The organism is Streptococcus oralis, assembly GCF_016028255.1.
Classification (GTDB): Bacteria; Bacillota; Bacilli; order Lactobacillales; family Streptococcaceae; genus Streptococcus; species Streptococcus oralis_AC.
The window spans coordinates 343514-401184 of the sequence record NZ_CP065707.1 but is presented as its reverse complement, the minus strand read 5'-3'; the positions used below and the strand labels follow the sequence as shown (position 1 = coordinate 401184).

Annotated in this window: 53 protein-coding genes, 2 tRNA genes, 1 pseudogene and 1 riboswitch (2 of these 57 running past the window's edge); of the genes and pseudogenes, 46 read left to right on the top strand and 10 right to left on the bottom strand. The window is 40.4% G+C overall.

Annotated features, from left to right (window positions below; genetic code table 11):
- The 3 genes from comE to I6G42_RS01925 all read left to right on the top strand — a co-directional run.
- On the top strand, positions 1–713 hold the 3' portion of the coding sequence (comE, locus tag I6G42_RS01935) for a competence system response regulator transcription factor ComE (RefSeq protein ID WP_000866081.1). The gene continues 40 nt to the left of window position 1, outside the view; only the last 713 of its 753 coding nucleotides appear in the window; its start codon lies beyond the left edge, outside the window; its stop codon occupies positions 711–713.
- Positions 714–764: 51 nt separating this feature from the next.
- Positions 765–836: transfer RNA gene (locus tag I6G42_RS01930), tRNA-Glu, on the top strand.
- Positions 837–841: 5 nt separating this feature from the next.
- Positions 842–915 (top strand) — tRNA-Asn (locus I6G42_RS01925).
- 33 nt (positions 916–948) lie between these two features.
- Here I6G42_RS01925 and I6G42_RS01920 read toward each other — a convergent pair.
- Positions 949–1491, bottom strand: coding sequence for a TetR/AcrR family transcriptional regulator (locus tag I6G42_RS01920; protein WP_038804778.1), 543 nt, complete (start codon positions 1489–1491; stop codon positions 949–951).
- A gap of 128 nt (positions 1492–1619) precedes the next feature.
- Between I6G42_RS01920 and I6G42_RS01915 the strand changes: the two genes are divergently transcribed.
- Positions 1620–4262: a YhgE/Pip domain-containing protein gene (locus I6G42_RS01915; RefSeq protein WP_038804777.1), complete on the top strand. Its 2643-nt coding sequence runs from the start codon at positions 1620–1622 to the stop codon at positions 4260–4262.
- 21 nt (positions 4263–4283) lie between these two features.
- Here I6G42_RS01915 and I6G42_RS01910 read toward each other — a convergent pair whose 3' ends face one another.
- Complete coding sequence (locus tag I6G42_RS01910; RefSeq protein ID WP_197906201.1) at positions 4284–6836, bottom strand: YfhO family protein; 2553 nt, start codon at positions 6834–6836, stop codon at positions 4284–4286.
- A gap of 61 nt (positions 6837–6897) precedes the next feature.
- Entirely contained in the window at positions 6898–8520 is a 1623-nt protein-coding gene (locus I6G42_RS01905) for an ATP-binding cassette domain-containing protein (protein ID WP_000958774.1), read from the bottom strand.
- A 195-nt stretch (positions 8521–8715) separates the two neighbouring features.
- On the opposite strand from I6G42_RS01905, the gene trpS reads away from it, so the two are divergent.
- Positions 8716–9744: a tryptophan--tRNA ligase gene (gene trpS, locus I6G42_RS01900; RefSeq protein ID WP_038804775.1), complete on the top strand. Its 1029-nt coding sequence runs from the start codon at positions 8716–8718 to the stop codon at positions 9742–9744.
- 159 nt (positions 9745–9903) lie between these two features.
- On the top strand, positions 9904–11382 hold the full coding sequence (gene guaB, locus I6G42_RS01895) for an IMP dehydrogenase (protein ID WP_000073416.1): 1479 nt from the start codon (positions 9904–9906) through the stop codon (positions 11380–11382).
- 52 nt (positions 11383–11434) lie between these two features.
- On the opposite strand, the gene recF is transcribed toward guaB, so the two are convergent.
- Positions 11435–12532 carry a DNA replication/repair protein RecF gene (recF, locus tag I6G42_RS01890; RefSeq protein WP_038804774.1) on the bottom strand — a complete coding sequence of 366 codons (1098 nt, stop codon included), beginning with the start codon at positions 12530–12532 and terminating at the stop codon, positions 11435–11437.
- A 2-nt stretch (positions 12533–12534) separates the two neighbouring features.
- Positions 12535–12903 (bottom strand): S4 domain-containing protein YaaA, encoded by a 369-nt coding sequence (yaaA, locus tag I6G42_RS01885; protein ID WP_038804773.1) that lies wholly within the window; start codon positions 12901–12903, stop codon positions 12535–12537.
- Positions 12904–13063: 160 nt separating this feature from the next.
- On the opposite strand from yaaA, the gene yfmF reads away from it, so the two are divergent.
- The 12 genes from yfmF (at position 13064) to tsf (ending at position 24238) form a co-directional block, all read left to right on the top strand.
- Positions 13064–14314: an EF-P 5-aminopentanol modification-associated protein YfmF gene (gene yfmF / locus I6G42_RS01880; RefSeq protein ID WP_038804772.1), complete on the top strand. Its 1251-nt coding sequence runs from the start codon at positions 13064–13066 to the stop codon at positions 14312–14314.
- Positions 14311–15594, top strand: coding sequence for an EF-P 5-aminopentanol modification-associated protein YfmH (gene yfmH / locus I6G42_RS01875; RefSeq protein WP_038804771.1), 1284 nt, complete (start codon positions 14311–14313; stop codon positions 15592–15594). The genes yfmF and yfmH overlap by 4 nt, the downstream gene beginning before the upstream one ends.
- A gap of 35 nt (positions 15595–15629) precedes the next feature.
- The gene (gene rodZ / locus I6G42_RS01870) at positions 15630–16454 is read left to right on the top strand and encodes a cytoskeleton protein RodZ (protein WP_038804770.1); all 825 of its coding nucleotides are present in this window, start codon (positions 15630–15632) and stop codon (positions 16452–16454) included.
- Between the two features lie 10 nt (positions 16455–16464).
- Positions 16465–17010 carry a CDP-diacylglycerol--glycerol-3-phosphate 3-phosphatidyltransferase gene (gene pgsA, locus I6G42_RS01865; protein ID WP_000712147.1) on the top strand — a complete coding sequence of 182 codons (546 nt, stop codon included), beginning with the start codon at positions 16465–16467 and terminating at the stop codon, positions 17008–17010.
- Positions 17007–17834: an energy-coupling factor ABC transporter ATP-binding protein gene (locus I6G42_RS01860; RefSeq protein WP_038804769.1), complete on the top strand. Its 828-nt coding sequence runs from the start codon at positions 17007–17009 to the stop codon at positions 17832–17834. Before pgsA ends, I6G42_RS01860 begins: the two co-directional genes overlap by 4 nt.
- Positions 17819–18658, top strand: coding sequence for an energy-coupling factor transporter ATPase (locus I6G42_RS01855; protein WP_038804768.1), 840 nt, complete (start codon positions 17819–17821; stop codon positions 18656–18658). Before I6G42_RS01860 ends, I6G42_RS01855 begins: the two co-directional genes overlap by 16 nt.
- Complete coding sequence (locus I6G42_RS01850; protein ID WP_038804767.1) at positions 18651–19445, top strand: energy-coupling factor transporter transmembrane component T family protein; 795 nt, start codon at positions 18651–18653, stop codon at positions 19443–19445. The genes I6G42_RS01855 and I6G42_RS01850 overlap by 8 nt, the downstream gene beginning before the upstream one ends.
- Positions 19446–19504: 59 nt before the next feature.
- Positions 19505–20320, top strand: coding sequence for a rod shape-determining protein MreC (gene mreC / locus I6G42_RS01845; RefSeq protein ID WP_038804766.1), 816 nt, complete (start codon positions 19505–19507; stop codon positions 20318–20320).
- Positions 20321–20322: 2 nt separating this feature from the next.
- Entirely contained in the window at positions 20323–20817 is a 495-nt protein-coding gene (gene mreD / locus I6G42_RS01840; protein ID WP_038804765.1) for a rod shape-determining protein MreD, read from the top strand.
- Between the two features lie 93 nt (positions 20818–20910).
- Positions 20911–22116, top strand: coding sequence for a peptidoglycan hydrolase PcsB (gene pcsB, locus I6G42_RS01835; RefSeq protein ID WP_038804764.1), 1206 nt, complete (start codon positions 20911–20913; stop codon positions 22114–22116).
- Between the two features lie 222 nt (positions 22117–22338).
- Positions 22339–23118, top strand: a complete 780-nt coding sequence (rpsB, locus tag I6G42_RS01830) for a 30S ribosomal protein S2 (RefSeq protein ID WP_000268473.1) — start codon at positions 22339–22341, stop codon at positions 23116–23118.
- Between the two features lie 79 nt (positions 23119–23197).
- Positions 23198–24238: a translation elongation factor Ts gene (tsf, locus tag I6G42_RS01825; RefSeq protein WP_000808060.1), complete on the top strand. Its 1041-nt coding sequence runs from the start codon at positions 23198–23200 to the stop codon at positions 24236–24238.
- Between the two features lie 114 nt (positions 24239–24352).
- Here the strand turns inward: tsf and cysK are convergent, their stop codons facing one another.
- Together cysK and I6G42_RS01815 are read right to left on the bottom strand one after the other, a co-directional pair.
- Positions 24353–25279, bottom strand: a complete 927-nt coding sequence (gene cysK, locus I6G42_RS01820) for a cysteine synthase A (protein ID WP_038804762.1) — start codon at positions 25277–25279, stop codon at positions 24353–24355.
- Between the two features lie 155 nt (positions 25280–25434).
- Positions 25435–26070 (bottom strand): YigZ family protein, encoded by a 636-nt coding sequence (locus tag I6G42_RS01815; protein WP_038804761.1) that lies wholly within the window; start codon positions 26068–26070, stop codon positions 25435–25437.
- A gap of 56 nt (positions 26071–26126) precedes the next feature.
- Between I6G42_RS01815 and I6G42_RS01810 the strand changes: the two genes are divergently transcribed.
- The 22 genes and pseudogenes from I6G42_RS01810 (at position 26127) to I6G42_RS01705 (ending at position 47998) form a co-directional block, all read left to right on the top strand.
- Positions 26127–27425: a DEAD/DEAH box helicase gene (locus I6G42_RS01810; RefSeq protein ID WP_038804759.1), complete on the top strand. Its 1299-nt coding sequence runs from the start codon at positions 26127–26129 to the stop codon at positions 27423–27425.
- Positions 27422–28084 (top strand): ComF family protein, encoded by a 663-nt coding sequence (locus I6G42_RS01805; RefSeq protein ID WP_038804758.1) that lies wholly within the window; start codon positions 27422–27424, stop codon positions 28082–28084. Before I6G42_RS01810 ends, I6G42_RS01805 begins: the two co-directional genes overlap by 4 nt.
- 79 nt (positions 28085–28163) lie before the next feature.
- Entirely contained in the window at positions 28164–28712 is a 549-nt protein-coding gene (gene hpf, locus I6G42_RS01800; RefSeq protein WP_000599119.1) for a ribosome hibernation-promoting factor, HPF/YfiA family, read from the top strand.
- Between the two features lie 87 nt (positions 28713–28799).
- Positions 28800–29978, top strand: coding sequence for an acetyl-CoA C-acetyltransferase (locus tag I6G42_RS01795; RefSeq protein ID WP_038804814.1), 1179 nt, complete (start codon positions 28800–28802; stop codon positions 29976–29978).
- Between the two features lie 158 nt (positions 29979–30136).
- Positions 30137–32110 (top strand): DHH family phosphoesterase, encoded by a 1974-nt coding sequence (locus I6G42_RS01790; RefSeq protein ID WP_038804756.1) that lies wholly within the window; start codon positions 30137–30139, stop codon positions 32108–32110.
- Positions 32107–32559, top strand: coding sequence for a 50S ribosomal protein L9 (gene rplI, locus I6G42_RS01785; RefSeq protein ID WP_000864206.1), 453 nt, complete (start codon positions 32107–32109; stop codon positions 32557–32559). Before I6G42_RS01790 ends, rplI begins: the two co-directional genes overlap by 4 nt.
- A 43-nt stretch (positions 32560–32602) precedes the next feature.
- Positions 32603–33955 (top strand): replicative DNA helicase, encoded by a 1353-nt coding sequence (gene dnaB, locus I6G42_RS01780; RefSeq protein WP_000852476.1) that lies wholly within the window; start codon positions 32603–32605, stop codon positions 33953–33955.
- A gap of 1 nt (position 33956) precedes the next feature.
- Positions 33957–34223, top strand: a complete 267-nt coding sequence (locus tag I6G42_RS01775) for a Veg family protein (RefSeq protein WP_001278165.1) — start codon at positions 33957–33959, stop codon at positions 34221–34223.
- A 99-nt stretch (positions 34224–34322) separates the two neighbouring features.
- Positions 34323–35432, top strand: a complete 1110-nt coding sequence (locus tag I6G42_RS01770) for an SH3 domain-containing protein (protein ID WP_038804755.1) — start codon at positions 34323–34325, stop codon at positions 35430–35432.
- A gap of 84 nt (positions 35433–35516) precedes the next feature.
- Positions 35517–38150, top strand: coding sequence for a DNA polymerase I (polA, locus tag I6G42_RS01765; protein WP_038804813.1), 2634 nt, complete (start codon positions 35517–35519; stop codon positions 38148–38150).
- Positions 38151–38253: 103 nt separating this feature from the next.
- A riboswitch (TPP riboswitch) is annotated at positions 38254–38356 on the top strand.
- Positions 38357–38425: 69 nt separating this feature from the next.
- Positions 38426–38716 carry a thiamine-binding protein gene (locus I6G42_RS01760; protein WP_000647674.1) on the top strand — a complete coding sequence of 97 codons (291 nt, stop codon included), beginning with the start codon at positions 38426–38428 and terminating at the stop codon, positions 38714–38716.
- On the top strand, positions 38679–39437 hold the full coding sequence (locus tag I6G42_RS01755) for an ABC transporter permease (RefSeq protein ID WP_068981908.1): 759 nt from the start codon (positions 38679–38681) through the stop codon (positions 39435–39437). Before I6G42_RS01760 ends, I6G42_RS01755 begins: the two co-directional genes overlap by 38 nt.
- A 38-nt stretch (positions 39438–39475) precedes the next feature.
- Positions 39476–40483, top strand: a complete 1008-nt coding sequence (locus I6G42_RS01750; protein WP_038804754.1) for an ABC transporter substrate-binding protein — start codon at positions 39476–39478, stop codon at positions 40481–40483.
- On the top strand, positions 40483–41211 hold the full coding sequence (locus tag I6G42_RS01745; RefSeq protein ID WP_038804753.1) for an ABC transporter ATP-binding protein: 729 nt from the start codon (positions 40483–40485) through the stop codon (positions 41209–41211). The genes I6G42_RS01750 and I6G42_RS01745 overlap by 1 nt, the downstream gene beginning before the upstream one ends.
- A 15-nt stretch (positions 41212–41226) precedes the next feature.
- Positions 41227–41529 (top strand): hypothetical protein, encoded by a 303-nt coding sequence (locus I6G42_RS01740; protein ID WP_000691712.1) that lies wholly within the window; start codon positions 41227–41229, stop codon positions 41527–41529.
- A gap of 175 nt (positions 41530–41704) precedes the next feature.
- A complete protein-coding gene (locus tag I6G42_RS01735) occupies positions 41705–41953 on the top strand; it encodes a hypothetical protein (RefSeq protein ID WP_000039417.1) in 249 nt (82 codons plus the stop codon).
- Positions 41950–42120, top strand: coding sequence for a helix-turn-helix domain-containing protein (locus tag I6G42_RS01730; RefSeq protein WP_000841982.1), 171 nt, complete (start codon positions 41950–41952; stop codon positions 42118–42120). The genes I6G42_RS01735 and I6G42_RS01730 overlap by 4 nt, the downstream gene beginning before the upstream one ends.
- A gap of 221 nt (positions 42121–42341) precedes the next feature.
- A complete protein-coding gene (locus I6G42_RS01725; protein ID WP_001211263.1) occupies positions 42342–42800 on the top strand; it encodes a CtsR family transcriptional regulator in 459 nt (152 codons plus the stop codon).
- 1 nt (position 42801) lies between these two features.
- Complete coding sequence (locus I6G42_RS01720; RefSeq protein ID WP_038804752.1) at positions 42802–45234, top strand: ATP-dependent Clp protease ATP-binding subunit; 2433 nt, start codon at positions 42802–42804, stop codon at positions 45232–45234.
- 145 nt (positions 45235–45379) lie between these two features.
- The gene (locus I6G42_RS01715) at positions 45380–46438 is read left to right on the top strand and encodes an AAA family ATPase (RefSeq protein ID WP_038804751.1); all 1059 of its coding nucleotides are present in this window, start codon (positions 45380–45382) and stop codon (positions 46436–46438) included.
- A 9-nt stretch (positions 46439–46447) separates the two neighbouring features.
- Positions 46448–47223: pseudogene (pnuC, locus tag I6G42_RS01710) on the top strand (nicotinamide riboside transporter PnuC).
- Between the two features lies 1 nt (position 47224).
- Entirely contained in the window at positions 47225–47998 is a 774-nt protein-coding gene (locus I6G42_RS01705; RefSeq protein ID WP_038804750.1) for an NUDIX domain-containing protein, read from the top strand.
- 71 nt (positions 47999–48069) lie between these two features.
- On the opposite strand, the gene I6G42_RS01700 is transcribed toward I6G42_RS01705, so the two are convergent.
- The gene (locus tag I6G42_RS01700) at positions 48070–48300 is read right to left on the bottom strand and encodes a hypothetical protein (RefSeq protein WP_038804749.1); all 231 of its coding nucleotides are present in this window, start codon (positions 48298–48300) and stop codon (positions 48070–48072) included.
- A 259-nt stretch (positions 48301–48559) separates the two neighbouring features.
- On the opposite strand from I6G42_RS01700, the gene I6G42_RS01695 reads away from it, so the two are divergent.
- Together I6G42_RS01695 and I6G42_RS01690 are read left to right on the top strand one after the other, a co-directional pair.
- Complete coding sequence (locus tag I6G42_RS01695) at positions 48560–49243, top strand: hypothetical protein (protein WP_038804748.1); 684 nt, start codon at positions 48560–48562, stop codon at positions 49241–49243.
- Positions 49244–49369: 126 nt separating this feature from the next.
- Positions 49370–50056, top strand: a complete 687-nt coding sequence (locus I6G42_RS01690; RefSeq protein ID WP_000764012.1) for a YoaK family protein — start codon at positions 49370–49372, stop codon at positions 50054–50056.
- 55 nt (positions 50057–50111) lie between these two features.
- On the opposite strand, the gene dusB is transcribed toward I6G42_RS01690, so the two are convergent.
- Both dusB and hslO read right to left on the bottom strand, forming a co-directional pair.
- On the bottom strand, positions 50112–51092 hold the full coding sequence (dusB, locus tag I6G42_RS01685) for a tRNA dihydrouridine synthase DusB (RefSeq protein WP_038804747.1): 981 nt from the start codon (positions 51090–51092) through the stop codon (positions 50112–50114).
- Positions 51079–51951, bottom strand: a complete 873-nt coding sequence (gene hslO / locus I6G42_RS01680; RefSeq protein WP_038804746.1) for an Hsp33 family molecular chaperone HslO — start codon at positions 51949–51951, stop codon at positions 51079–51081. The genes dusB and hslO overlap by 14 nt, the downstream gene beginning before the upstream one ends.
- Before the next feature lie 164 nt (positions 51952–52115).
- Here hslO and I6G42_RS01675 point away from each other — a divergent pair, with 164 nt between their 5' ends.
- The 4 genes from I6G42_RS01675 to I6G42_RS01660 all read left to right on the top strand — a co-directional run.
- The gene (locus I6G42_RS01675) at positions 52116–53543 is read left to right on the top strand and encodes a helix-turn-helix domain-containing protein (RefSeq protein WP_038804745.1); all 1428 of its coding nucleotides are present in this window, start codon (positions 52116–52118) and stop codon (positions 53541–53543) included.
- Between the two features lie 156 nt (positions 53544–53699).
- The gene (gene glpK / locus I6G42_RS01670; protein WP_038804744.1) at positions 53700–55208 is read left to right on the top strand and encodes a glycerol kinase GlpK; all 1509 of its coding nucleotides are present in this window, start codon (positions 53700–53702) and stop codon (positions 55206–55208) included.
- Positions 55209–55271: 63 nt separating this feature from the next.
- Complete coding sequence (gene glpO, locus I6G42_RS01665; RefSeq protein WP_038804743.1) at positions 55272–57098, top strand: type 1 glycerol-3-phosphate oxidase; 1827 nt, start codon at positions 55272–55274, stop codon at positions 57096–57098.
- A 68-nt stretch (positions 57099–57166) separates the two neighbouring features.
- Positions 57167–57671 carry the 5' portion of an MIP/aquaporin family protein gene (locus I6G42_RS01660; RefSeq protein WP_038804742.1) on the top strand. 200 nt of this gene lie beyond the right edge of the window, so the window shows 505 of its 705 coding nt (coding positions 1–505); it begins with the start codon at positions 57167–57169; its stop codon lies beyond the right edge, outside the window.

The following is a 57671-nucleotide window of genomic DNA, read 5'->3' as shown; positions in this document are numbered from 1 at the left end:
TGAGACTAGAGAGAATATTGAATGAAATCTCGGAGGAATCAAATATTCCTATTTCTTACAAGACAACAGGAAAAGTTCGTGAGTTTAAGGAATATATCGAAAATGATGAAGTAAATCAGCTTTATTTCCTAGATATCGATATTCACGGAATTGAGAAAAAGGGCTTTGAAGTGGCACAGTTTATCCGTCATCACAATCCTTATGCTATTATTGTCTTTATTACCAGTCGATCTGAATTTGCTACCTTAACGTACAAATACCAGGTATCAGCTCTAGATTTTGTAGACAAAGACATCAATGATGAATTGTTCAAAAAACGTATCGAGCAGAGTATTTTTTACACTAAGAGCATGCTGCTTGAAAACGAAGATGTTGTAGACTATTTTGATTACAACTATAAGGGAAATGATTTGAAAATCCCTTACCATGATATTTTGTATATCGAAACAACAGGTGTTTCTCATAAACTGCGGATTATTGGTAAGAATTTTGCCAAAGAGTTCTATGGAACCATGACAGATATTCAGGAAAAGGACAAACATACCCAGCGATTTTATTCTCCTCATAAATCTTTCCTAATCAATATTGGAAATGTTAGAGAAATTGATCGAAAGAATCTAGAAGTTGTCTTTTATGAAGATCATCGCTGCCCCATCACTCGTTTGAAAGTTCGTAAACTGAAAGATATTCTAGAGAAAAAAACTAAAAAGTGATTGACAATTAGTAAGAAATTGATATAATGGTTATATCTGCTACAGATAGATGGTCCGTTGGTCAAGGGGTTAAGACACCGCCTTTTCACGGCGGTAACACGGGTTCGAATCCCGTACGGACTATTTTATCCGCCATAGCTCAGTTGGTAGTAGCGCATGACTGTTAATCATGATGTCGTAGGTTCGAGTCCTACTGGCGGAGTCAGATAAAAAGAACACCATTGGTGTTCTTTTTTTAGTTTACATCACCTAACATTTTCATAAGGAAGTCTGTCATTTCTTGCGGACTTTCTTTTTTTCCGTGAGCAATCCAAGTCTGGCAAACACCAAATAGGGCATTTGTTAGATAAATGCTACTATATTCTAATTCAATTGGATTGAGTTGTAGTTTCATAAAGCGTTTCTGAAGGTCTGTGCTAAGCATAATGTGAAGCTTATTTCTCAAGAAATTTTGGATTTCTTTTGTACCATTTTCAGATAAGAGTGCAGCCAAAAGTGGCTCAGACTCTAAATATTCAAATACTTCTAAAATAGCATCTCTTTTATGATGGGCATGTTTTTGGAAAATATACTCAAAGGTATGAAAGAGCTTACTTTGGTAATGCTCAATCATATCATACTTATCCTTGTAGTGAGTGTAAAAGCTGGAACGACTAATTCCGGCTTTTTCTGCTAGCTTGACAGTAGAAATTTGATCAAAGGGTTGGTCCATCAATAATTGAACCATGGCATTTTCAATAATTCGTTTTGTTTTTAAACGTTTGTTACTTTCTTTCATAATTCCTCCTTGTATACAAAAATAGACTATATGTCTAAAAAATAATTTTTTACCTTGTAATTTAGATTTTTTGATGTATAATCTATTATATCAAAATTTTAGACAATATGTTTAAAAAAGGAGAAGATATGTTTAAAGAATGGAAAGCAATTTTTAAAAAACCAACCTTTATTATTGTCATGATAGGGATTTCTCTTATTCCAGCTCTGTACAATATCATATTTTTGTCATCAATGTGGGATCCATATGGGCAATTGTCTGACTTACCTGTGGCAGTTGTCAATAATGATAAAGAAGCTTCCTATAACGGTAATACCATGGCTATAGGAAAAGACATGGTGTCAAATTTAAAAGAAAATAAAAGCTTAGATTTTCATTTCGTAGATGAAGATGAAGGAAAGAAGGGATTGGAAGATGGCAATTACTATATGGTAGTGACTTTACCAAGTGATTTATCTGAAAAAGCAGCTTCTATTTTAACGAATCATCCAGAGCAAATGCAAATCGATTATCAGACTTCAAGTGGTCATAGTTTTATTGCTAGCAAGATGAGCGATTCTGCGATGACACAATTGAAGCAGAATGTTTCTACAAATGTAACTGAGACCTATACTAAAGCTTTATTTAACAAGATGGTCGAATTAAAGGATGGTATGAGTCAAGCAGCTTCTGGTAGTGAAAAATTAACTGATGGAGCGAATCAGTTAGTGACAGGAAGTCAAACATTGACTACTAACCTACACTCTTTAGCAGATTCAAGTTTAACATTTTCAAATGGAACGGAGCAGTTTACCAAAGGATTATCTGCTTATGTTTCTGGTGTTGAACAACTTCATCTTGGCTTAGGGACTTTTAATAGTGGTTTAGTTACATATACTGGTGCAGTAAGTAAATTAGATAGCGGATTAGGTCAATTAGCTTCTAAAAGTCCTGAATTAGTAGGAGGAATCAATCAGTTATATACTGGTGTAGAGGCCTATACTGGCGGTGTTTCTCAGCTCAATACTGGTCTTAATCAATTTTCATCTGGTGTTAGTGCCTATACAAATGGAGTGGGAAATCTTGCAACAGGTGCGAATCAGTTATCTAGTCAATCAGCTACACTTCGAATGGGTGTGGAGCAATTAAGTGAAGGGATTCAACAACTTTCTAGCAAGTTAGATGCTTCGTCTGAGCAAAAAGATCAAATTGCTCAATTATCTTCTGGTCTGAATCAGTTAAATCAAGCTATTCAAAATATTGATGTTGGAGATACAAAACAATTAGATTCTGTTTTATCAAGTATAGTATCTCTTTCTAATCAAATGCTAGTAAGTGCTCAGTCTGAAAAAGCAGCTACATTAGCAAATATTCAATCGACAGCAGCTTATCAATCATTGACAAGTGAGCAACAAGCTGAGATAAGCGCTTCTGTATCTCAAAATTCGACTGATAGTATTCAATCGGCTCAGTCAATTATAGCTTTAGTACAAGGTTTACAGGGAAGTTTAGAAAACTTACAAAATCAATCTTCAAATCTTTCGACATTAAAAAATCAAGCCAATCAAGTATTACCTATTGCTTCTACTTCTTTGACAGGATTGTCAAGTGGATTAACAGAAATACAGGGAGCAGTGACGAGTAAATTAGTTCCTGCTAGTCAGTCGATTACATCAGGTGTAAATGCATATACTGCAGGTGTTGATAAAGTTTCTCAGGGCGCAAGTCAACTAAGTGAAAAAAACTCCACCTTGACAGGTAGTTTGGATCAACTAGTTTCAGGCTCAAATACCTTGACACAAAAATCGTCTAGCTTGACAGCAGGAGTTGGTCAATTAGTTGAAAAAACTCCAGAATTAGTATCTGGCATTGAAAAATTATCAACTGGCTCCAATCAATTGAATCAAAAGAGTCAAGAATTGATAGCAGGAGTTGATAAATTACAATCCGGATCTGGGCAATTAGCAGACAAATCCAGTCAGTTACTTTCAGGTGCTTCTCAATTAGAGAATGGAGCTAATAAATTGGCAGATGGTGCTGGAAAATTAGCAGAAGGTGGAACAACCTTAACCTCTAGTCTTGAAGATTTACAGACGGGAGTTGATTCATTAGGACAAGGATTAGGCAATGCGAATGATCAACTTAAATCAGCATCAACAGAATCTGAAAATGCAGAAACATTATCTAATCCTCTAGTTCTCTCAAAAACAGACAATGACCAGGTTCCTGTAAATGGGATTGCCATGGCTCCTTATATGATATCAGTTGCTCTTTTTGTTGCTGCTATATCTACCAATATGATTTTTGCTAAGTTGCCTTCTGGACGTCATCCAGAGAGTCGTTGGGCTTGGTTGAAGTCTCGCTCTGAAATAAATGGTATTATAGCTGTCTTAGCAGGTGTTTTAGTTTATGGAGGTGTCCATCTTATTGGATTGACTGCGAACCATGAGATGAGAACCTTGATTCTAATTATAATCACAAGTTTAGCTTTCATGTCTATGGTGACAGCTTTAACAACTTGGAATAGCCGTATTGGAGCTTTCTTCTCTCTTATTTTACTTTTATTACAGTTAGCATCAAGTGCAGGGACCTATCCCCTTGCTTTGACAAATGATTTCTTCAAAGGTGTCAATCCTTGGTTACCAATGAGTTATTCTGTATCAGGCTTACGACAAACAATCTCTATGACAGGAAATATTCATCATCAAGTGATTTTCCTTATTATAACTCTAGCTTTCTTTACTGCTTTAGGTATGCTAGCTTATCAACCTAAGAAAATGGAAGAAGATTAAAAAGATTGGCCAAGGAATTGGTCAATCTTTTTCTGTCTTAGATAAATTTCGTCTGTGATTATAGATCCCAAAAAGAAGAAGGGCAGTTAGTGAGCAGGCTGCTCCAATAACAAAACCATTGGGGATAAAGGAAAGTGTAATGGTGCCTTTTCCTTTTGGAACATCAACTTTCATAAAACCAGTCTGAGCCTGCTTGATTTCAAGTTTTTTCCCATCTTGGTATGCAGACCAACCTTTGTCATAAGGAATAGTGAAGAAAATAGAGGTATCTTGTTTAACTTCGTATGTAGCAAAGACTTTATTTTTAGAGGTGGATACTTCTACAGGTTGTTCTTTAATTTTTTGGATTGCTTCAGTAAGAGCCTGAGTATCTAAACGATAGAAGGTCGGTGATTCAAATGATACTTGAGAATTTCCAGGAAAACTAACACTGATATCGAAAGTTTTTTGTTCTTCAGTATAACCCAAATTAAAGAAATTAAATGCATTGTCAGTTGTAAAAGTCTTTTTTTCTCCATTGACAATGATGTCAACTTTCTTTTGCTTATCGTTTGTAAAATGAAGATTTGAAAAAGAGAGATAGACTTGACTATTTTGAGGAACCTCAATTTGATAATCAATCTTTGCATCTTCATTCGCAGAACCTGTGATGCTGGTTAAACCATCTGAAGTATCTGTTTTATCATATGCTATTTGGGAGAAGTAATCCAAGTTGAGATTAGCAAGCTGGTTTATAAATAAAGCCTGATTATCTAGAGTGTGATTGTTAAAGTTTACATCTGTGTAAATAGATTGAGTGGCAAAGGCAATGGGTAAAGAGAGTTGATTTTTATATAAGGTTAAATGATCCTTTTGATAAATCTCTTGAAAGCCATACTTATCAAGTGAAGTTTCAGAAATATTGTACTGGATTCCAAATAAACTGTCTGCTAAAAGACTGTTATTTGCATAACGAAGATTTAGATTGGTTCCAGAGGATTTGAATCCAAGTTTATCCAAACTAGTGCTAGCGGAACGATTTCGTACAGATGAAAATTGAGAGATTCCATTATAGTTAAATTTCATACTGTCATTTCCTGTCTGAATTTGTAGTTTTTCAGTACGTGTAAATGGATTGTCAATTTGGTTTAGAATGGATTCCATGGCGGTTACATCTCTATTATAGGCGCTACGAGAAGCAAAGGCCCATTCTTTAGCTATTCCTTCCATTTGAGATGAAGAATTTAAGCTTAACTCAGCTGTTATAAATAAAGACATAAGAATTGCAAATAGATTTACAGAGATAAATTTTCTAATGACTGCAAGAAGTAAAAGAGCATAAACTAGAAGAAATTCAAGAGTGAGTAGGATATTCAAATCAGTTAAAAAAGAATAATGTGATTTAAAGTATACAGTAGCCAGAAATCCTGTTAGTACAAGAAAAAGTGAGACAAATAGATTCCAGAGCTTCAGTTCTTTCAAGCGATTTAGTACTTCTGCTGCAGTATAAATTAACAGAGTGGAAAAAATCCAAGCATAGCGATGCAAAAACATATTTGGGGTATGCATCCCTTGCAAAAACAAATCAAGTGCTTCTATGTAAAAACTTGTTATTAAAAAAGTAAAGAAAATTGCATAGGTAAGTTTCACGTGAAACCTTATGGATTTTATTGTGAAAAATAGAATGGTTAAAATAAAGGGAAGCAATCCAACAAAAATCATTGGTATAGCTCCATACTTAGTTGTATCAAAAGATCCAATGAATTGTTTAGCAAAGAGATCAAGATACCAGCTACTTTCAGTTTGAAACTTTGTAACTTCAGTTAATTTTTCCCCATGTGTCTGTAAATCAAACAGAGTGGGAAGAGTCATAATCAAACTAGCCATTCCTGCTAAAAAGGAGGTAACAACAAAATCAAGAAAAGATGATTTTCGAGTTTTAAAGTCCCATGAAATTTGGCAGAGATACCAGAAAATAAGAAACAATGCTGTCATATATCCAAAATAATAGTTTTGAATAAACAAGATTGACAGACTTGTAAAGTATAGCAGGCGCTTCTTTTCCGTTATAAGCATGTGTAAGCCAGTTATAATTAAAGGAATCAAGATAAAAACATCTAGCCAGGTTTTTATCTCTAACTGACTAACAGTAAAGCTCATCAGAGCATAAGAAGTAGATTGGGCCAGTTTTAAAGATTTCGGAATATCTTTAAATAATCTATTTAGACTAAAGAAGGTTGACAGACCAATCAATCCAAATTTTAATAGAGTGGTCAGATAGACAGCATCTGGCATATTCGACAGATTAAAAAAGTAAACCAGAGGTGAAAGGAAGCTACTCAAGTAATAACTAGATAGAGCATAGAAATTCAGTCCGAGGCCACTTGTAAAAGTGTAAAACAAACTACCATTTCCATGTAGAATATTCCGTAAAGCCACATCAAAAATAACGTATTGATGAAAACCGTCTCCTAATAGTGGGGATGTATCGCTATTCCAGTAGATACCTTGAGATAGATATACTCCAGACATAATCACTACAGGAATGATGAAAGAAATAAAATAGGTTTGATATGTTTTAAAAAATGATTTCATGTTACCTCGTAGAATGATAGAAAACTCAGTTGGTTAACCAAACTGAGTTTTGAAGTCTTATTTAATCTTTCCAAAGTTCTTTAACTTTTGCTTGTACTTCTGCATTTTCTAGGAATTCATCGTAGGTTTCATCGATACGATCAATGACGCCATTTTTTGACAAAACAATGATATGGTTTGCCAAAGTTTGAATGAACTCGTGGTCATGGCTGGCAAAGATGATTGATTCTTTAAAGTTTTTCAATCCATCGTTCAAGCTTGAAATAGATTCCAAATCCAAGTGATTTGTTGGATCATCAAGTACAAGGACATTTGATTTCAAGAGCATAAGTTTTGAAAGCATGACACGTACTTTTTCTCCCCCTGACAAGACGTTTACAGGTTTGTTAACCTCATCACCAGAGAAGAGCATACGACCAAGGAAACCACGTAGGAAGGTATTGTCATCTTCTTCTTTACTTGCAAATTGACGCAACCAGTCAAGGATTGACTCTCCCCCTGCAAAATCAGCCGAGTTGTCTTTTGGCAAGTAAGAACGGCTAGTAGTAACTCCCCACTTGACAGTTCCTTCATAGTCGATGTCACCCATAATTGCACGAATTAATGCAGTCGTTTGGATGTCATTTTGTCCAATAAGAGCTGTCTTATCACCTGGACGCAAGATGAAACTAATATTATCTAGGATAGTTTCACCATCAATCTTTACAGTTAGATTTTCTACTGTCAAGAGATCATTACCAATCTCACGCTCTGCTTTAAAGTTGATAAATGGATATTTACGGCTAGATGGCACAATTTCTTCTAGTTCAATCTTGTCAAGCATTTTTTTACGAGACGTTGCCTGTCTTGACTTAGAAGCGTTGGCAGAGAATCGAGCAACGAATTCTTGTAATTGTTTAATTTTTTCTTCCGCTTTGGCATTGCGGTCTGCTAGCAATTTAGCAGCAAGCTCAGAAGATTCCTTCCAGAAGTCGTAGTTTCCGACATAGAGTTTGATTTTTCCAAAGTCAAGGTCAGCCATGTGGGTACATACTTTGTTTAAGAAGTGGCGGTCATGGGATACAACGATAACGGTGTTATCAAAGTCAATCAAGAAGTCTTCTAACCAAGTAATAGACTGGATATCAAGACCGTTGGTCGGCTCGTCCAAGAGAAGAACATCAGGTTTACCAAATAAGGCTTTAGCAAGGAGAACCTTCACTTTTTCACCATTGGCCAATTCGCTCATGTTTTGGTAGTGCAATTCTTCTGGAATATTTAGGTTTTGAAGTAGTTGAGATGCTTCGCTCTCTGCCTCCCAACCTCCAAGTTCGGCAAATTCACCTTCGAGTTCAGCTGCACGAACACCATCTTCATCGGAAAAATCTTCCTTCATGTAAATAGCATCTTTTTCCTTCATGATGCTATAAAGTTTTTCATTTCCCATAATGACGACATCAATAGCACGTTCATCTTCATAGTCAAAGTGATTTTGACGGAGGACAGAGAGACGTTCATCTGGACCAAGAGAGATGTGACCAGTTGTTGGCTCGATATCACCAGCTAAGATTTTTAAGAATGTAGACTTCCCAGCACCATTAGCACCAATTAATCCGTATGTATTTCCTTCTGTAAATTTGATATTGACATCATCAAAAAGTTTGCGATCACTAAAACGTAGTGAAACATCAGATACTGTAAGCAATGTTTTTCTCCTATAATATGTAATACATTTATTCTACTAGAAAAGAGAGAAATATTCAAATTTTTGTTTGTCAATTTTGTGTCAATTAAGTTTACAGGTTTATTTACAATGAGTTAGTTGTTTGATTTAAATAATTTTCTGTTATTTTAACAAAAAAATGCTATAATTGAAGAGACCATTTCGAAGGAGAAAAAAATGACGAAACCTATTATTTTAACAGGAGATCGCCCAACAGGAAAACTGCATATTGGACATTATGTTGGGAGTCTTAAAAATAGAGTATTGCTGCAGGAAGAAGACAAGTATGACATGTTTGTTTTTTTGGCGGACCAACAAGCCTTGACAGATCACGCCAAAGACCCTCAAACGATTGTAGAATCGATTGGTAATGTTGCCTTGGATTACCTAGCAGTTGGATTGGATCCAAGTAAATCAACCATCTTTATTCAAAGTCAGATTCCAGAGTTAGCTGAACTGTCTATGTACTATATGAATTTGGTGTCACTAGCACGTTTAGAGCGCAATCCTACAGTGAAAACAGAGATTGCTCAGAAAGGGTTTGGAGAAAGTATTCCGACAGGATTTTTGGTTTATCCGATTGCGCAAGCAGCAGATATTACTGCCTTCAAAGCTAATTATGTTCCTGTTGGGACAGATCAGAAACCAATGATTGAGCAAACTCGCGAGATTGTTCGTTCCTTCAATAATGCTTATAACTGTGATGTCTTGGTGGAACCGGAAGGTATTTATCCAGAAAATGAGAGAGCAGGGCGTTTGCCTGGTTTAGATGGAAATGCCAAGATGTCTAAATCCCTTAATAATGGTATTTATCTAGCTGATGATGCGGATACGTTGCGTAAAAAAGTCATGAGCATGTATACTGATCCGAACCATATTCGAGTCGAGGATCCAGGTAAGATTGAAGGAAATATGGTTTTCCATTATCTAGATGTGTTTGGTCGTCCTGAAGATGCTCAAGACATTGCAGAGATGAAAGAACACTATCAACATGGTGGTCTTGGCGATGTGAAGACGAAGCGTTATCTACTTGAAATACTCGAATGCGAACTTGGTCCTATTCGTGAGCGCCGTATCGAATTTGCTAAGGATATGGGAGAAGTGTACAATATGCTTCAAAAAGGTAGTGAGAAAGCGCGTGAGGTTGCGGGGCAAACTCTATCTGAAGTTAAGGGAGCAATGGGACTAAATTATTTTAAATTATAGATAAAATATGAATCGTAAAACTATCTCTTCCATAGGATCACAGGGATAGTTTTTTTATGATTTCTACCATAAATATAATTGACAAATTTTCATAGAATGGTATGATAGATACAATACAAAAAGAGTCAAGCTCAAAAAGAAAGAAAAGAGGAAACTTCAATGTCTAATTGGGATACTAAATTTTTAAAAAAAGGTTTTACCTTTGATGATGTATTGCTCATTCCAGCAGAAAGTCATGTGTTGCCTAATGATGCAGATTTAACAACAAAATTGGCAGATAATCTGACTTTAAATATCCCAATTATAACAGCCGCCATGGATACAGTCACAGAAAGTCAAATGGCTATTGCCATTGCTCGTGCGGGTGGTCTTGGAGTAATCCATAAAAATATGTCTATTGCGCAACAGGCAGATGAAGTTCGCAAGGTAAAACGTTCTGAAAATGGTGTTATTATTGATCCATTCTTCTTGACTCCAGAACACACTATTGCTGAAGCAGATGAACTGATGGGACGTTACCGTATCAGTGGTGTTCCAGTTGTGGAAACACTTGAAAATCGTAAATTGGTTGGTATTTTAACAAACCGAGATCTTCGCTTTATTTCAGACTACAATCAGCCAATCTCAAACCATATGACTAGTGAAAATCTTGTTACTGCTCCTGTTGGTACAGACCTTGCAACAGCTGAAAGCATTCTTCAAGAACACCGTATTGAAAAACTTCCTTTGGTTGATGAAGAAGGTCGTCTTTCTGGTTTGATTACTATCAAAGATATTGAAAAAGTGATTGAGTTTCCAAATGCTGCTAAAGATGAGTTTGGTCGTCTCTTAGTTGCAGGTGCAGTAGGTGTTACTTCAGATACATTTGAACGTGCCGAAGCCCTTTTTGAAGCAGGAGCGGATGCCATTGTTATTGATACTGCCCATGGTCACTCTGCTGGTGTTCTACGTAAAATCGCTGAAATTCGTGCTCACTTCCCAGACCGCACTTTGATTGCTGGAAATATTGCCACTGCAGAAGGTGCGCGTGCTCTTTATGATGCAGGTGTAGATGTTGTCAAAGTCGGTATTGGACCAGGTTCTATCTGTACTACTCGTGTGATTGCAGGGGTTGGTGTCCCACAAGTGACAGCAATCTATGATGCAGCAGCAGTTGCGCGTGAATATGGAAAAACAATCATTGCTGATGGTGGAATCAAGTATTCTGGAGATATTGTAAAAGCCCTTGCTGCAGGTGGAAATGCGGTTATGCTTGGATCAATGTTTGCTGGAACAGACGAAGCACCAGGTGAAACGGAAATCTTCCAAGGACGTAAGTTTAAAACTTACCGTGGTATGGGATCAATCGCTGCAATGAAGAAAGGTTCAAGTGACCGTTACTTCCAAGGTTCTGTCAATGAAGCAAACAAACTTGTTCCAGAAGGAATTGAAGGTCGTGTTGCCTATAAAGGCGCAGCAGCTGATATTGTCTTCCAAATGATTGGTGGTATTCGCTCTGGTATGGGTTACTGTGGCGCAGCTAACCTTAAAGAATTGCACGACAACGCTCAATTTATTGAAATGTCTGGGGCTGGTCTAAAAGAAAGCCATCCTCATGATGTACAAATCACTAATGAAGCGCCAAACTACTCTATGTAAGAAGTAAAAAAGAACTCCTGAATTTCAGGAGTTCTTTTTGTTTACAAAGTTGTCAATTTAGATTTACAGATACTTTACCATTTTGGATATTGAAGATACTAAGATTTTCAGGCAAGTTTTGTAAGTGGTCTAAACTTGTTGTTGTGATAAATGTTTGGATAGAGTGAGAAATAGTTTCTAGTAATTTTAGTTGCCGTGTATTGTCAAGTTCGCTCATAACATCATCAAGCAGTAGTATCGGAGACTCGTTTGTAATACTTTCCATTAGCTCAATCTCTGCTAGTTTGATAGAAAGTACTAGACTACGATGTTGACCTTGACTTCCAAAACTAGCATCCATACCATTGATATAAAAAGAAATATCATCTCGATGAGGGCCAACACCAGTATTCTTTTTAAATAAGTCTCTTGATCTACTTTTTTCTAAAGCCATTTTAAAAGAATCCATTAACAGTTCTTCATCAGTAAAGTTGACAGATGATTGATAAGATATTGACAGTTCTTCTAATTGATTTGAAATTTCTAAGTGTTTTTTTTGACCAAATGTCTCTAGGTCTTTAATGAATTTTATCCGATGCTTTATAACGCGACAACCATACTCTACCAACTGATCATCTAAGACTGACAGAAATGTTTCATCAATCTTATGGCTAGATTTTAGGTAGGTATTTCTCTGCTTGAGTATATGGTTGTAGTTTGACAGGTCTGACAAGTAGATTGGTTTAATTTGTCCCAGTTCAATGTCTATAAATTTTCGACGGACAGAAGGTGCTCCCTTAATTAACTGGAGATCTTCAGGTGCAAAGAGGACCACATTCATATGTCCAATGTAGTCTGAGAGGCGAGCTTGTTTTAAGTGATTGACTTTAGTCACACGCCCTTTTGGTGTTAAATCAATTTCTAGAGGTATAGAGCTTGTTTTTTTCTGTAGCAAGCCAGAAAGATGGAGTTGTTCTTCATCAAAATGAATGAGATTTTTATCTGTTCGAGTACGATGGCTGCGTGTTAAGGCCAAGAAATAGATTGCTTCTAGAATATTGGTTTTTCCTTGCGCATTTTGACCCAAAAAGACGTTTAATTTTGGATTAAAATCAATTTTCGTCTCTTTGTAGTTTCGAAAGGTTTTTATTGTTAAATGTTGGAGCCACATGATTATCTTCCTGGAAAACGTGGAGCTTGTTTGGTTTTAGGTGATAAAGTGGTTTTTTGTTTTTCTTTCTTTACACCCTTGTTCATCTCTTTGACAAGTTTAGCAATTCGCTCTTTTTCAATCTTATCTGTTTGGTATTCTTCTTGCTCTTTTAAACTTGGTTGTGTCAAGGTGATGTCAATTTTTAAATCAGGGATGCCAATCGTATCTCCAATACGGATTTTTTTCCCACGTCTACTTTCTAATTCACCATTAAAGTAAACTTGATGCTCTATTAGAAAGGATTTGATAGCACCGCCGCTTTGTATAATTCCAAGCTCTTTTAGGAGGGCTTGGAGCGTAATAAATTCTTCAAATAATTTGTATTCCATAATTCACCTCAATCTAAGGTATTATACCATATTTTCCCTGAAATAACTGAAGGAAAGTCAGTCAAAATGAAAACGATTTTACTTTTGAAAGCTATAAAGAGAACAAGAAAAATTTTGATTTTCGTGGTATAATAGAACTCTATATGTAAGGAGGTAAGGTATGGAGTTGGTGTCTGAAATTTCAGCACATTTTATTCAATCCAAAAAGTTTAAAACAAATAAAATCACTATTCGTTTTACTGCTCCCTTATCTCTTGAGACAATAGCGGGACGCATGTTAAGTGCAAGTATGTTGGAAACTGCCAATAAAGCTTACCCAACATCTCAAGCTTTTCGCAGATACTTGGCAAGTTTATATGGAACAGATATTTCTACGAGTGCTTATCGTAGGGGACAGGTACATATTCTTGACCTAACATTTACCTATGTGAGGGATGATTTTTTAAGTAAAAAGAATGTCTTGACTTCTCAAATTTTTGAACTGGTGAGACAGACTTTATTTGCCCCCTTAGCTCAAGATGGTGCTTTTGAGCCAGCCTTATTTGAAATTGAAAGAAAACAGTTATTGGCTAGTTTAGCTACTGATATGGATGATTCATTTTATTTTGCTCATAAGGAATTGGATAACTTGTTCTTTCATGATGAACGTCTTCAATTGAGATATAGTGATTTACGAAATCGCATTTCAAATGAGTCTCCGGGAAGTAGCTACACTTGCTTTCAAGATGCTCTCAACAAAGATCGGATTGATTTCTTTTTCTTAGGTGATTTTAATGAAGTTGAAGTGGAGGAGTGGTTGAGATCATTCTCCTTTACAGGGCGTCAAATCGATGTCAAGCCTCAGTACCAACAACCATATTCAAATGTCCTTCGGGAAGGAATGATTCGTAAGAATGTGGGCCAATCCGTTTTGGAATTGGCTTACCATTGTTCTACGAGCTATGGAGACAAGCATCATTTAGCCATGGTAGTAATGAATGGTCTGTTAGGTGGTTTTGCTCACTCTAAGCTTTTTACAAATGTTCGGGAAAATGCTGGTCTAGCCTACACTATCTCCAGTCAATTGGATTTATTTAGTGGTCAATTGAGGATGTATGCTGGCATTGATCGGGAAAATCGTAATCAAGCAAGAAAATTGATGAATCATCAATTACTTGAACTAAAAAAAGGTAATTTTACAGATTTGGAGATTGAACAGACTAAGGAGATGATTCGCAGAACCTTGTTGCTTGCGCAAGATAGTCAGAGCTCACTAATCGAGCGAGTTTACTTGAATAGTTTGTTAGGGAAATCTACATCAGATTTTTACAGTTGGATTGAAAAATTAAATCAAGTTGATAAAGAAGCTATCTGCAAAGCAGCAAATAGTGTTCGGTTACAAGCGATATACTTTATGGAAGGAATAGAATGACACCAGTTACCTTTGAAGAAAAATACTATCCTGCTGTAAAGGAGACGGTTTATCAGACTCGTCTATCAAATGGATTGACAGTGTCTCTCCTTCCTAAGAAACAATTTAATGAAGTTTACGGAGTTGTAACAGTTCGATTTGGATCAGTAGATACAAGCTTTACACTATCTAAAAAAGGTTTACAGTGTTATCTAGCTGGAATTGCACATTTTCTTGAACATAAACTATTTGAGAGAGAAAATGCTGAAGATATTATGGAGTCTTTTACACGCTTGGGAGCTGATAGCAATGCTTTTACGAGTTTTACAAAGACGAGCTATTTGTTTTCAACAATAGATCATTTATCAGAAAATTTGGATTTGCTTGAGGAGTTGGTAACAGTTGCTCATTTTACAGAAGAGTCAGTTGAGCGAGAGAGGGAAATTATCCAACAGGAACGTGAGATGTACCAAGATGATCCAGATTCGCGTCTGTTTTTTGCAACATTAGCAAATCTTTATCCCAATACTCCTCTGGCAGCAGATATTGTTGGAAGTGAAAAGTCAATTAACAATATCCAGCTAAATGACTTAAAAAATAACTTTACAGCCTTTTACAAACCTGTAAATATGTCTTTGTTTTTAGTTGGGAATTTTGATGTAGATACAGTTGAGAACTATTTTTTGCAAAAGAAACTTAGAAACTTGGAAGAAATGGTAGTAAGGAAGGAGAAGCTTACTTTACAAGCTGTCAAAGAAACAGATAGCCTTCGGATGGAGGTTTCTTCTCCAAAACTTGCTGTTGGAATTAGGGGAACAGGTGAGGTGGCAGAGGCAGATTGCTACCGTTATAATGTTTTGCTAAAATTATTGTTTACGATGCTGTTTGGTTGGACTTCTGAGCGATTTCAAAAGTTATATGAGACAGGGAAGTTGGATGCGTCATTGTCACTTGAGGTTGAAGTCAACAGTCGCTTTCATTTTGTGATGTTGACGATGGAAACGAAAGAACCTGTTTCTTTGTCTCATCAATTTCGAAAGGCTATTCGCAACTTTACGAAAGATTCAGATCTTACAGAGGAACATCTCGATCTTGTTAAGAGTGAGATGTTTGGGGAATTTTTTAGTAGTATGAACTCCTTGGAGTTTATTGCGACACAGTATGAACCAGTCGACAGAGGAGAAACTATTTTGGATTTACCAAAAATTTTACAAGAAATTACTTTAGACGATGTTCTTGAAGCAGGTCATCGTTTGATAGATGATGGTGATCTAGTTGATTTTACAATCTTTCCAGCTTAAAAGATAAGTAACCTTAGAAAGAAGGAATGCTAAGTATGAGAAAAAAAACAATTGGTGAGGTTCTGCGTTTAGCCAGAATTAATCAGGGATTGAGTATAGAAGAACTGCAGACAAAAACGGATATTCAGATGAATTTATTAGAGGCTATGGAGGCTGATGATTTTGATCAACTTCCTAGTCCCTTTTATGCTCGTTCTTTTTTAAGAAAATATGCCTGGGCGGTTGAATTGGACGAGCGAATCATTTTGGATGCCTATGATTCGGGAAGCATGATTACCTACGAAGAGGTAGATGTTGATGAAGAAGACTTGTCTGGTCGCAGACGATCAAATAAGAAAAAAACGTCTTATCTCCCCTTGTTTTATTTCGTTCTATTTGCTTTGTCGATTTTAATTTTTGTAACTTATTATGTTTGGAATTATATCCAGACTCAACCAACGCGTCCTTCTTCGCCTAATTATAGTATTGTGAGCTCAACTAGTTCAACAACCTCATCTAGTTCATCTTCTAGTAGTCAGACGTCTAGCCCATCTTCTACTACGGAATCAACTATTACAGTGTCAGGCGAAGGGAACCGCATTGAAGCTCGGTATAAAACGAGTAAGGAAACCGCTACTGTTCAGCTGGCAGTTTCGGATGTAACTAGCTGGGTTAGTGTTTCAGGAAGCGAGCTAGAGGGTGGTGTGACACTATCCGCAGACAATAAAAATGCAAAAACAACAGTTTCAACTAAGAATCCCGTTACTATCACCTTAGGTGTAGTGAAGGGAGTTACTGTGACTGTAGATAATCAAACAGTTGATACTTCCAAGTTGACGACTCAGACTGGAACTGTAACACTTACATTCACTACAGACTAAGGAAGAAACAATGAAAAAAGAACAAATCCCTAATGTATTAACAATTGGTAGAATTCTCTTTATACCTCTCTTTATTCTTATTTTGACTTTGGGCCATTCACAAGGCAGTCACTTGCTGGCAGCAATCATCTTTGCAGTTGCTAGTATAACGGATTATCTCGATGGCTATCTTGCTCGTAAATGGAATGTAGTCAGCAACTTTGGAAAGTTTGCTGATCCGATGGCGGATAAGTTGCTGGTTATGTCAGCTTTTATCATGTTGATTGAGTTAGGTATGGCTCCAGCTTGGGTTGTTGCTATTATCATCTGTCGTGAACTTGCGGTGACCGGCCTACGGCTGTTGCTCGTTGAGACGGGAGGAACCGTTCTAGCAGCAGCGATGCCAGGGAAAATCAAGACCTTTAGTCAGATGTTTGCCATTATCTTTTTGCTCTTACATTGGGATTTAATTGGTCAACTGTTGCTTTATATAGCTTTATTTTTCACTATCTACTCTGGTTATGATTATTTCAAGGGTAGCGCTCATGTATTCAAAGGGACATTTGGTTCGAAATGAAATCGATTATTGAAGTAAAAGATCTGTCTTTTCGTTACAAAGAAGATCAGGGTTATTATGATGTTAATAATGTCTCGTTTCACGTGAAACGTGGAGAATGGCTTTCGATTGTAGGTCATAATGGGAGTGGGAAATCGACAACTATCCGTTTGATTGATGGCTTGCTTGAAGCAGAGTCTGGAGAAATCTGGATAGATGGCCAACTGCTGTCTTCTGAGAATGTTTGGGACTTGCGTCGTCAAATTGGTATGGTTTTTCAAAATCCAGATAACCAGTTTGTGGGCGCAACTGTTGAAGATGATGTCGCCTTTGGTTTAGAAAATCAGGGACTTCCTCGTGAAGAAATGAAGAAGAGAGTGGCTGATTCTTTGGAGTTGGTAGGGATGCTGGACTTTAAGAAGAGAGAACCAGCTCGTTTATCTGGTGGACAAAAACAGCGTGTGGCTATTGCGGGAGTTGTTGCCCTGAGGCCAGCTATTTTAATTCTGGACGAGGCTACAAGTATGTTGGATCCCGAGGGCCGCAGAGAACTGATTCAGACAGTTCAAGAGATTCGAAAAGACCACCAGATGACAGTCGTCTCCATTACACATGACTTAGAAGAAGTTGCGATGAGTGACCGTGTCTTGGTCATGAAAAAAGGCCAAGTGGAGTCAACCAGCAACCCAAGAGAACTTTTTTCTCGGGCTGACCTTGACCAGATAGGGTTAGATGAGCCTTTTACTAATCAATTGAGAGAATCTTTGAGAGAGGCTGGCTATCAGTTGCCGGATGGCTATTTGACAGAAGGAGAGCTAGAGGACAAGTTATGGGAATTACTCTAGAAAATGTGAGCTTTACCTATCAAGAGGGGACTCCCCTATCTTCATCAGCCTTGACTGATGTTTCTTTGACGATTGAGGATGGCTCCTATACAGCTTTAGTAGGGCACACAGGTAGTGGGAAATCGACAATCTTACAGCTTTTAAATGGTCTATTGGTTCCAAGTAAGGGTTCTGTTCGAGTTTTCGATACCGTCATTACCCCTACATCAACCAATAAAGAAATTCGTCTGATTCGAAAGCAGGTTGGTCTAGTGTTTCAATTTGCTGAAAATCAGATTTTCGAAGAGACTGTTTTGAAAGATGTTGCGTTTGGACCACAAAATTTTGGAGTTTCTGAGGAAGAGGCCAAGAAAATTGCGCGTGAAAAGTTAGCCTTGGTGGGCATCGATGAGTCACTCTTTGAGAGAAGTCCATTTGAACTTTCGGGTGGCCAGATGAGACGTGTGGCTATAGCGGGTATGCTAGCCATGGAGCCAACTGTCTTGGTTTTGGATGAGCCGACAGCAGGCCTAGATCCTCTGGGCAGAAAAGAATTGATGACCCTGTTTAAAAAACTTCACCTTTCTGGAATGACAATTGTTCTGGTAACGCATTTGATGGATGATGTAGCTGAGTATGCTGATCAGGTTTACGTTATGGAAAAGGGGAGCTTAGTCAAAAGTGGTAAACCGAGCGAAGTTTTCCAAGATGTAGCCTTTATGGAAAATGTGCAGTTAGGTGTGCCTAAAATCACAGCCTTTTGCAAACGTTTGGCAGATAGAGGTATAGCTTTTAAAAAACTGCCAATCAAGATAGAGGAGTTTAAGGAGTCGCTAAATGGATAGTATGATTTTAGGGCGTTATATACCAGGAGATTCCATTATTCATCGCTTGGATCCCCGTAGTAAATTGCTTGCTATGATCCTGTTGATTTTGATTGTATTTTGGGCCAATAATCCCCTTGCCAATCTAATTCTTTTTGTAGCGACAGGTATATTTATCGCTTTGTCGGGCGTTTCTCTCTCATTTTTCGTTCAGGGATTAAAGTCCATGTTCTTCTTGATTGCCTTTACGACTCTATTTCAACTCTTTTTCATTTCAAGTGGAAATGTCTTATTTGAGTTTTCTTTTATAAGAATAACGGATTATGCTTTGCAACAAGCGGGAATCATTTTCTGTCGTTTTGTGTTGATTATTTTCTTTTCAACCTTGCTGACATTAACGACCATGCCTTTGAGTCTGGCAGCTGCAGTTGAAGCTCTTTTAGCACCGCTGAAACGCGTGAAAGTTCCCGTTCATGAAATTGGTCTCATGTTATCAATGAGTTTGCGTTTTGTTCCAACCTTGATGGATGACACGACGCGAATTATGAATGCTCAGAAAGCTCGTGGAGTTGACTTTGGTGAGGGAAGCATCGTTCAAAAAGTAAAGGCTATGATTCCGATTTTAATTCCTCTTTTTGCTACGAGCTTAAAGCGTGCAGATTCATTGGCAATAGCCATGGAAGCTCGTGGTTATCAGGGAGGAAAGGGTAGAAGTCAGTATAGACAGTTGAGATGGAGTCAAAAGGATACACTGGCAATTCTTGTGATTCTGGTGCTGGGATGTCTCTTATTTTTCTTAAAATCTTAGTGGATTCGTAAGATTGATAAAAAATCACAGTAGTAGATCTTTAGTAAAAAGGTAGGAATATGAACCGTTTTAAAAAATCAAAATATCTAATCATCGTTTTTGTCACAGTTCTGGCAGTTTCTGTACTATTAGTGACAACCTATTCAAGTGCTATTGTGACAAAACTAGGAGATGGGATTTCCTTAGTAGATAGAATTGTTCAGAAACCCTTTCAGTGGTTTGATACTTTCAAATCGGATTTGGGACATTTGACGCAGACTTACAATGAAAACGAGAGTCTAAAGAAACAGCTCTATCAACTAGAGGTGGAGTCTAATCAATCAGAACGTTTAAAAACAGAAAATGAACAACTACGTCAGTTGCTAGAGATGAAGTCAAAATTACAGGCTACAAAAACCCTAGTAGCAGATGTGATTATGCGTGCTCCAGTATCTTGGAAGCAAGAGTTAACAATTGATGTAGGAAGTTCAAAAGGAGCTTCTGAAAATATGTTGGCCATTGCAAACGGGGGCTTGGTTGGTAGTGTTTCAAAGGTGGAAGATCATTCAACAACTGTCAATCTTTTAACCAACGCTGAAAACACGGATAAGATCTCTGTTAAAATCCAACACGGTTCTACTGAAATTTACGGAATTATCGTTGGTTATGACAAGGAAGCTGAACTGCTTAAAATTAGCCAATTAAATAGTAATAGTGACATCAGTGCTGGAGACAAGGTGACTACAGGTGGGCTAGGAAACTTTAATGTCAAAGATATTCCTGTTGGAGAGATTGTTGGTACAACGCACAGCAGTGACTATCTAACACGAGAGGTAACTGTAAAGTTAAGTGCTGATATCAAAGATCTTCATGTGGTAGAGTTAGTGGGGAATTAGCAATGAGATTGTTAAAACAAATTGGTATTTTCTTTTTACTCCCTTTTGTTGTGCTAATTGATGCTCATATTGGACAACTGGTGGGATCCTTTTTCCCCCACTTTCATTTAGCCAGTCATTTTCTATTTTTGTTTCTCTTATTTGAAACAATCGAAGTGTCAGAGTATCTCTATCTAGCCTATTGTTGTATCGTGGGTTTGGTTTATGATATCTATTTTTTCCACTTGATTGGAATTGCCACGCTTTTGTTTATCTTGATAGGTGCTTCGCTCCACAAGTTTAACAGCGTGATTTTGACAAATCGTTGGACAAGGATGCTGACCATTATTGTGATCAGTTTTCTGTTTGATATGGGGAGCTATCTTTTGGCTCTTGCCGTAGGACTGACTGTAGATTCCATGCCGATATTCATCGTCTATAGCCTTGTCCCATCAATGATTCTGAACTTCTTATGGATTGTCATTTTTCAATTTATTTTTGAAAAAATTTATCTATAAGAAAGAAATATAAATGTAACAAAGGCGTAATATTTATTATGTCTTTTTTTGGTATACTAGTAATGTCTCAAATAGAAGGAGTATCGACAGAATATGAAGAAAAAAATCTTAGCGTCACTTTTGTTAAGTACAGTATTGGTCTCACAAACGGCAGTATTGACAACTGTTCGTGCAGAAACAACTGATGAAAAAATTGCTGCTCAAGATAATAAAATTAGCAGTTTAACAGCGCAACAACAAGAAGCTCAAAAGCAAGTGGATCAAATCCAAGGTCAAGTTTCAACAATTCAAGCAGAGCAAGCAAGCTTGCAAGCTGAAAACGAAAAATTGCAGGCTGAATCTAAAAAACTTGAAGGAGAAATTACAGAGCTTTCTAAAAATATCGTAGCTCGTAATGCTTCTTTAGAAAAACAAGCACGTAGCGCACAGACAAATGGAGCTGCGACTAGCTACATTAATACAATTGTAAACTCAAAATCAATCACAGAAGCCATTTCGCGTGTTGCTGCAATGAGCGAGATTGTATCGGCTAACAACAAAATGTTGGAGCAACAAAAGGCTGATAAAAAAGCAATTTCTGATAAACAAGTAGCCAATAATGAAGCAATTAATACAGTTATTGCGAATCAACAAAAACTGGCTGACGATGCGCAGGCATTGACAACTAAGCAAGCTGAGTTGAAGGTTGCAGAGTTGAATCTTGCTGCTGAGAAAGCTACTGCAGAAGGTGAAAAAGCTACTTTGTTGGAGCAGAAAGCAGCAGCAGAGGCAGAAGCACGTGCTGCTGCAGAAGCAGAAGTAGCTTACAAAGCGCGTCAAACAAGCCAACAACAATCAGTAGTTGCTTCAGGAAATACAAGCTTCTCCGCTCAAGTACAAGCAACATCAACAAATGACGAGGAAGATTCAAGCTACACTCCAGCACCTGCGCCAGCGCCAGCTAGACAACGTCCAACTTACAGCTCAAATGCTTCAAGTTATCCAACTGGTGAATGTACTTGGGGAGCTAAAACGTTAGCACCTTGGGCTGGAGACTACTGGGGTAACGGAGCTCAGTGGGCAACAAGTGCAGCTGCAGCAGGATTCCGTACAGGATCAACTCCACAAGTTGGTGCGATTGCATGTTGGAATGATGGTGGTTATGGACACGTAGCGGTTGTTACAGCAGTTTCATCATCAACTCGTATTCAAGTATCAGAATCAAACTACGGTGGAGATCGTACAATCGGAAACAAACGTGGATGGTTCAACCCAACTACAACTTCTGAAGGTTACGTAACATATATCTATCCAAACTAATGTATAAAACGAAGAGACTCAATCGAGTCTCTTTTAATGTTTTTATCCGAAAGTCCTACTAAAATTCTACTAAATAACTTGAAAATACTGTTGAAATATGATAAAATAAAACCTGTCGTGTAAACGATAATACTCATTCTTGATGAATTGTGAAACTGTTGCCCTTGGGTCGTTTTGCAAGTTGAAATCGAGAAGAGGAAAAAACAAAAAGGAGAAATACTCATGGCAGTAATTTCAATGAAACAACTTCTTGAGGCTGGTGTACACTTTGGTCACCAAACTCGTCGCTGGAACCCTAAGATGGCTAAGTACATCTTCACTGAGCGTAACGGAATCCACGTTATTGACTTGCAACAAACTGTAAAATACGCTGACCAAGCATACGACTTTATGCGTGACGCAGCAGCTAACGATGCAGTTGTATTGTTTGTTGGTACTAAGAAACAAGCTGCTGACGCTGTTGCTGAAGAAGCTGTACGTTCAGGTCAATACTTCATCAACCACCGTTGGTTGGGTGGAACTCTTACTAACTGGGGAACTATCCAAAAACGTATTGCTCGTTTGAAAGAAATCAAACGTATGGAAGAAGAAGGAATTTTCGACGTTCTTCCTAAGAAAGAAGTTGCACTTCTTAACAAACAACGTGCACGTCTTGAAAAATTCTTGGGTGGTATCGAAGACATGCCTCGTATCCCAGATGTAATGTATGTAGTTGACCCGCATAAAGAGCAAATCGCTGTTAAAGAAGCTAAAAAATTGGGTATCCCAGTTGTAGCGATGGTTGACACAAACACTGATCCAGACGATATCGATGTAATCATCCCAGCTAACGATGACGCTATCCGCGCGGTTAAATTGATCACAGCTAAATTGGCTGATGCTATCATCGAAGGACGCCAAGGAGAAGATGCAGCAGCAGTTGAAGCAGAATTTGCAGCTTCAGAAGCTCAAGCAGACTCAATCGAAGAAATCGTTGAAGTTGTAGAAGGCGATAACGCTTAATTCATATAAATAGTAATTACCTAGGAGGGCGGGGCGTAGCCCAGCTCTCCTATTTTTTAAAAAATATAGGAGAATCAAAATGGCAGAAATTACAGCTAAACTTGTAAAAGAGTTGCGTGAAAAATCTGGTGCCGGTGTTATGGACGCTAAAAAAGCGCTTGTAGAAACAGACGGTGATATCGAAAAAGCGATTGAATTGCTTCGTGAAAAAGGTATGGCGAAAGCAGCTAAGAAAGCTGATCGTGTTGCTGCAGAAGGTTTGACAGGTGTTTATGTTAACGGTAACGTTGCAGCAGTAATTGAAGTAAACGCTGAAACTGACTTCGTTGCGAAAAATGCTCAATTCGTTGACTTGGTTAATGCTACAGCTAAAGTAATTGCTGAAGGAAAACCAGCTAACAACGAAGAAGCACTTGCTTTGACAATGCCTTCAGGTGAAACTCTTGAAGCAGCTTATGTATCTGCAACAGCAACTATCGGAGAAAAAATCTCATTCCGTCGTTTTGCTTTGATCGAAAAAACAGATGCACAACACTTTGGAGCTTACCAACACAATGGTGGTCGTATCGGTGTTATCTCAGTTATCGAAGGTGGAGACGAAGCTCTTGCTAAACAATTGTCAATGCACATCGCAGCGATGAAACCAACAGTTCTTTCATACAAAGAATTGGACGCTCAATTCGTTAAAGATGAGTTGGCACAATTGAACCACGTAATCGACCAAGATAACGAAAGCCGTGCAATGGTTAACAAACCAGCCCTTCCACACTTAAAATATGGATCGAAAGCACAATTGACTGAAGAAGTAATTGCTCAAGCTGAAGCTGACATCAAAGCTGAGTTGGCTGCAGAAGGCAAACCAGAAAAAATCTGGGACAAAATCATCCCAGGTAAAATGGATCGCTTCATGCTTGACAACACTAAAGTTGACCAAGCTTACACACTTCTTGCCCAAGTCTACATCATGGACGATAGCAAGACAGTTGAAGCATACCTTGATTCAGTTAACGCTTCAGTAGTTGAGTTCGCTCGCTTTGAAGTTGGTGAAGGAATTGAGAAAGCTGCGAACGACTTCGAAGCAGAAGTTGCAGCTACAATGGCAGCAGCCTTGAATAACTAATGATAAAAGAGGAAGCAATTTGCTTCCTTTTTCTTTTGCTGTAGGGAACTTAGATTTTTCTTTAAATTGAACAAAGAAAAAGCCCTATAATAAGGGCTAAGTGCATTTAGGAGACTACACTTCAAATTCATAGAGTGCTGTAGACAGATAACGTTCGCCGTTATCTGGTGCTAAAGCAAGGACTTTCTTACCTGTGCCTAATTTTTTGGCAACTTCGATTGCTCCATAAATGGCTGCAGCTGAGGAAATCCCAACAAGGAAGCCTTCTTTTCCACCAATCTCACGGCCAAGCGTAAGTGCATCATCTGATGTTACACGGACGATACCGTCATAGGCTTTTGTATCAAGTGTATCAGGAATAAATCCAGCTGAGATGCCTTGAATTTTGTGAGGTCCAGGTTTTTCACCAGACAAGATAGCAGACTCATCAGCTTCAACCGCAAAAACTTGAATGTTTGGATTGACAGCTTTTAGTGCATGAGAAACACCTGAGATCGTTCCACCAGTACCAACACCACCCACAAAAGCATCTAGTCCATCAGAACCGAAAGCAGCCAGTATTTCAGCTCCTGTTGTTCTTTCGTGTACTTCTGGATTAGCCGGATTATTAAATTGGAGTGGAAGGAAGCCGTCACGTTCAGCTGCGATCTTCTGAGCCTTTGTAATCGCGCCTTTCATTCCTTCGCTACCAGGAGTAAGGACGAGTTCAGCACCATAGGCTTGGATAATCTTACGTCGTTCCACACTCATCGTTTCGGGCATGACGATAACAACTTTATATCCCTTAGCAGCACCTACCCAAGAAAGCCCGATACCAGTATTTCCACTCGTTGCTTCAACAATGGTAGCACCCGGTTTTAGAATACCATCTTGTTCCGCTTTTTCAATCATGCTAAGGGCAATACGGTCTTTTACTGATGATCCAGGGTTAAAAGCTTCAAGTTTTACATAAACATCAGCAGCACCCTCTGGGACGACATTGTTTAGTTTAACAATTGGAGTTTGTCCGATTAGTTCAGTGATATTGTTATAAATAGTCATAGATATACCTCTTTGTATAAGATGATACTAGTATAACGCGCTCAAGGCTATTTGTAAAATATAGAAATCCTATCAAAGCGATAGGATTTTTTTATATCAAGCATCTAAGCTGTAAATTTGCGAATAAATTTAGTAAGTACTATTTATATTTTTATTTACATTAAGTTTACAGGAACCTCAACTTCCCGTAAACCTTGATCTGTTAAAGTAATTTTTCCATTAAAAAACTCCACAAGAGCAGCCTTGATATTTTCTTTCTCTTCCTTATCAACATAAATCATTGTATCAACTTGATCTGTAAAGTTTGTATCCAGCTCCATGAGATGATGGTCTCTAAGAAAATTGCCATATTCTTGATACTGAGCATAAGACATTTGAATGGCTATACCAGCCTGCTCTTTGATTTCAATAATGCCAATTTCTTTGACAGCTAAGGCCACACTACCTGCATAAGCGCGAATCAAACCGCCAGCGCCTAACTTAATCCCCCCAAAGTAGCGAGTAACCACTACGCAGACATTAGTAAGATTATGATTTTCTAAGACACCAAGCATTGGGACTCCAGCAGTACCACTAGGCTCACCATCATCACTCGTACGCTTGATTTCACTTCGTTCCCCTACAATAAAAGCTGAGCAGTTATGGGTAGCTTTGTAGTGTTCTTTTTTGATGGTCGTGATGAAATCACGAACCTCTTCTTCACTATAGACACGCTTTACATGACAGATAAATCGGGATTTTTTGATTTCTTCTTGGACCTGCCCGTCCTCTTTAATTGTTCTAAATTCCATGATTTAATTGTACTAAAAAAACACCTAAAGCGCTAGATTTTTACGAATAAAGAAGTATGAAAGTAAATCCAAATTATCTCGGTCGCTTGTTTACTGAGAGAGAATTAACTAAAGAAGAACGTCAAATGGCCGTGAAACTACCAGCAATGAGAAAAGAGAAGGGAAAACTTTTCTGTCAACGGTGTAATAGTAGCATTCTAGAAGAATGGTGTTTGCCCATTGGTGCTTACTATTGTAGGGAGTGTTTATTGATGAAGCGAGTCAGGAGTGATCAAGCTTTATACTATTTTCCGCAGGAAGATTTTCCTAAGCAAGATGTTCTCAAATGGCGTGGCCAGCTAACCCCTTTTCAGGAGAAGGTGTCAGAAGGATTGATTCGAGCATTTAAAAAGAAGGAACCGACTTTAGTTCATGCTGTGACAGGTGCTGGAAAAACAGAGATGATTTATCAAGTTGTAGCCAAAGTGATTGACAATGGTGGTTCAGTTTGTTTGGCAAGTCCTCGCATAGACGTGTGTTTGGAACTGTATAAGCGACTGCAGAATGACTTTGCTTGTGAGATAGCACTACTTCATGGCGAATCAGAGCCCTATTTTCGAACTCCCCTAGTGGTTGCAACGACGCATCAGTTATTAAAATTCTATCATGCCTTTGATTTGTTGATAGTAGATGAAGTAGATGCCTTTCCTTATGTTGACAACCCTATACTTTACTATGCTGTAAACCAATGTGTAAAGAAAGATGGGTTAAGGATATTCCTTACAGCAACTTCTACAGATGAGTTAGATAAGAAGGTTCGCACAGGAAAATTAAAAAGGTTGAGCTTGCCAAGACGATTTCATGGAAATCCATTGATTATTCCAAAGCCAGTTTGGTTATCGGATTTTAATCGTTATTTAGATAAGAGTCAGTTGTCACCAAAGTTAAAGATCTCTATTCAGAAGCAGAGAAGAACAGGTTATCGCTTGTTAATCTTTGCATCAGAAATTAAAAAAGGCGAGAAACTAAAAGAAATCTTGCAGGTGTATTTTCCAGATGAGAAAATTGGTTTTGTGTCTTCTGTGACAGAAGACCGATTAGAGCAGGTGCAAGCTTTTCGAGATGGAGAACTAACAATACTGATCAGTACGACAATATTGGAACGCGGAGTTACCTTCCCTTGTGTGGATGTTTTCGTAGTAGAAGCTAATCATCGTCTCTTTACCAAGTCTAGCTTGATTCAGATTGGTGGGCGAGTTGGGCGTAGTATGGACAGACCAACTGGTGAGTTGCTCTTCTTTCATGATGGATTAAATACTTCCATCAAAAAGGCAATCAAGGAAATCAAGCAGATGAACAAGGAGGCGGGATTATGAATTGTTTATTATGTGGCCAGTCAACAAAGAGTGACTTGACATTTAGTCACCTCTTACTGTTTAAGAATGAGCGCAACTATCTTTGTTCAGCTTGTGATTCTACTTTTGAGAGGATAGGTGAGGATCATTGTCCGAGCTGCATGAAAAGAGAATTGTCAATCACGTGTCAAGATTGTAAACTTTGGTGTAAAGAAGGAATTCAGGTTGATCATAAGGCAATCTTCACCTATAATCAAGCTATGAAAGCCTTTTTTAGTCGATATAAGTTTGATGGGGATTTTCTGCTTAGAAAGGTTTTTGCTCCTGTACTTGCGGATGAGTTGAAAAAATATAGAGACTATGAATTTGTGGTAATTCCCCTAAGTCCTGAAAGATTGCTTGAGAGAGGATTTAATCAGGTTGAAGGTTTGGTTGAGACGGCAGGATTTTCCTTTCAAGATTTACTAGGGAAAAGAGAAGAGAAGGCTAGTTCTTCTAAGAATCGCTCAGAACGATTAGCTACGGAAATTCCCTTTTATATTAAAATGGAAGCCCCTCTTCCTAAGAAGATTTTGGTTATTGATGACATCTATACGACAGGGGCGACTATCAATCGTGTGAAGCGACTTTTTGAAGAGGCAGGTGTTTTGGAAGTCAAAACTTTTTCTCTTGTAAGATAAGGAAAAAATTTGCAAAATGAAAATGAAAGCGTTATAATATAGTTAGAAAAATAAAAATGTTTAGAAAGAAGGTACTTATATGATTAAATATAGTATCCGTGGTGAAAACCTAGAAGTAACAGAAGCAATTCGCAATTATGTAGTTTCTAAACTCGAAAAGATCGAAAAATATTTTCAACCTGAACAAGAGTTGGATGCACGTGTCAACTTGAAAGTTTACCGTGAAAAAACAGCAAAAGTTGAAGTAACAATTCCACTTGGATCAATTACCCTTCGTGCAGAAGATATTTCTCAAGATATGTATGGTTCTATCGATCTTGTAACAGATAAAATTGAACGCCAGATTCGAAAAAATAAAACAAAAATCGAACGCAAGAATAAAAATAAGGTTGCAACAAGCCAACTCTTTACAGATGCTCTAGTTGAAGATGCAAATGTTGTGCAGCCAAAAGTGGTTCGTTCAAAACAAATTGATTTAAAACCAATGGATTTGGAAGAAGCTCTTCTTCAAATGGACTTGTTGGGACATGATTTCTTTATCTATGTAGATGTAGAAGATCAAACAACAAATGTTTTGTATCGCCGCGAAGATGGTGAAGTTGGTTTGCTAGAAGTTAAGGAATCATAAAATCTTGACAACTATGTAAAAGTGGTTTACACAATTGTAAACCACTTTTGTATTGCATCATTATAAGAGGTATAAATGGAGGTAGTTATGAAAGACGTGGTGATTGTTTCGGCAGTGCGGACTCCTATAGGCTCCTTTGGAGGAAGCTTGAAGAATGTTTCAGCTGTTGATTTGGGATCTTTGGTCATTAAGAGTGCTTTGGAAAAAGCGAATATTAAACCAGAGCAAGTAGACGAAGTGATTATGGGGAATGTCCTAGGCGCAGGTTTAGGCCAAAACGTGGCTCGCCAAATGAGCATTCAAGCGGGGCTCCCTGAATTTACACCAGCCTTTACTATTAATAAGGTTTGTGGTTCTGGGTTGAAGGCAGTTCAGTTAGCTGCTCAAGCGATTCAGTGCGGCGATGCAGATATTGTCGTGGCTGGTGGTGCAGAAAACATGAGTCAGGCGCCATACGTTTTGCCAAGTTTCCGTTGGGGTGGCCGTATGGGAGATTCAAAAGTGGTAGATACCATGATTAAGGACGGTTTGTCTGATGCTTTTAACGAATACCATATGGGGATTACAGCTGAGAATGTGGCTGAAGAATATGGTATTAGCCGGGATGAACAAGATGCTCTTGCTTTGGAATCACAAAAACGAGCAGTAGCGGCTATAGAATCTGGACGCTTTAAGGAAGAGATTGTTCCGGTGGTTATTCCTCAACGTAAAGGCGATCCTATTGTCTTTGATACAGATGAATTTCCTAGAAAAGATGCTAGCTTGGAGAGCTTGTCTAAGCTAGGTCCTGTTTTCAAAAAAGACGGTTCTGTTACGGCGGGTAATGCATCAGGTATCAATGACGGAGCAGCGGCTGTCTTGGTCATGAGTGCTGAAAAAGCTGAAGAATTGGGACTCCCAGTGATTGCTCGCATTCATTCGTATGCAAGTGCAGGTTTGGATCCTAAAATTATGGGATGTGGACCGATTGATGCGACTCGCAAGGCTCTTGAAAAAGGTAATTTGACAGTTGATGATCTCGACTTGATCGAGTCAAATGAAGCTTTTGCTGCCCAGACTTGTGCAGTCGGTAAAACTCTAGGCTTCAACACAGATATTGTCAATGTCAATGGTGGCGCGATTGCTCTCGGTCACCCAATTGGAGCTTCAGGCTGTCGTATCTTAGTGACTCTGGTACATGAGATGATGAAGCGTGATGCTAAAACTGGGTTAGCAACTCTCTGTATCGGAGGGGGAATGGGAACAGCTCTTATCGTGGAACGTTAGATGATAGTAATCTGAACACGTGGGTAGGAGGGTGATGAATCCCTCCTACTTTTGTGTCTGAGAATTAGAAGAGATCAATCATGAAAGAAAGGCTTACCTCTTTTTAAAGGTCGCTTTTTAAGGCTTTTTGTGATATAATAATGCGCAAGAGGTTTAGAATGAAAAAAAATAATTTAAATCCGATTTCTGCGGTTCTACTAGGGATTGCAACTTTCGGAACCTTAACAATGCTGATTATTTTTTCACAAAATAATGTTGTAACAATCAGTGCCTTGTTTTTATTTGTACTTCTTTATCTGCTTTTATTCATCTGGCAAAAAAAACAGTATGAAAAGAGCGAAATTGAACAAATCCAATACGTAAACCATCAAGCGGAAGATAGCTTGAACACGTTGCTCGATCAAATGCCAGTTGGTGTTCTGAAATTAGACTTATCTAGTGGCGAAGTCGAATGGTTTAATCCTTATGCTGAGTTGATTTTGACGACTGAAGAAGGCGAAATTGATGTTGACTTGATTCAAACTATCATCAAGGCTTCTGTGGGGAACCCTGGTTCTTATGCTAACTTGGGGGAAACACGCTATGCCGTTCATATGGACAAGGTTTCGGGTGTTTTGTATTTCTTTGATGTTTCTGGGGAGTACGAAGCAACTGTCGAATTGGTAACCAGTCGACCAGTGATTGGGGTTATCTCGGTAGACAACTACGATGATCTAGAAGATGCAACCTCCGACTCCGATATTAGTCATATCAATAGCTTTGTGGCAAATTTTGTTTCAGAATTTGCTAGTAAGTATGCTATGTTTTCTCGGCGTGTGGGTATGGACCGCTTTTATTTATTTACTGATTACACAGTTCTTGAGGGCTTGATGAATGATAAATTCTCTGTGATTGATGCCTTTCGTGAGGAGGCAAAACAGAGACAGCTGCCATTGACCTTGAGCATGGGCTTTTCTTATGGTGATGGAAATCATGATGAGATAGGGAAAGTTGCTCTAAGGAACTTAAACCTAGCTGAGGTTCGTGGTGGGGACCAAGTAGTTGTCAAGGAAAATGATGAAACCAAGAACCCAGTCTACTTTGGTGGTGGTTCCGCAGCCTCTGTTAAGAGAACAAGAACACGTACCAGAGCAATGATGACAGCTATTTCAGATAAAATTAGAAGTGTAGACCAAGTCTTTGTAGTCGGGCACAAGAATCTGGATATGGACGCTTTAGGTTCTGCAGTTGGCATGCAGTTGTTTGCAAATAATATTATTGAGAACAGTTATGCTGTCTATGATGCAGAACAAATGTCGCCAGACATTGAGCGCGCCGTCAACTTCTTGGAAAAAGAGGGTGTCACTAAGCTCTTGCCTCTGGCTGATGCGATGAGATTGGTCACCAAGCGCTCTTTGTTGATTTTAGTGGATCATTCCAAGACGGCTTTGACCTTGTCGAAAGATTTTTACGAACTGTTTACTCAAACCATTGTCATTGACCACCATAGACGTGATCAGGACTTCCCTGAGAATGCTGTTATCACGTATATTGAGAGTGGGGCAAGTAGTGCGAGTGAGTTGGTAACAGAATTGATTCAGTTCCAAAATTCTAAGAAAAATCGTTTAAGTCGTATGCAGGCTAGCGTATTGATGGCTGGAATGATGCTGGATACCAAGAATTTTACATCTCGCGTGACGAGTCGAACCTTTGATGTAGCTAGCTACCTCAGAACACGTGGAAGCGATAGTATTGCTATCCAGGAGATTGCTGCGACAGATTTTGAAGAGTACCGTGAGGTAAATGAACTCATTTTACAAGGTCGTAAGCTAGGTTCAGATATCTTGATCGCCCAAGCTAAGGACACAACCACTTATGACACAGTCGTCATCAGTAAGGCTGCCGATGCTATGTTGGCCATGTCCGGCATTGAGGCTAGTTTCGTTCTGGCAAAAAATACACAAGGATTCATCTCTATCTCGGCTCGAAGCCGTAGTAAAATCAATGTGCAACGGATTATGGAAGAACTGGGTGGTGGTGGTCACTTTAATCTAGCTGCTGCGCAAATCGAGAATATGAGTCTGTCAGAAGCAGGAGAAAAATTGACTCAACTTGTCTTAGATGAACTAAAGGAAAAGGAGAAAGAAGAATGAAAGTAATCTTTTTAGCAGATGTTAAAGGAAAAGGAAAAAAAGGCGAAATCAAGGAAGTACCAACTGGCTACGCCCAAAATTTCCTGATTAAAAAGAATTTGGCTAAGGAAGCGACTGCTCAGGCAATCGGTGAATTGCGTGGAAAACAAAAATCAGAGGAAAAGGCTCATGCAGAGATGTTAGCAGAGGCAAGAGCAATCAAAGCCAAGCTTGAAGCAGAAGAAACTGTTGTAGAGTTTGTTGAAAAGGTTGGACCAGATGGCCGTACCTTTGGCTCTATCACCAACAAGAAAATTGCAGAAGAACTGCAAAAGCAATTTGGAATTAATATTGACAAGCGTCATATTCAAGTAAAGGCACCAATTCGAGCAGTAGGTTTGATTGATGTACCAGTGAAAATCTACCAAGATGTTACAAGTGTCATCAATCTTCGTGTAAAAGAAGGGTAAGTTTACAACTTCTTGACAAGATTGTAAAAGGAAGGAAAGTCGGATGGCAGAAGTAGAGGAACTGCGAGTTCAACCTCAGGATATTTTGGCAGAACAATCTGTTCTGGGGGCTATTTTCATAGATGAGAGTAAGCTCGTTTTTGTCCGAGAATACATTGATTCTCGTGACTTCTTTAAGTATGCCCATCGGTTGATCTTCCAAGCGATGGTAGACTTGTCGGATCGTGGAGAGGCGATTGATGCGACGACAGTTCGGACGATTTTGGATAGTCAAGGGGATCTCCAAAATATTGGTGGCTTGTCTTACCTTGTTGAAATTGTCAACTCTGTACCAACTTCAGCTAATGCGGAGTATTATGCTAAAATTGTTGCCGAAAAGGCTATGCTTCGTCGCTTGATTTCCAAGTTGACAGAGTCTGTCAACCAAGCCTATGAAGCTTCTAAGCCTGCAGATGAAATCATTGCTCAAGCAGAAAAGGGACTCATTGATGTCAGTGAAAACGCCAATCGTAGTGGTTTCAAGAATATTCGAGATATTCTGAATATCAACTTTGGGAACCTAGAAGTTCGGTCACAACAAACAACGGATATCACAGGTATTGCTACAGGCTATCGTGATTTGGACCATATGACGACAGGTCTCCACGAGGAGGAGCTGATTATCCTAGCGGCGCGTCCAGCGGTTGGTAAGACAGCCTTTGCCTTAAATATTGCTCAGAACATCGGGACCAAGTTGGACAAGACTGTGGCCATCTTTTCACTGGAAATGGGTGCGGAAAGTCTAGTAGATCGTATGTTGGCGGCCGAAGGCTTGGTGGAGTCCCATTCTATCCGTACGGGTCAATTGACTGATGAGGAATGGCAAAAGTATACCATTGCCCAAGGGAATCTGGCCAACGCGAGTATCTATATCGATGATACACCAGGGATTCGGATTACGGAAATTCGTTCGCGCTCACGCAAACTGGCTCAAGAAACAGGCAATCTAGGCTTGATTTTGATCGACTACCTACAGCTTATCACAGGGACTGGTCGTGAAAACCGCCAACAAGAAGTTTCTGAAATTTCTCGTCAGTTGAAAATTCTAGCTAAGGAATTGAAAGTTCCAGTCATTGCTCTTAGTCAGTTATCTCGTGGAGTGGAACAGCGTCAGGATAAGAGACCAGTCTTGTCTGATATTCGTGAATCGGGTTCTATCGAGCAGGATGCAGATATCGTAGCCTTTCTATACCGTGACGACTACTACGATCGTGCGGGTGAAGAAGAGGAAGGAATTCCAAATAACAAGGTAGAGGTTATCATCGAGAAAAACCGTAGTGGAGCTCGTGGAACGGTGGAATTGATTTTCCAAAAAGAATACAATAAATTTTCAAGTATCTCAAAGAGGGAGGCATAAGATGTCAGATGCATTTACAGATGTAGCCAAGATGAAAAAAATCAAAGAAGAAATCAAGGCGCATGAGGGACAAGTCGTTGAAATGACTTTGGAGAATGGCCGTAAGCGCCAAAAAAATAGATTGGGTAAGCTAATTGAGGTTTATCCATCTCTATTTATCGTTGAATTTGGGGATGTTGAAGGAGACAAACAAGCTAATGTTTACGTTGAATCTTTCACCTACTCAGATATCTTGACAGAGAAGAATTTGATTCGCTATCTAGACTAAGAATCCTAAAATGAAGTGAGCTTTGCTCACTTTTTTCTTTTTCTCCCGAATAGTATAAACGAGGGGAACCTCGGAAATTTATATCATTAAGGAGAATGAATGACGTTTTTAAAATCAGGAGTTAAGAAGAGTAGATATACCCAGTTGGGTGTAAGGTTGGCCACATTGTTGGTTACGAGTGCTTTTTTGTTTGGTGGTGAATCGGTTCAGGCCGACAGTGTAGCGCGTGGCGATGACTATCCGCTTCACTATAAAAATGGTAGTGTAGAAATCGACCAGTGGCGGATGTATTCTCGCCAGTGTACGTCTTTTGCGGCCTTTCGTTTGAGTAGTGTGAATGGTTTTGAGATTCCGCCTGCTTATGGAAATGCAAATGAATGGGGACATCGCGCAAGGCGAGAAGGTTACCGTGTTGACAGCAAGCCAGAAATTGGCTCTATCGCTTGGTCGACAGAAGGTTATTATGGGCATGTGGCATGGGTATCAAATGTATCAGGGGATACGATTGAGATTGAAGAGTATAACTATGGTGTTAGGGAGAAATACAATCGTCGCAGCGTAAAAGCTAGTTCTATGACAGGCTTTATCCATTTTAAGGACTTGGTAGGGAATGGTGGTAGAACTGGAAATCCTATCAGGTCAGGGTTGGCGTCTAGTGGGACTCATACGTTTACTCAAAAGTCCGCCATTAGAAACCAGCCGTCAAGTACAGCACAAGTTATTGACTACTACTATCCTGGTGAAAATGTTAGCTACGATCAAATCGTAGAAAAGGACGGTTATAAATGGCTCAGCTACCTGTCCTATAGTGGAATGAGGAGATACGTCCAGTATATGGAAACAGAATCGGTGGAGAATGGTTGGAAGAAGCAAAACGGTATTTGGAATTACCGTGAGAACGGGAAACTCGCAACTGGTTGGAAGAAAATAAATGGCAGTTGGTATCACTTCAAAGACAATGGGACCATGTCAACAGGTTGGGTAAAGGATGGCTCGCATTGGTACTATCTAAAGACATCAGGGGAGATGCAGACAGGATGGCTCAAGGAAAATGGAACATGGTATTATTTGGAGAGTTCAGGGGCTATGAAGTCTAGTCAGTGGTTCCAGGTAGGCGGAAAATCTTACTACGTCAATGCTTCAGGGGCTTTAGCAGTGAATACTACTGTGGATGGCTATCGAGTGGATAGTAATGGAGCTAGAATCTAGAAAGAATATAAAAAAGAGGACTTCACTACCATTTGCCTATTCTTTCCGATGGTATTTTTCCCCTCTTTCCTTTATAATGGGTATATGGACAAGAAAAAATTATTATTAATTGATGGATCTTCTGTTGCCTTTCGAGCTTTTTTTGCGCTCTATCAGCAGTTGGATCGTTTTAAAAATGCTAATGGCCTTCATACCAATGCAATCTACGGCTTTCAACTCATGTTGAATCATGTCTTGGAGCGGGTTGAGCCCAGCCATGTTTTGGTAGCCTTTGATGCAGGTAAGACGACTTTCCGAACAGAGATGTATGCAGACTACAAGGGTGGCCGTGCTAAAACTCCAGATGAGTTTCGTGAGCAATTTCCCTTCATTCGTGAGTTGTTAGACCACCTTGGGATTCGCCATTATGAGTTGGCCCAGTATGAAGCGGATGATATCATCGGGACTCTAGGCCGTTTGGCTGAGAAGGATTCTTTTGAAGTGACTATTGTCAGCGGAGATAAGGATTTGATCCAGTTGACGGATGAGCATACGGTGGTCGAGATTTCCAAGAAAGGTGTGGCTGAGTTTGAGGCCTTTACACCAGATTACCTTATGGAAAAGATGGGCCTCACACCAGCTCAATTTATTGATCTTAAGGCCCTTATGGGGGATAAGTCTGATAATATTCCTGGTGTCACGAAAATCGGTGAAAAGACGGGTATAAAGCTCTTGCTGGAGCATGGCTCGCTAGAGGGAATTTATAAAAATATCGATGGGATGAAGGCATCTAAGATGAAGGAAAATCTCATCAACGATAAGGAACAAGCCTTCCTGTCTAAAACCTTGGCGACCATTGAGACTCAGGCACCGATTGAGATTGGTCTGGAAGACTTGGTATATAATGGCCCAGATGTGGAAAATCTCGGGAAATTCTACGATGAGATGGGCTTCAAACAGCTCAAGCAAGCTTTAAATATTTCGTCAACGGATGCGCCTGAAAGTTTGGATTTCACTATCGTTGACCACGTCAGTCAAGACATGCTGAGCGCAGACTCTATCTTCCACTTTGAACTCTTTGGTGAGAACTACCATACAGATGACTTGGTTGGTTTTGCCTGGTCCTGTGGAGATAAACTTTACGCTACAGACAAACTTGAGCTCTTGCAGGAGCCAATTTTCAAGGATTTTCTAGAAAAAACACCTCTAAAAGTGTATGACTTTAAGAAAGCGAAGGTTCTTTTAAATCGCTTGGGCTTGAACCTGCAGGCCCCTGCTTTTGACAGTCGTTTGGCAAAATACTTACTCTCAACAGTCGAGAATAATGAAATTTCAACCATTGCGAACCTCTATGGCCAGACTTATCTGACTGATGATGAGACTTTCTACGGTAAGGGTGTCAAGAAAGCTATCCCTGAGAGAGAGAAATTCTTAGAGCATTTGGCTCGCAAGGTTGCAGTATTAGTTGAAACAGAGCCGGTTTTACTTGAAAAACTCAGTGAACATGGGCAGTTAGACCTTCTCTATGACATGGAGCAACCTCTGGCTTTTGTCCTTGCTAAGATGGAAATTGCTGGAATTAAAGTTAAAAAAGAGACCCTACTTGAAATGCAGGCTGAAAATGAGCTTGTTATTGAAAAACTGACTCAAGAGATTTACGAACTAGCTGGTGAGGAGTTTAATATCAACTCGACTAAGCAGTTGGGCGTCCTTCTCTTTGAAAAACTCGGTCTTCCTCTAGAATACACTAAGAAAACCAAAACAGGTTACTCGACAGCCGTGGATGTGCTAGAGCGACTAGCTCCTATTGCTCCGATTGTTAAAAAAATCCTCGACTACCGTCAGATTGCTAAGATCCAATCTACCTATGTGATTGGTTTGCAAGACTGGATTTTGGATGATGGCAAGATCCACACGCGCTATGTGCAAGATTTGACCCAGACCGGACGTTTGTCTAGTGTAGATCCAAACTTGCAAAATATCCCTGTTCGTTTGGAACAAGGCCGTCTCATTCGTAAGGCTTTTGTGCCTGAGTGGGAGGATAGCGTACTGCTCAGCTCGGACTATTCACAGATTGAATTGCGCGTTTTGGCTCATATCTCTAAAGATGAGCACTTGATTAAGGCTTTCCAAGAAGGAGCTGACATCCATACCTCGACAGCCATGCGGGTCTTTGGCATTGAACGTCCTGAAGATGTGACTCCAAACGATCGTCGTAATGCCAAGGCGGTTAACTTCGGAGTGGTTTACGGAATTTCAGACTTTGGCTTGTCTAATAATCTAGGCATCAGCCGTAAGGAAGCAAAAGCCTACATTGACACTTACTTTGAACGCTTCCCAGGTATTAAAAACTACATGGATGAGGTGGTGCGTGAGGCGCGTGATAAGGGCTATGTAGAGACTCTCTTCAAGCGTCGTCGTGAGTTGCCAGATATCAATTCACGCAACTTTAACATTCGTGGTTTTGCAGAGCGGACGGCCATCAACTCTCCTATCCAGGGCTCAGCAGCAGATATTCTCAAGATTGCTATGATCCAGCTAGACAAAGCTCTAGTTGAAGGTGGCTATCAGACCAAGATGCTGTTGCAAGTGCACGATGAAATCGTTCTTGAAGTTCCAAAGGCAGAATTAGCAGCCGTCAAAGTACTGGTGAAACAAACCATGGAAGAAGCCATCCAGCTCAGTGTTCCCCTGAACGCTGATGAGAATGAAGGAGCAACTTGGTACGAGGCTAAATAAGAAAGATATGATGGAGTTTGAAGTACTTGCCTTCAAACTCTTTTTCATGATTTTCTGTAAGCAGTTTCCTTGACTTATCTATTTATTTACGTTATCATATGTCCATATAAGATACGGGAGTCTGTGTACAGTCTGAGAGGAAGTGTTAAACTTCGACCGCACCTGATCTGGGTAATGCCAGCGTAGGGAAGGATACTTAGCCGAATTCTGCACCTTTTCCGTATATGGAAGGGGTTTTCTTTTTGTCAAAAGGAAGCCTAGAAGAGGAGGTTTTTATGAAAGCAAGCATTGCCTTGCAAGTCTTGCCCCTATCACAGGGGATTGACCGGATTGCTATTATCGATCAGGTTATTGCTTATCTGCAAGCTCAGTCCGTGACCATGGTGGTGACACCCTTTGAAACGGTCTTGGAAGGAGAGTTTGATGAGCTCATGCGCATTCTCAAAGAAGCGCTAGAAGTGGCAGGGCAGGAGGCAGATAATGTCTTTGCCAATGTCAAAATAAATGTAGGAGAGATTTTAAGCATCGATGAGAAACTTGAAAAGTATGATGAGACGACACATTAGTCTTTTGGGCTTTATAGGAGTCTTGTCGGTCTGGCAGTTAGCGGGAATATTCAAACTTTTACCCAAGTTTATCCTACCAACTCCCTTTGAAATTCTTCAGGCCTTTGTTCGTGACAGAGAATTTCTCTGGCACCATAGCTGGGCGACCTTGAGAGTGGCTTTACTCGGACTAGTCTTAGGAGTCTTGATTGCCTGTCTCATGGCGGTGCTTATGGACAGTCTGGCTTGGCTCAATGATCTTATCTACCCTATGATGGTGGTTGTTCAGACCATTCCGACCATTGCTATAGCTCCTATCCTGGTTTTGTGGCTAGGCTATGGAATTTTACCCAAGATTGTCTTGATTATCCTGACGACAACCTTCCCTATCATCGTCAGTATTTTGGATGGATTTAGGCATTGTGACAAGGATATGCTGACCTTATTTAGTCTGATGCGAGCCAAGCCCTGGCAAATCCTTTGGCATTTTAAAATCCCGGTTAGCCTGCCTTACTTTTATGCAGGTCTGAGGGTCAGTGTCTCCTACGCCTTTATCACAACCGTGGTGTCCGAGTGGCTAGGAGGTTTTGAAGGTCTTGGTGTTTATATGATTCAGTCTAAAAAACTGTTTCAGTATGATACCATGTTTGCCATTATTATTATGGTGTCGATTATCAGCCTTTTGGGTATGAAATTGGTTGATATTAGCGAAAAATATGTGATTAAATGGAAACGTCCCTAAGATAAGGATGTTTTAGAAAAAGAAAAGAGGAAATCAAAATGAAGAAAACATGGAAAGTGTTTTTAACGCTTGTGACAGCTCTTGTAGCTGTCGTGCTGGTGGCTTGTGGTCAAGGAACTGCTTCTAAGGACAACAAAGAAGCAGAACTCAAAAAGATTGACGTTATCCTAGACTGGACGCCAAATACCAACCACACAGGGCTGTATGTTGCCAAGGAAAAAGGTTATTTCAAAGAAGCTGGAGTGGATGTTGACTTGAAATTGCCACCTGAAGAAAGCTCATCTGACTTGGTGATTAATGGCAAGGCGCCATTTGCTATCTATTTCCAAGACTACATGGCTAAAAAATTGGAAAAAGGGGCAGGAATCACTGCCGTTGCCGCTATCGTTGAGCACAATACATCTGGAATCATCTCACGTAAATCTGACAATGTCAGCAGTCCAAAGGACTTAGTTGGGAAGAAATACGGAACCTGGAATGACCCAACGGAGCTTGCTATGTTGAAAACCTTGGTAGAATCACAAGGCGGAGACTTTGAGAAGGTAGAAAAAGTACCAAACAACGACTCAAACTCCATTACACCGATTGCCAATGGCGTCTTTGACACCGCTTGGATCTACTACGGTTGGGATGGCATCCTTGCCAAATCTCAAGGCGTAGAGGCTAACTTCATGTACCTGAAAGACTATGTAAAAGAGTTTGACTACTACTCACCCGTTATCATCGCAAACAACGACTATCTCAAAGACAACAAAGAAGAAGCTCGCAAAGTCATCCAAGCCATCAAAAAAGGCTACCAATATGCCATGGAACATCCAGAAGAAGCTGCAGATATCCTCATCAAGAATGCACCTGAACTCAAGGAAAAACGTGACTTTGTTATCGAATCTCAAAAATACTTGTCAAAAGAATATGCAAGCGACAAGGAAAAATGGGGACAATTTGACGCTGACCGCTGGAATGCCTTCTACAAATGGGATAAAGAACATGGTATCCTCAAAGAAGACTTGACTGACAAGGGCTTCACTAACGAATTTGTAAAATAATGACAGAAATTAGACTCGAACATGTAAGTTATGCCTATGGCGATGAAAAAATTTTAGAGGATATCAACCTGCAGGTGACGTCAGGTGAAGTGGTTTCTATTCTAGGTCCAAGTGGTGTAGGAAAGACCACCCTCTTTAACCTAATCGCTGGGATTTTAGAAGTCCAGTCTGGGCGAATTGTCCTTGATGGCGAGGAAAATCCTAAGGGGCGCGTGAGTTATATGTTACAAAAGGATCTCCTCTTGGAACACAAGACGGTGCTTGGCAATATCATTTTGCCGCTCTTGATTCAAAAGGTGGATAAAGCAGAGGCTATTGCCCGAGCAGACGAAATCCTTGCAACCTTCCAGCTGACTTCTATACGGGATAAGTATCCTCACGAACTCAGCGGAGGGATGCGCCAGCGTGTGGCCTTGCTGCGGACCCATCTTTTTGGCCACAAGCTCTTTCTTCTTGACGAGGCTTTTAGCGCCCTGGACGAGATGACAAAGATGGAACTCCACGCTTGGTACCTTGAGATTCACAAACAGCTACAGCTGACGACCCTCATCATCACGCATAGTATCGAAGAGGCCCTCAATCTCAGCGACCGCATCTATATCTTGAAAAATCGGCCTGGGCAGATTGTCTCAGAAATTAAACTAGATTGGTCTGAAGGTGAGGACAAGGAAGTCCAAAAGATTGCCTACAAACGACAAATATTAGCAGAATTGGGATTAGATAAGTAGAAAAATAGGGAGTTGGTGAAGATTATCCTTTACCAGCGCCCTTTTTGTAAAGCAATAGAAATAGTGTACGACATGTTAAGCAGACTGAAGAAATTACGGAGAGAAAATGGGACATCAGTTGTCTCCTTTGCATTTATTGCAATTGCTATAGTATCAGGATTTATAATTTACTTTAGTCCTGATATTGCAAAGTTATTAGGATTAGATGAAAAAAGATTTGAAAACGTAGTGGGAACAGTTTTAACTCCGACATTATTATTTATAGGTTATTTAATTTTTGAAAAATCTGTAGATAAATATCGAAAAGAAATTAAATAGGAACAGAAAATACTAAAAGAAAAACAGAATGAGTTGGGAGACAATTTTAAAAGTTAAGAGAAAATTAGAATTGTTGGTGGAATAGGTTTTCTTTACTAGGGAAATGGAGATATAGAAAAAGCACGTTTGACCGTACTAGCGGAAGTAGAAAGGCTAAAAATGAAAGGCGATTATTATGAGTAAAAAAAGTAGAACAGAAAAAGCCAAAGTAACAGAAAATGCAGATTTGGGAGCGTATTTTTTAATTTTAGCAGTTGTAGCCGTTGGGGCACTTGCTTATTTTTCAGAAGATTTTGGGACAAGGTGGGCAAAAGTTATAGAAATAGTCGGAGCGCCGTTTTCTTTAGGTTTAGGTTTTTTCGCTTTTGATAAAGGTTTTGAAATGTTAGGCAAGTATAACGAAAAAAACAAAGGCGACGAATGAAAAGTCAAGAAACTAAAACAGAATTTATTAAACTAAGAGCGTCTGGGAAATCATTTGACTATATAGCTAAAGAACTAAGTATCAGTAAGTCAACTTGTAGCAGTTGGGAAAAAGAACTAAAAGACGCTATAGCAGAATTAAAACAGGAACAGCTTAACGAATTATAGTTCCTTGCCTGCTGAACTCGTCAATATTACGCCCTTTTTAGGACTCTTTTTTGTGGACTTTTTTAGGAACTTTCAAGAAAAACTAAGGCGAATTAATGCCAAAGTGTTTTTTAAAAAAGTCAGTATTTCCAATGGTTGAGCCTTAAAAATTTGACTTATAGAGTGTTAAATGATAGTATAGTCAAAGATAGTCAAGGTTCAAAGAAGGAGTTTGATTTACTATGAGATTTAAAAATACATCAGATCATATCGAGGCCTATATCAAGGCGATATTAGACCAGTCTGGTATCGTGGAATTGCAGCGGAGCCAGTTGGCAGATACCTTTCAGGTTGTGCCAAGTCAGATCAACTATGTAATCAAGACACGCTTTACGGAAAGTAGAGGTTACTTGGTTGAGAGCAAGCGTGGTGGCGGAGGCTACATTCGAATAGGCCGGATTGAGTTTTCCAGTCATCATGAGATGCTCCGCGATTTGCTTTACTCGATTGGTGAGCGAGTTAGTCAGGAGATCTATGAGGACATTCTCCAGCTTTTGGTGGAGCAGGACTTGATGACCAAGCAGGAGATGACCTTGCTGACTTCAGTAGCAACGGATCGTGTCCTAGGGGAAGAATCCTCAGTTGTCCGTGCCAATATGCTCCGACAGCTATTACAAGAGGTAGATAGAAAAGAGAAGTAAGATGAACTATTCAAAAGCATTGAATGAATGTATCGAAAGTGCCTACATGGTTGCTGGCCATTTTGGAGCTCGTTACCTAGAGTCTTGGCATTTATTGATTGCCATGTCCAATCACAGTTACAGCGTGGCAGGTGCGACTTTAAACGATTATCCATACGAGATGGACCGTTTAGAAGAGGTTGCGTTAGAACTGACTGAAACGGACTATAGCCAGGACGAAACCTTTACGGAATTGCCTTTTTCTCATCGTTTGGAGGTCCTATTTGCAGAAGCAGAGTATGTGGCCTCAGTGGTCCATGCAAAGGTGCTAGGGACAGAGCATGTATTATATGCAATCTTGCATGATGGCAATGCCTTGGCGACTCGCATCTTGGAGAGAGCAGGCTTTTCTTATGAAGACCAGAAAGATCAGGTCAGAATTGCTGCTCTTCGTCGCAATTTAGAGGAACGTGCAGGATGGACAAGAGAAGACCTCAAGGCTTTACGTCAACGCCATCGCACAGTAACTGACAAGCAAAATTCCATGGCCAATATGATGGGTATGCCTCAAGCTCAAAGTGGTGGTTTAGAGGACTACACGCATGACCTGACGGAGCAAGCGCGTTCTGGCAAGTTAGAGCCAGTTATCGGTCGTGACAAGGAAATCTCACGTATGATTCAGATTTTGAGTCGGAAGACCAAGAACAATCCGGTCTTGGTTGGAGATGCTGGTGTCGGGAAAACAGCTTTAGCACTTGGACTTGCTCAGCGTATTGCTAGTGGGGATGTACCTGCGGAAATGGCCAAGATGCGTGTTCTAGAGCTTGATTTGATGAATGTTGTTGCGGGGACACGTTTCCGTGGAGATTTTGAAGAGCGCATGAACAATATCATCAAGGATATCGAGGAAGATGGCAAAGTAATCCTCTTTATTGATGAACTTCACACCATCATGGGTTCTGGTAGCGGTATTGATTCGACTCTGGATGCGGCTAATATCTTGAAACCAGCCTTGGCTCGTGGAACTTTGAGAACGGTTGGTGCAACCACTCAGGAAGAATACCAAAAACACATCGAAAAAGATGCTGCCCTTTCTCGTCGGTTTGCCAAAGTGACGATTGAAGAGCCAAGTTTAGCTGACAGTATGACTATTTTGCAAGGTTTGAAGGCGACTTATGAGAAACACCACCGTGTGCAAATCACAGATGAAGCTGTTGAAACAGCTGTCAAGATGGCACATCGTTACTTGACCAGTCGTCACTTGCCAGACTCTGCCATTGATCTTTTGGACGAAGCGGCAGCAACGGTGCAAAACAAATCCAAACATGTGAAAGCAGACGAATCCGACTTGAGTCCAGCTGACAAGGCATTGATGGATGGCAAGTGGAAACAGGCAGCCCAGTTAATCGCAAAAGAACAAGAAGTCCCTGTCTATAAAGACTTGGTGACAGAATCTGAAATTTTGACGACCTTGAGTCGCTTGTCAGGGATTCCAGTCCAAAAACTGACGCAAACAGATGCTAAGAAATACCTGAACTTGGAAGCTGAACTACACAAACGTGTCATCGGTCAAGATCAAGCTGTTTCAAGTATTAGCCGAGCCATTCGCCGCAATCAGTCAGGTATTCGCAGTCACAAACGTCCAATTGGTTCCTTTATGTTCTTAGGACCGACGGGTGTCGGGAAGACCGAATTGGCCAAGGCTCTGGCAGAAGTTCTCTTTGATGACGAATCAGCCCTTATCCGCTTTGATATGAGTGAGTATATGGAGAAATTTGCAGCTAGCCGTCTCAATGGAGCTCCTCCGGGCTATGTGGGCTACGAAGAAGGGGGGGAATTGACAGAGAAGGTCCGCAATAAACCTTACTCAGTGCTTCTCTTTGATGAGGTTGAAAAAGCCCACCCAGACATCTTTAATGTCCTCTTGCAAGTCTTGGACGATGGAGTTCTAACAGATAGCAAGGGTCGCAAGGTTGATTTTTCAAATACCATCATTATCATGACGTCAAACCTTGGTGCGACAGCCCTTCGTGATGACAAGACTGTCGGTTTTGGGGCCAAGGACATTCGTTTTGACCAGGAAAATATGGAAAAACGAATCTTTGAAGAGTTGAAAAAAGCTTATCGACCTGAGTTTATCAACCGTATTGATGAAAAGGTGGTCTTCCACAGTTTGGACAGTGAACACATGCAGGAAATTGTCAAGATCATGGTTAAACCATTGATTGCTAGCCTAGCAGAGAAAGGCATCGACTTGAAACTACAAGCTTCAGCACTGAAGTTACTAGCTAGTCACGGTTACAATCCAGAAATGGGAGCCCGTCCACTTCGCAGAACACTACAAACCGAAGTGGAAGATAAGCTGGCAGAACTCCTTCTCAAGGGAGAACTGGTAGCAGGCAAGACCCTCAAGATTGGTGTCAAAGCTGGTCAATTAAAATTTGATATTGCATAGAAATAGAGAATCAGGAGTGATCCTGATTCTTTTTTATCACCTTTTTATAAAAAATAATAAAAAACTATTGACAAAATAAAAATATAAGATATAATAAAAACATAGAAAAATAAAAATATAAAAACTTATAAAAAAGTGAGCGTGTATGAAAAAGAAAACAGCAGTAGTGTTTGGGACCTTTGCCCCTCTCCATCAGGGGCATATCGATTTAATCCAGCGAGCGAAGCGTCAGTGTGACCAGGTCTGGGTAGTCGTTTCAGGCTATGAGGGAGACAGAGGGGAGCAGGTAGGCTTAAGTCTTCAAAAAAGATTTCGCTATATCAGAGAGGCTTTTCGTGATGACGAGTTGACCTCTGTCTGCAAGTTAGATGAGACCAAGATTCCTCGTTACCCTATGGGGTGGCAGGAGTGGTTGGAGCAGATGTTATCGGAGATTTCCTATGATGAAACCCAGCAAGAACTGATCTTTTTTGTGGGGGAACGTGACTACCAGCAAGAATTATCAAATCGTGGCTTTGAGACCGTTTTGCAAGAAAGAAAGTTTGGCATCTCAGCGACTATGATTCGAGAAAATCCAAGCAAATATTGGAAATATATCGCTCAACCTTTCCGTCGTCAGTTTACTAAGAAAGTGTTGATTATGGGAAGTGCCAGCAATGGGAAGACCACTCTGGCCAAGGATTTGGCAAGGTATTACGATGCGCCGGTCAGTCTGGAATACGCACGTGAGTACCAGATCAAAAACAATGTCCGCGACGATGAATTGACTCCAAAAGATTACTATTATCTCCTTTTAGGGCAGTATGACCAGACCTCTAAGTTAATCGATAGCAATGCCAATCGAGGTCTAGTGATAGCTGACACCAACTCCTTAGTAACCAAGGGCTACTATGATTATTACATGGAGACTGAGGACCAAGAGGACTTATCAGGAGAAACCTTTGACAATCTCTTTGTTTCGATCTTGGCTAAGGAAAAATGGGACTTGATTCTCTTTGTGCAACCTGTCGGCTCCTATGTCAATGACGGCTTTAGAGATATGACCATGGCAGAAGAACATATTCGTCACAGTTTTTCCCAGCATTTGGACCAGATGAGAGAGCAATATTTAACCACCATTCCACTAGTTTATCTAGCTGAGGATTACCTAGGCAATTATGAAGCAGCAAAAGTGGCTATTGATGCCATTTACCAAGCAGATTAGGAGAAAATTATGAAAAAGCTAACTGAAAAAATCACACAATTTATCGAAAACTTTAAAAATGTCCATGCAGAAGCTCGCAAGATTGGTTTTGCAGGAACCATGCGCTTGCTCTGGAAAGATCTCTTTGTCGGCCGCAGTCTTTTCCAGTGGTTGTATCTCATCGCCTTGTCAAGTGTTCCCTTGATCTTAGAGTTCACGCAAAATATAGAAAGCCATGACTGGCTTTGTTTGCATCTTGGACTGGGATTGTCTGTGTTATCTTGGTAGCAGAAGGGCGTGCAAGCAATTATCTCTTTGGGACCATTAACTCAGCTATCTATTTGATTTTGGCTATGAATGCGACTTTTTATGGTGAAGTCTTGACGACCGTTTACTTCTTTGTCATGCAACCGATTGGTCTCTATGCTTGGTTGTCCAATCGTATCAATGACCAAGGAAAACCAGAAGAATCCCACTTTGAAGCTAAGAAATTATCTGTACTTGACTGGCTCAAGTACTTGGTCTTGACTGCCATCATCTGGATTGGTATGGGCTTGGCTTATCAAAGTATCCATAGCGCTCGACCTTTCCGTGATAGTGTAACCGATGCGACCAATGGTGTTGGTCAGCTCTTGATGACACGTCTCTACCGTGAGCAATGGATTTTCTGGATTGCAACCAATCTCTTTAGTATCTACCTCTGGTGGGGTGAAAATATCCACATCCAAGGTATGTACTGGGTATACACACTTAATAGTCTAGTAGGATGGTACCAATGGACCAAGGCAGTTCGAAAGGAGGCCTAAAATGGTAGACTCGAAGATTCCAGCAGGGATGACGGAAAAAGAATATTATGAAATTCATGCAAGTCAGGAGGAGTTTTTAGACTGGTACTACAAACAGGAACTCCCTCAATATGAAAAACCAAGTGTGACAGTAGATATGGTGGCTTACTGCTTTGTCGAAGGAAAGATCAAGCTCTTGCTGATCCGTCGCAAGGCCCACCCTTATCAAAACTGTTTGGCTCTGGTTGGAGGCTTTATGGATAAGGGAGAGGATGCTGCGCATGCCTGTCAGCGTGAGGTGAGAGAAGAAGTCAATCTCGATCTTCCTTTAGAAAAAATCGAGCAATTGATGACTGTATCGACTCCCGGTCGTGATCCAAGGGGCTGGACGGTGACCATTGCCCACTTGGTTTATCTGCCTAGTCGTGCGTTAGAACTTGTTCAAGCAGGAGATGATGCTAAGGATGTGGTTTTTGTAGATGTCGATTTTCAGACGGGCAAATGCTTCCTAGAGGGAGTGGAGTTGGAGGAGAGTGCCTTCGCCTTTGACCATTATGCTATTATCCAAGAGTCCATCAAACGGATCCAAGGCCGTCTCGACTGGAACCCAACCTTTCTCTATCTGCTGGAGGAGGAGTTCACTGTCTACGAAGGAACTGAACTGGTCAATCTCATCAACCCAGGTCGTCCCATCGTCAGCAATAACTTTCTCGTAAAATACGGCGAATATGTAGAAGAAGTCGGACTCAAACGAGTGCCTAAAAAGAAACCAAGAAAAACCTATCGATTGAAATAAAAAGTGAGGTCAGGAAAAGTTCCCGACCTCTTTATTTATCATCTTGAGATGGCTTTCTGTTGCGACTAGTTTTAGTGGTGGCTATCTTTCTTAGGATTACTCAATATGTGAGTAAAGAAGTCTTTGTATCGATACTTGAGATATTTTTCGTGTAGGAATAACAAAGCGATATAGACTATCATAAAGATCATTGTCAGATAGAATACATCAAATGCAGTTCGCGAATAGTAAGTGGCTGTTTGATAAGAGCTAATAGCTCCCAAAATCAACCAAGGAAGATACTTGAAATACTTGTTTGCCATAAGAATCTACCTCCTATTTCAATAGTATTGTAGATCTTTGTCTAAAACAATGCAATCGAATACACAAGAGTGATGTGAAAATATGACTCTAATCTAGAAAATTTTTCTATTTTTTCGTTTCGATTACGAATAGAAATAGTAGAGAAAACAATTTTTAAAATAGTTTCTCTAAATAGTTGACAGATTCAAAGCTCAATGTTACAATTGTGTTACAAAAAGATTTCTTAACATTTCAAAAATGTTACAAAGGAGTAGAAATATGAAAAAGAAAACCTATATCAAATTAATGGCAGCGACTGTATTGACTTCTACCTTGCTACTGGGAGCTTGTGGAAATAAAAACGAAACCACTCAAACAAGTGGCTCTGCCAAGACAAGCCAATCATCAAGTTCTAAAGCAGCTTCTTCTAGCAAAGAAAGTAAGACTCAAAAATCTTCAAATTCAGCTTCATCTGAAAAAGCTCAAGCATCTTCTGACCAATCTTCTACAACAGCAGATCAATCACAAGCGAAACCAGCCCCTGAATCAAGACAAGAACAAGCAACTCCTAGTCAACCAGCCCCTTCTCAGGCTCCGTCAACTCAACAAGGTTCTCAAGCCCAGTCTAACCAGTCAAGCTATGATCCGACAACTGACCGCAAACTTCAAGACAAGCAAGCAGAACACAACAAACGCTACAAGGGAGTTTTAACCATGGTGGATGGTGACTTCTCAGCTGCAGCGGGCAACTGGAAGGGAGCGAATGGCGAAGCCATTACGGTTTCATCAGGGGGGCAATTCACAGTAGAAACTGCAGATGGAAAGAAAGAAAACTATTCTATCAGAGGTTACTCTTACACTCTTGATGATGGTAAGTATAATGCCAAAATCGGTGGGGGAAAAATCATCCAAATTACAACAGGTGCGGATGGTAAAGTTTCAAGCGTTGCCTTGATTCAATAATAAAATTTGGTGCTTTAACTTTTACTAGAAATCGTGCTGTAAAAGAGTGAGCCAACTGTTTTTCACTTAGTTTCTCCAAGAGAAAGTGGTATAATAAAAAAACCAAAGGAAAACGAGTGATAGTACATGGCGGATAAATTAATCTTACCTCAAAACACACGATTGATGGGAGTATTTCTTGGGTTTGTAGGTGGTTCTTTGGATGTGTTTTGCCATATTCAATACCATAGTTTGGTAGCGACACAGACAGGGAATATTCTCCTACTTATATCTGATTGGCACGACTCAAATGTCATCAATACGATGCTACGATTCTGCTCAATTCTTTTCTTTTCTCTAGGATTTCTGTTTGCATTGCACATGAAAGAATACCGCAAAACGGCCTACTGGCGGGTTAAGATGTTGCTCCCCTTATTTATCGGGACCCTTATTTTGCCTTTCTTTTCACGATTTCCTCTATTAGAAGTTCCTTTCATTGCTTTTGGAACAGGAATGATGATGCTAACATTTACGGGTAGTTTGATTGAAGATCATCCCTATGTCATTTTTATGACGTCTGGAAATTACCGAAAGATGTTGACCGCTTTGTATCGCATTGCTAGAAGAGAAGGAAATATCCAAGAATACCGTCGTCAAGCCTTAAATTATGGGATTGTTGTGGGAAGTTTCATAGTGGGGGCAATCAGCTTGGCTGTATTGATGCATTTTCTTCATGAATGGTCTGTTTGGATTATCAGTCTGAATTTGTTTTTGATCATGTCCTACTATATAGCTAGAGTGAAGCAATTAGATTTACAAGATGAAAACATATAAAAAACGGCAAGACTCATTTTGAGCTTTGCCGTTTTTGTGAGTTGTAGATGTGAGACTATGCTTTATCTAATTGCAAGAGGGCTTCAATCTCTGCTAGGGTGCTAGCTTGTGAAATGGCTCCACGAAGCTTGGCTGCGCCAGATGTACCACGAAGATAGTGAGGAGCGAGGCCACGGAATTCACGGACTGCAATTTTTTCTCCTTTGAGGCTAATCAAGCGTTTTAAGTGTTCGTAGGCGATTTTCATCTTATCCTCAAAGGTCAAATCAGGAAGGATTTCTCCCGTTTCAAAATAGTGATTGATCTGGTTGAAGAGGTAGGGATTTCCCATGGCTGCGCGACCAATCATAACAGCATCAGCCCCGACTTCTTCGATACGTTGTTTAGCGTCTTGAACCGTACGGATGTCACCGTTGGCGATAAATGGAATCTTGGTTAGGGCTTGGGCTACGTCGTGCAAGGTCTCAAGATCAGCGTGGCCAGTGTACATTTGTTCGCGTGTACGACCGTGCATTGCAAGGGCAGAGACACCAGCAGCCTCAGCAGCGAGAGCATTCTCAACGGCTAAGGATGAATCAGACCAGCCGGTGCGCATTTTGACAGTGAGGGGGATATCGAGGACAGATTGGACCTTGTTGATAATAGAGTAGATCTTATCTGGGTCCTTGAGCCACATAGCACCAGCTTCGTTCTTCACGATTTTGTTAACTGGGCAGCCCATGTTGATATCGACGATATCGGTCTTGGTATTTTCTTGGATGAATTCTGCTGCGCGTGCTAGGCTATCTTCGTCGCTACCAAAAAGTTGGATAGAAACTGGGTTTTCGCCTTCATCGATATGAAGCATGTGCAGGGTTTTTTCGTTATTGTATTGGATTCCCTTGTCAGAGACCATTTCCATGACAACGAGTCCTGCTCCGAGCTCTTTTGCGATGGTACGAAAGGCTGAGTTGGTGACACCAGCCATGGGTGCTAAAACGGTACGATTGGGAATCTCAACATTGCCAATCATAAAAGGTGTATTAAGATTTGTCACGAATGAGTTCCTCCAGGTCGTTTTCATCAAAGTTGTAAGTGGTTTGGCAGAATTGACAAGTGATTTCTGCTCCGTGGTCTTCCTCTTTCATTTCCTCCAGGTCTGAAGTTGGAAGGCTGGCAAGAGCGTTCATAAAGCGGTCTTTGCTACAGTCACATTGGAAACGGATTTCTTCCTCAGATAGGCATTTGTAGGATTCGTCGCCGTAGATAGCTTTGAGGAGAGCTTCGATATGGTCGTCGCTTTCCAGAAGTGTCGAGATAGCTGGCATTTCTTGGATGCGTTTTTCAAAGCGAGCAATCTCTTCTTCCTTGGCTCCTGGCAATACTTGGACTAGGAAACCACCTGCAACCTTGACCTTGTCTTCCTCGTCCAAAAGGACATTGAGGCCGACTGCTGAAGGTGTTTGTTGGCTTTCAGTCAGGTAATAGGCCAAGTCTTCACCGATCTCCCCAGAGATGAGAGGAGTCATGGAGTTGTAGGGATTTCCAGTACCGTAGTCAGTGATAACGAGAAATTGACCATTTCCGACAAAAGGTCCGACAAGGACTTCACCAGTTGCAGTCTTTTTGATGTCAACACCTGGATTTTGAACGTAGCCTTTGACGTTGCCCTTGGTATCTGCGACCGTGATGATGGCACCGAGAGAGCTCGTTCCAAGAACTTTAACAGTTAGTTTGGTATTTCCTTTTTCATTGGCTGCGAGAATTTGGCTAGCGATAAGTGTACGACCAAGTGCGACAGTTGAACTGGCTTGAGTTTGATGTTTTTCTTGAGCAGTGCGGACGGTTTCCGTGCTATCAAGAACGAAAGCACGAAAAGAACCACTTTCTGATATTGTTTTAATAATTTTATCCATAGCTACTATTTTAGCATAAAAATGCCTAAAGGGGGAGTTGTGTGTTTGCTGTTTCTGTGGAATAAGGACGAGGAAATCGGCTTTAAAATAAAATGAGAAACAGATTATTTCCGCATTTCTAAGATTTATGCTATGCTTGAAGGAGAAAATGAAAGGGGTAACAAATGTATTTAGGTGATTTGATGGAAAAAGCCGAATCTGGTCAATTTTTAGTCCTTTCCTTTCTATTACAAGATTCGCAGACAACAGTCAAGGAAACCATGGAAGAAACAGGTTTTTCAAAGGCGACTCTAACCAAGTACATCTCTCTGATTAACGAAAATGCCTTGGAAAGAGGGTTGGAACTGACCATCCACTTGGAAGATGAAAATCTGCGTTTGTCGATTGGTACAGCTACAAAGGGGAGAGAGATTCGGAGCTTGTTTCTAGACAATGCTATTAAATACCAAATTTTAGTGTACCTTCTCTATCACCAACAGTTCTTAGCCCATCAACTGGCTCAAGAATTGATGATTAGCGAGGCCACGCTTGGTCGCCATTTGTCTAGCTTGAATCATATTTTGTCAGAGTTTGACTTATCTATCCAAAATGGTCGTTGGCGAGGTCCAGAGCATCAGATTCGTTACTTTTATTTCTGCCTTTTCCGCAAGGTCTGGTCCAGTCAGGAGTGGGAAGGTCACATGCAGAAAGCTGAGAGAAAGCAGGATATTGCTACCCTAGAAGAAATCTGCGGTGCTAGCTTGTCTTCGGGTCAGAAATTGGACTTGGTTCTCTGGGCTCATATCAGTCAACAGCGCCTTCGGGTCAATGCCTGTCAGTTTCAGGTTATAGAAGAAAAAATGCGAGGGTATTTTGACAATATTTTCTACCTTCGTTTGCTTCGAAAGGCTCCGTCCTTTTTTGCTGGGCAACATATCCCTCTAGGAACTGAGGATGGTGAGATGATGATATTTTTTTCATTTCTCCTTTCCCATCGTATTCTTCCTCTTCATACTATGGAGTATGTCCTTGGTTTTGGAGGGCAATTAGCCGATTTGCTGACGCAATTGATTCAAGAGATGAAGAAGGAGGAGCTACTGGGGGACTACACAGAGGACCATGTCACCTATGAACTCAGTCAGCTCTGTGGTCAAGTTTATCTATACAAGGGCTATATCTTGCAAGATCAGTATAGATACCAGACAGAGAATCGCCATCCCTATTTGCTGATGGAACATGATTTTAGAGGAACTGCAGAGAGAATTTTTCATATCTTGCCAGCCTTTCATCAGGGAACCGACCTGGATAAGAAAATTCTCTGGGAATGGCTCCAGTTGATAGAGTATATGGCAGAAAATGGTGGCCAACATATGAGGATTGGTCTGGATTTGACATCTGGCTTCCTTGTTTTTTCGAGAATGTCGGCCCTTTTAAAACGATATTTGGAGTACAATCGCTTCATTAGCATAGAAGCCTATGACCCCAGTCGTCATTATGATTTGCTGGTTACCAACAACCCGATCCATAAGAAAGAACAAACACCTGTCTACTACTTGAAAAATGATTTGGATATGGAAGATTTGGTAGCAATTCGTCAGATGCTATTTGCCTAAAAGACCTGAATTTTCAGGTCTTTTTTGTGAAATTCGCACAATCTCCTCACTTTTTTTTAAAATTTTAAAAAAATTGATAAACAAGAAAGCGCTTTATTTTGTATACTAGTTACTGTAAAGAGGAACCCCCTCAAGATTTTATCAGGAGGACAGCACATGTCACAAGAAAAATACATCATGGCTATTGACCAAGGAACTACTAGTTCTCGTGCCATCATTTTTAACAAAAAAGGAGAAAAGGTCAGCTCTAGTCAAAAAGAGTTCACTCAGATTTTCCCTCAAGCAGGTTGGGTAGAGCACAATGCAAATGAAATTTGGAACTCTGTTCAGTCAGTTATTGCGGGTGCTTTCATCGAAAGTGGTGTGAAACCAAGTCAAATCGAGGCAATCGGAATTACCAACCAACGTGAAACAACTGTCGTCTGGGATAAGAAAACAGGGCTCCCTATCTATAATGCTATCGTTTGGCAATCACGCCAAACTGCTCCTCTGGCTGAACAACTGAAAAGTCAAGGCTATGTGGAAAAATTCCATGAAAAGACTGGTTTGATTATCGATGCTTACTTCTCTGCTACCAAGGTTCGTTGGATTTTGGACCATGTAGAAGGCGCTCAAGAGCGAGCTGAAAAGGGTGAATTGCTCTTTGGTACCATTGATACTTGGTTGGTTTGGAAATTGACTGACGGCGCAGCTCACGTGACCGACTATTCAAACGCAGCTCGTACCATGCTCTATAACATCAAGGATCTTAAATGGGATGATGAGATTTTAGAAATCCTTAATATTCCTAAGGCCATGCTTCCAGAAGTTCGTTCTAACTCTGAAATTTATGGCAAGACTGCTCCATTCCATTTCTACGGTGGAGAAGTGCCAATCTCTGGTATGGCTGGTGACCAACAAGCAGCCCTCTTTGGTCAATTAGCTTTTGAACCAGGAATGGTTAAGAATACTTATGGAACAGGTTCTTTCATCATCATGAACACTGGGGAAGAGATGCAGTTGTCTGAAAACAACCTCTTGACAACGATTGGTTATGGTATTAACGGCAAGGTTTACTATGCTTTGGAAGGTTCTATCTTCATCGCAGGAAGTGCCATTCAATGGCTTCGTGATGGTCTTCGCATGGTAGAAAACTCACCAGAGTCTGAAAAATATGCTCTCAATTCTCACAACAATGACGAGGTTTATGTCGTACCAGCCTTTACAGGTCTAGGGGCACCTTACTGGAACCAAAACGCTCGAGGCTCTGTCTTTGGCTTGACTCGTGGAACAACTAAAGAAGACTTTATCAAGGCAACCTTGCAATCTATCGCTTATCAAGTGCGTGACATCATCGACACCATGCAAGTGGATGCTCAGACAGCTATCCAAGTCTTGAAGGTGGATGGCGGTGCGGCTATGAACAACTTCCTCATGCAGTTCCAAGCTGATATCTTGGGAATTGACATCGCACGCGCCAAAAATTTGGAAACAACAGCCCTAGGGGCGGCCTTCCTAGCTGGTTTGGCAGTGGGTTACTGGAAGGACTTGGATGAGTTGAAACTCTTGAATGAGACAGGAGAACTCTTTGAGCCATCTATGAACGAATCTCGCAAGGAACAACTCTACAAGGGTTGGAAGAAGGCTGTGAAAGCAACGCAAGTCTTTGCGGAAATCGACGACTAATACGGTTTCTTGATGCAATTATCAGTTTAAGAATGAAACGACTCAGTTAGAAAGTGTGTAAATATGGAATTTTCAAAGAAAACACGTGAATTATCAATTAAAAAAATGCAGGAACGCACCCTGGATCTCTTGATTATTGGTGGAGGGATTACCGGGGCTGGTGTAGCCTTGCAGGCAGCAGCCAGTGGTCTTGATACTGGTTTGATTGAAATGCAGGATTTCGCAGAAGGAACATCTAGCCGTTCAACAAAATTGGTCCACGGAGGTCTGCGTTACCTCAAACAATTTGACGTGGAAGTGGTCTCAGATACAGTTTCTGAACGTGCAGTGGTTCAACAAATCGCTCCACACATTCCAAAACCAGACCCAATGCTCTTGCCAGTTTACGATGAGGATGGAGCGACCTTTAGCCTCTTCCGTCTCAAAGTAGCCATGGACTTGTACGACCTTTTGGCAGGTGTTAGCAATACGCCAGCTGCTAACAAGGTCTTGAGCAAGGAAGAAGTCTTGGAACGCCAACCAAACTTGAAGAAAGAAGGCTTGGTAGGAGGTGGAGTTTACCTTGACTTCCGTAATAACGATGCGCGTCTCGTGATTGAAAACATCAAACGTGCCAACCAAGACGGTGCCCTCATTGCCAACCACGTGAAGGCAGAAGGCTTCCTCTTTGACGAAAGCGGCAAGATTACAGGTGTTGTAGCTCGTGACTTGTTGACAGACCAAGTATTTGAAATCAAGGCGCGTCTGGTTATCAACACAACAGGTCCTTGGAGCGACAAGGTACGTAATTTGTCTAATAAGGGAACGCAATTCTCACAAATGCGTCCAACTAAGGGAGTTCATTTGGTAGTGGATTCAAGCAGGATCAAGGTTTCACAGCCAGTTTACTTTGACACAGGTTTGGGAGATGGTCGTATGGTTTTTGTTCTCCCACGTGAAAACAAGACTTACTTTGGTACAACCGATACAGACTACACAGGTGATTTGGAACATCCAAAAGTGACGCAGGAAGATGTAGATTATCTACTTGGTATTGTCAACAACCGCTTCCCAGAAGCCAACATCACGATTGACGATATCGAAAGCAGCTGGGCTGGTCTTCGTCCATTGATCGCAGGCAATAGTGCTTCCGACTACAATGGCGGAAATAACGGAACCATTAGCGACGAGAGCTTCAATAGCTTGATTGCAACTGTCGAGGCTTATCTCTCTAAAGAAAAAACGCGTGAAGATGTTGAATCTGCTGTCAGCAAGCTTGAAAGCAGCACCTCTGAGAAACATTTGGACCCATCTGCAGTTTCTCGTGGTTCTAGCTTGGATCGTGATGACAATGGTCTTTTGACCCTTGCTGGTGGTAAAATCACAGACTACCGTAAGATGGCTGAAGGGGCTATGGAGCGCGTGGTTGATATCCTCAAAGCAGAATTTGACCGTAGCTTTAAACTCATCAACTCTAAGACATACCCTGTTTCAGGTGGAGAATTGAATCCAGCAAATGTGGACTCTGAAATTGAAGCCTTTGCTCAACTTGGAGTGTCACGTGGATTGGATAGTAAGGAAGCCCACTATCTCGCAAATCTATACGGCTCCAATGCACCGAAGGTCTTTGCCCTTGCTCACAGCTTGGAACAAGCGCCAGGACTCAGCTTGGCAGATACCTTGTCCCTTCACTATGCAATGCGCAATGAGTTGGCTCTGAGCCCAGTTGACTTCCTCCTTCGCCGTACTAATCACATGCTCTTCATGAGGGATAGTTTGAATAGCATCGTTGAGCCAGTTTTGGATGAAATGGGACGATTCTATGACTGGTCTGATGAAGAAAAAGCAACTTACCGTGCGGATGTAGCAGCAGCCCTTGCTAACAACGATCTAGCAGCATTAAAAAATTAAGAAAAACTAGAAAAGAGGGAGGCAAGCATTCCTTGCCTTCTCTCCTTCTTTTAAATGGAGACAACGATATGATGAAAGAATTATTTGGAGAATTTTTGGGGACTTTAATCCTTATCCTCCTAGGAAATGGTGTTGTAGCAGGTGTGGTTCTTCCCAAAACCAAGAGTAACAATTCAGGATGGATTGTCATCACTATGGGATGGGGAATTGCTGTAGCCGTTGCGGCCTTTGTATCTGGTACGCTCAGCCCAGCCCACCTAAATCCAGCTGTGACGTTTGCGATGGCCTTAAAAGGGACGCTCTCTTGGGGTTCTGTTTTCCCTTATATCCTAGCCCAGTTCGCAGGGGCGATGGTGGCTCAAATTTTGGTTTGGTTGCAATTCAAACCCCACTATGAAGCGGAAGAAAATGCAGGGAATATCCTAGCGACCTTTAGTACTGGACCAGCAATCAAGAACACAGTATCCAACTTGGTTAGCGAAATCCTTGGAACCTTTGTTTTGCTCTTGACAATCTTTGCCTTGGGGCTCTATGACCTTCAGGCAGGATTGGGGACCTTTGCAGTGGGAACAT

Excerpts from the sequence above, each read along its gene's own strand:
- glpO (WP_038804743.1), top strand. The coding sequence starts at position 55,272 with ATGGAATTTTCAAAGAAAACACGTGAATTATCAATTAAAAAAATGCAG.
- I6G42_RS01855 (WP_038804768.1), top strand. The coding sequence starts at position 17,819 with ATGGGAATTACTCTAGAAAATGTGAGCTTTACCTATCAAGAGGGGACT.
- mreD (WP_038804765.1), top strand. The coding sequence starts at position 20,323 with ATGAGATTGTTAAAACAAATTGGTATTTTCTTTTTACTCCCTTTTGTT.
- I6G42_RS01915 (WP_038804777.1), top strand. The coding sequence starts at position 1,620 with ATGTTTAAAGAATGGAAAGCAATTTTTAAAAAACCAACCTTTATTATT.
- I6G42_RS01920 (WP_038804778.1), bottom strand. The coding sequence starts at position 1,491 with ATGAAAGAAAGTAACAAACGTTTAAAAACAAAACGAATTATTGAAAAT.
- yfmH (WP_038804771.1), top strand. The coding sequence starts at position 14,311 with ATGACACCAGTTACCTTTGAAGAAAAATACTATCCTGCTGTAAAGGAG.
- rpsB (WP_000268473.1), top strand. The coding sequence starts at position 22,339 with ATGGCAGTAATTTCAATGAAACAACTTCTTGAGGCTGGTGTACACTTT.
- trpS (WP_038804775.1), top strand. The coding sequence starts at position 8,716 with ATGACGAAACCTATTATTTTAACAGGAGATCGCCCAACAGGAAAACTG.
- tsf (WP_000808060.1), top strand. The coding sequence starts at position 23,198 with ATGGCAGAAATTACAGCTAAACTTGTAAAAGAGTTGCGTGAAAAATCT.
- I6G42_RS01815 (WP_038804761.1), bottom strand. The coding sequence starts at position 26,070 with ATGGAATTTAGAACAATTAAAGAGGACGGGCAGGTCCAAGAAGAAATC.
- I6G42_RS01850 (WP_038804767.1), top strand. The coding sequence starts at position 18,651 with ATGGATAGTATGATTTTAGGGCGTTATATACCAGGAGATTCCATTATT.
- I6G42_RS01910 (WP_197906201.1), bottom strand. The coding sequence starts at position 6,836 with ATGAAATCATTTTTTAAAACATATCAAACCTATTTTATTTCTTTCATC.
- I6G42_RS01690 (WP_000764012.1), top strand. The coding sequence starts at position 49,370 with ATGGCGGATAAATTAATCTTACCTCAAAACACACGATTGATGGGAGTA.
- hpf (WP_000599119.1), top strand. The coding sequence starts at position 28,164 with ATGATTAAATATAGTATCCGTGGTGAAAACCTAGAAGTAACAGAAGCA.
- I6G42_RS01760 (WP_000647674.1), top strand. The coding sequence starts at position 38,426 with ATGAAAGCAAGCATTGCCTTGCAAGTCTTGCCCCTATCACAGGGGATT.
- glpK (WP_038804744.1), top strand. The coding sequence starts at position 53,700 with ATGTCACAAGAAAAATACATCATGGCTATTGACCAAGGAACTACTAGT.
- pgsA (WP_000712147.1), top strand. The coding sequence starts at position 16,465 with ATGAAAAAAGAACAAATCCCTAATGTATTAACAATTGGTAGAATTCTC.
- I6G42_RS01675 (WP_038804745.1), top strand. The coding sequence starts at position 52,116 with ATGTATTTAGGTGATTTGATGGAAAAAGCCGAATCTGGTCAATTTTTA.
- recF (WP_038804774.1), bottom strand. The coding sequence starts at position 12,532 with ATGTGGCTCCAACATTTAACAATAAAAACCTTTCGAAACTACAAAGAG.
- rodZ (WP_038804770.1), top strand. The coding sequence starts at position 15,630 with ATGAGAAAAAAAACAATTGGTGAGGTTCTGCGTTTAGCCAGAATTAAT.
- I6G42_RS01700 (WP_038804749.1), bottom strand. The coding sequence starts at position 48,300 with ATGGCAAACAAGTATTTCAAGTATCTTCCTTGGTTGATTTTGGGAGCT.
- I6G42_RS01720 (WP_038804752.1), top strand. The coding sequence starts at position 42,802 with ATGAACTATTCAAAAGCATTGAATGAATGTATCGAAAGTGCCTACATG.
- I6G42_RS01725 (WP_001211263.1), top strand. The coding sequence starts at position 42,342 with ATGAGATTTAAAAATACATCAGATCATATCGAGGCCTATATCAAGGCG.
- I6G42_RS01805 (WP_038804758.1), top strand. The coding sequence starts at position 27,422 with ATGAATTGTTTATTATGTGGCCAGTCAACAAAGAGTGACTTGACATTT.
- hslO (WP_038804746.1), bottom strand. The coding sequence starts at position 51,951 with ATGGATAAAATTATTAAAACAATATCAGAAAGTGGTTCTTTTCGTGCT.
- I6G42_RS01770 (WP_038804755.1), top strand. The coding sequence starts at position 34,323 with ATGACGTTTTTAAAATCAGGAGTTAAGAAGAGTAGATATACCCAGTTG.
- I6G42_RS01705 (WP_038804750.1), top strand. The coding sequence starts at position 47,225 with ATGGTAGACTCGAAGATTCCAGCAGGGATGACGGAAAAAGAATATTAT.
- pcsB (WP_038804764.1), top strand. The coding sequence starts at position 20,911 with ATGAAGAAAAAAATCTTAGCGTCACTTTTGTTAAGTACAGTATTGGTC.
- I6G42_RS01860 (WP_038804769.1), top strand. The coding sequence starts at position 17,007 with ATGAAATCGATTATTGAAGTAAAAGATCTGTCTTTTCGTTACAAAGAA.
- I6G42_RS01810 (WP_038804759.1), top strand. The coding sequence starts at position 26,127 with ATGAAAGTAAATCCAAATTATCTCGGTCGCTTGTTTACTGAGAGAGAA.
- polA (WP_038804813.1), top strand. The coding sequence starts at position 35,517 with ATGGACAAGAAAAAATTATTATTAATTGATGGATCTTCTGTTGCCTTT.
- mreC (WP_038804766.1), top strand. The coding sequence starts at position 19,505 with ATGAACCGTTTTAAAAAATCAAAATATCTAATCATCGTTTTTGTCACA.
- dnaB (WP_000852476.1), top strand. The coding sequence starts at position 32,603 with ATGGCAGAAGTAGAGGAACTGCGAGTTCAACCTCAGGATATTTTGGCA.
- I6G42_RS01745 (WP_038804753.1), top strand. The coding sequence starts at position 40,483 with ATGACAGAAATTAGACTCGAACATGTAAGTTATGCCTATGGCGATGAA.
- I6G42_RS01750 (WP_038804754.1), top strand. The coding sequence starts at position 39,476 with ATGAAGAAAACATGGAAAGTGTTTTTAACGCTTGTGACAGCTCTTGTA.
- I6G42_RS01755 (WP_068981908.1), top strand. The coding sequence starts at position 38,679 with ATGAGAAACTTGAAAAGTATGATGAGACGACACATTAGTCTTTTGGGC.
- yaaA (WP_038804773.1), bottom strand. The coding sequence starts at position 12,903 with ATGGAATACAAATTATTTGAAGAATTTATTACGCTCCAAGCCCTCCTA.
- guaB (WP_000073416.1), top strand. The coding sequence starts at position 9,904 with ATGTCTAATTGGGATACTAAATTTTTAAAAAAAGGTTTTACCTTTGAT.
- I6G42_RS01715 (WP_038804751.1), top strand. The coding sequence starts at position 45,380 with ATGAAAAAGAAAACAGCAGTAGTGTTTGGGACCTTTGCCCCTCTCCAT.
- I6G42_RS01795 (WP_038804814.1), top strand. The coding sequence starts at position 28,800 with ATGAAAGACGTGGTGATTGTTTCGGCAGTGCGGACTCCTATAGGCTCC.
- I6G42_RS01735 (WP_000039417.1), top strand. The coding sequence starts at position 41,705 with ATGAGTAAAAAAAGTAGAACAGAAAAAGCCAAAGTAACAGAAAATGCA.
- rplI (WP_000864206.1), top strand. The coding sequence starts at position 32,107 with ATGAAAGTAATCTTTTTAGCAGATGTTAAAGGAAAAGGAAAAAAAGGC.
- I6G42_RS01775 (WP_001278165.1), top strand. The coding sequence starts at position 33,957 with ATGTCAGATGCATTTACAGATGTAGCCAAGATGAAAAAAATCAAAGAA.
- I6G42_RS01790 (WP_038804756.1), top strand. The coding sequence starts at position 30,137 with ATGAAAAAAAATAATTTAAATCCGATTTCTGCGGTTCTACTAGGGATT.
- yfmF (WP_038804772.1), top strand. The coding sequence starts at position 13,064 with ATGGAGTTGGTGTCTGAAATTTCAGCACATTTTATTCAATCCAAAAAG.
- I6G42_RS01730 (WP_000841982.1), top strand. The coding sequence starts at position 41,950 with ATGAAAAGTCAAGAAACTAAAACAGAATTTATTAAACTAAGAGCGTCT.
- I6G42_RS01695 (WP_038804748.1), top strand. The coding sequence starts at position 48,560 with ATGAAAAAGAAAACCTATATCAAATTAATGGCAGCGACTGTATTGACT.
- cysK (WP_038804762.1), bottom strand. The coding sequence starts at position 25,279 with ATGACTATTTATAACAATATCACTGAACTAATCGGACAAACTCCAATT.